This window comes from Pseudomonas mendocina (genome assembly GCF_003008615.1).
Taxonomy (GTDB): Bacteria; Pseudomonadota; Gammaproteobacteria; order Pseudomonadales; family Pseudomonadaceae; genus Aquipseudomonas; species Aquipseudomonas mendocina_C.
The window spans coordinates 5,435,162-5,490,324 of sequence record NZ_CP027657.1 but is presented as its reverse complement, the minus strand read 5'-3'; the positions used below and the strand labels follow the sequence as shown (position 1 = coordinate 5,490,324).

The window sequence follows — 55,163 nt, the reverse complement described above, 5'->3', positions numbered from 1 at the left end:
CCGGCCAGTTGGCAGGACTACTTCTTCGAAGACGCCGCCATCGGTCAGGGAAGCTGATAACCCATGAATGCCCCTCTGCAAGGCCACACGGCCAGCACGCCAACCGCAGGCGCCTTCGACACTCTGTTGCAGGTGGAGAAGGTCAGCCTCGAATATCGCACCCCGCAGCGCGTAGTACGCGCCACCCACGAAGTCAGTTTCGAGGTGGATCGCGCCGATCGTTTCGTGCTGCTCGGCCCCTCCGGCTGCGGTAAGTCCACCTTGCTCAAGGCGGTGGCCGGTTTCATCGAACCGGTCGCCGGCAATATCCGCCTCGATGGCGCCGAGGTGCGCGAACCGGGCCCGGATCGCATCGTGGTGTTCCAGGAGTTCGACCAGTTGCCGCCGTGGAAGACGGTGAAGCAGAACGTCATGTTCCCGCTGCTGGCTTCACGAACCCTGGGCCGTAAGGAAGCCGAAGAGCGCGCCCTGCATTACCTGGAGAAGGTTGGCCTGGCCGCTTTCGCCGATGCCTACCCGCACACCCTGTCCGGCGGCATGAAGGCCCGTGTGGCGATTGCCCGTGCGCTGGCCATGCAGCCGAAGATCCTGTTGATGGACGAACCCTTCGCTGCTCTGGACGCACTGACCCGCCGCAAGATGCAGGAAGAGCTGCTGGAGCTGTGGGAGGAGGTGCGTTTCACCCTGCTGTTCGTCACCCACTCCATCGAGGAAGCGCTGATCGTCGGCAACCGCATCCTGCTGCTGTCGCCGCACCCAGGTCGTGTCCGTGCGGAGATCAACAGCCACCAGTTCGACCTGCACAGCCTCGGTGGCGTGGCTTTCCAGCAGACCGCGCAGCGTATCCACCGCTTGTTGTTCGACGAGGACGGCGAGGGCGGCAAGGCCGCCGAGCTGGGCTTCCAAGACATCCGTATCGCCTACTGAGGAGAGTGATCCCATGAGTCTTTCCCCCGCACGGCGTGAGGAATACGAAATTACCCTGCAGCCGCTGCCTGATCTCAAGGTCGAGCGTGAGCTGCCCCTGGTGCAGCGCCTGTGGCAGCAGGGCTGGCTGCGCAAGTCGCTGATCCTGGTTGTCCTGGCGCTGATCTGGGAGGCGGCTGCCCGCTACCAGGCCAACGACCTGCTGCTACCCAGCTTCCTGCAGACGGCCAAGGCCTTCGTCGAGGGCATCGGCACCGGTGAGCTGCTGGAGAAGGTGGCGATCTCGCTGTCGGTACTGATCAAGGGCTACCTGATCGGCATCGTTCTGGCCTTTCTGCTCACCAGCCTGGCGGTCTCGACCCAGCTCGGCCGTGACCTGCTGTCGACGCTGACCTCGATGTTCAATCCGCTGCCGGCCATCGCCCTGTTGCCCCTGTCGCTGCTGTGGTTCGGCCTGGGCGAGAACAGCTTGATCTTCGTGCTGGTGCATTCGGTGCTCTGGGCGCTGGCCCTGAATACCTATGCGGGATTTCTTGGTGTTTCCGAGACCCAGCGCATGGCCGGGCGCAACTACGGCCTCAAGGGGCTGCGCTTCGTGTTGTTCATCCTGATTCCGGCGGCGCTGCCGTCGATCCTTTCCGGGCTGAAGATCGGCTGGGCTTTCGCCTGGCGCACGTTGATCGCCGCCGAGCTGGTGTTCGGTGCGTCCAGCGGCAAGGGCGGCCTGGGCTGGTACATCTTCCAGAACCGCAACGAGCTTTACACCGACAAGGTCTTCGCCGGGTTGGTGGCAGTGATCCTGATCGGCCTGTTGGTGGAGAACCTGATCTTCGCCAGCATCGAACGCGTGACCGTCAAGCGCTGGGGGATGCAGCGCTGAAAGCGATTTATCACTCCGTAGGGTGGGCTTTAGCCCACCAATTGGACGCACCGTTGGTGGGCTGAAGCCCACCCTACAAGCCTGAAGCGGATCGCCGTCCGGCCCACCCTACATGCTGTTTTCACAACACAATTGAACTCACATAACGAGAACTACACGATGACCAATACCTTCAAATTCGGCCGACTGGCCGCCGCGCTGGGCTTGCTCGGTGCCCTGACAACTCCGCTGGCCGCTCAGGCCGAAGGCCAGATCAGCATCGCTCAGCAGTTCGGTATCGGCTATCTGGTGCTGCACGTGGTCAAGGATCAGCAACTGATCGAGAAACACGCCAAGGCTCAGGGGCTGGACAAGATCGAAGTCGAATGGCGCACCATCTCCGGCGCCACGGCGATGAACGAGGCGCTCTTGGCCGGTGCCATCGACGTGGTCTCGGCCGGTGTGCCGCCGATGCTCACCGTGTGGGATCGCACCCATGGCCGGCAGAACGTCAAGGCCGTGGCCGCGCTGGGCTCGCTGCCCAACTACCTGCTGAGCAATCGCGAGGAGGTAAAGACCCTGGATGACCTCGGCGAGAAGGATCGCATCGCGGTGCCGGCTGCCGGCGTCGGCTTCCAGTCGCGCACCCTGCAGATCGAGACCGCCAAGCTGTACGGCAACGCCGACTTCCAGCGTTTCGACAAGATCTCCGTCAGCCTGCCACACCCGGATGCCACCGCGGCGCTGATCAAGGGCGGCTCGGAAATCACCGCGCATTTCTCCAGCCCGCCGTTCCAGTATCAGGCGCTGGAGAACCCCAAGGTGCACAAGCTGATCAGCAGCTACGACATCCTCGGCGGCCAGGCCACGTTCAACGTGCTCTACGCCACCGAGAAATTCCACGACGAGAACCCCAAGACCTACAAGGCGTTCTACGACGCGCTGGTGGAAGCCGAGCAGATCATCAAGGCTGACAAGGCCGCGGCTGCCGAAATCTACATCCGCGTGGAGAACTCCAAGCTGCCGCTGGACTTCGTGAAAAAGATCATCGAAGACCCGGAGAACGACTTCACCGTATCGCCGCAGCGCACCTTCATCTATGCCGAGAAGCTGCATGAGTTGGGTGTACTGAAGAACAAGGCCGCGTCCTGGAAGGATTATTTCTTCGAGGAAGCCCACACCAATCCGGGTAGTTGATCGAAGCCGCACGCTGCGGCAGTTGACTACAGCGTGCGGTCGAGCAGGAACTTGCTGAGGAACTGCCGCGTGCGCTCATGCTGGGGCGCGGTGAACAGGGTCTTGGCCGGGCCCTGTTCGACGATGCGTCCCTGGTCGATGAAGATCGCCCGATCCGCTACATCGCGGGCGAAAGCCATTTCATGGGTAACGATGACCATGGTGCGCTTTTCTTCGGCGAGATCGCGGATGGTGGTCAGCACTTCGCCTACCAGCTCCGGGTCGAGTGCCGAGGTGGGTTCGTCGAAGAGGATCACCTGCGGGCGCATGGCCAGGGCGCGGGCGATGGCCACGCGTTGCTGCTGACCGCCGGACAGGCGCTTGGGGTAGGCGTCTTCCTTGCCGCTCAAACCCACCTTGGCGAGCAGGGCATAGGCGTGGGCCAGTGCCTGTTCGCGCGGCTCCTTCTTCACCTGTATCGGGCCTTCGATGACGTTTTCCAGCGCGGTGCGGTGCGGGAACAGGTTGAAGTTCTGAAACACGAAGCCGGCGTGCTGGCGCAGCTGGCGAATCAGTTTCTGCTGACTCTTCAGCGGCCGGTCGGCGTCGATATGGATATCGCCAATGGTGATCTGGCCGCCGCTGGGCTGCTCCAGCAGGTTGAGGCAGCGCAGCAGGGTGGTCTTGCCCGAGCCGCTGGGGCCAATGATGGCGACCACTTCCCCGGCGGCGACGTCCAGGTCGATACCCTTGAGCACTTCGTTGCTGCCGAAGGCTTTTCGCAGATTGCGCACGGAAATCATCAGTTGTCCTGCTCGTGCCGGTTGACCCTGGCTTCCAGGCGCGCCTGGAAGTGCGCGAGGATGCTGGCCAGCGCCCAGTAGATCAGCGCGGCCGCCAGGTACATGGTGAAAATCTCGAAGGTGCGCGCGGTGATCAACTGCGCCTGACGGAACAGTTCCGGCACCTGAATGGTGGCGGCCAGGGCAGTGTCCTTGACCAGCGAAATGAAGCTGTTGCCCAGTGGCGGCAGGGCGGTGCGTGCGGCCTGCGGGAGAATGGCCCGGTACAGCGTCTGCGTCTTGCTCATGCCGATGCTGGCGGCGGCTTCCCACTGGCCACGGTCGATGGAGGCAATGGCGGCGCGGAGAATCTCGGAGGTATAGGCGGCCATGTTCAGCGAGAAACCGATCAGCGCGGCCGGCAGCGGATCGAGCTGGATGCCCAGTTGCGGCAGGCCGTAGTAGATCAGAAACAGCTGCACCAGCAGTGGCGTGCCGCGAAAGAAGGACACGTACAGGCGGGTGAGCCAGCGCAGCGGCGCCGGCCCGTACAGACGGCCAACTGCCAGGCCGAAGCCCAGCAGCAGGCCGAAGAACATGCCGCCCAGGCTGAGTACGACGGTGTAGTAGGCGCCTTTGAGGAGAAAAGGCGCAGACTCCAGAGCCAACTGCAGGGCGGACTCGATCATCGGGTGACGTCAGCCTTGAACCATTTCTCGGAAAGTTGCTTGAGGGTGCCGTCGGCACTCAGTTTGGCCAGCGCCTGGTCGATGGCGGCGAGCAGTTCAGGGTTGCCCTTGCGCAGGGCGATTCCGGCCTCCTGGCGGGAGAAAGCGTCGCCGGCCACGGCCAGGCGACCACCGGTTTTCTCGACCATCTCGAACGCCGCCAGGCGATCCACCAGGATCACGTCGATACGACCGACGTTGAGATCCTGGAACTTGGTCGGATCGTCGTCGTAGGTGCGGATGTCGGCTTTCGGCACGTTGTCCTTGAGCCACTGTTCGTAGTTGGTGCCGAGGCCCACGCCGACTTTCTTGCCGGCCAGATCCTGCGCGCTCTTGATGCTGTCGCCGTCAGCCTTGCGGGTCAGCGCCTGGATGCCGGAGATGGTGTAGGGCGTGGAGAAGTCGTATTTCTTCTTGCGCTCGTCGGAGATGGTTACCTGATTGATCACCACATCCAGACGCTTGGATTCCAGCGCGGCGAGGATGCCGTCCCACTTGGTCGGCTGGAACTCGGCCTTGACCCCCAGCTCCTTGGCCAGCGCTTCGGCCAGTTCGACTTCGAAGCCGGTCAGCTTGCCGTTCTCATCCTGATAGTTGAAGGGCGGGTAGGTGCCTTCGAGGCCGACCTTGATGGTGCCACGGGCCTTGATGTCATCGAGCAGGTCAGCGGCAAAGCTCGGTGCGCTGAAGCTGGCGCCCAGCATGAGGGCCAGGCTACCGAAGAGAAAATGACGACGCAGATTGGAGAATTTCATGGTGACCTCATGCAAGTGGGAAGGTGGCGCCACTCTAGGTGGAAATTCTTATGCCTCTAAATAATTAAAAAATTATTCAAATATTCACTTTTGTTTGTAGGCGAAGAGTGCCGGCGAGCCGCCCGTGTGCAGGAACAGCAGCGGCCCATTGCCAGAAAAGGCACCTCGCTTGAGCCCATCTAGCAAGCCAGCGAAGGCTTTGGCAGTGTAGACCGGGTCGAGCAGGATCGCTTCCAGGCTCGCCAGCAGGCGGATTGCGTCCAGGCCGGCGGCGTTGGCCTCGCCGTAACGTGGTGCGAAATAGGTGTCCCATAGTTCTGGTCGCGTTCCGGGCGGCACGTCTACGCCAAGCAGCTCGGCCGTGCGCTGTAGCAGGCTTTCCACCTTGGGGCGCTGCGCGGCTTCGCTGCGCGAAACGGTCACGCCGATCACACGGGTGCCGGGGTGCACTGTTCCCAGCGCCAACGCCAGGCCTGCGTGGGTGCCGGCGCTGCCGGAGGCCAGCACCACGGCGGCGAAGTCCTGGCCGCTGGCGCTGATCTGTTCGGCCAGCTCCAGCCCGCCGCGCACGTAGCCGAGCGCGCCGAGTGCATTGGAACCGCCAATCGGCACCAGGTAGGGACGTCGCCCGGCAGCGCTGAGGCGTTGGCAGGCGTCCTCCAGCAGCTGGTCGGCGTTGTCCAGGCTGGCGACGTTTTCCACCTCGGCACCGAACAGGTCGAGCAACAGGCGATTGCCGTTGCTCAGATAGTCGTCGCTGCGGCTATCGATGGGGTTCTCCAGCAGGGCCAGGCAGCCCAGCCCGAGTTGCGCGGCAACCGCTGCGGTCTGCCGCACGTGGTTGGACTGGATGGCGCCAGCAGTGACCAGCACGTCGGCGCCCTTGGCCTGCGCATCGGCGGCAAGGTACTCCAGCTTGCGCGCCTTGTTACCGCCGAGTGCCAGGGGAGTGAGGTCATCGCGCTTTATCCAGATATCCCGCCCCAGATGCAGGGACAGGCGTGGCAGGCGTTGCAGGGCGGTTGCTTGGGGAACCAGTGGCAGGCGGGGGAAGCGGGCGAGGGCGACGGTGAGCATGGGAGCCTCCTGGGAGCGAAGGCTATTGACTCTAGGTGGGAGAAGGCTGAGCTCACAAGCGCAAGCGGAAGATTATTTTGGGTATAAGAAAATAATTAATAATTATTTTATGGAATAAAAAATTATTCGTACTGTCGCGCTCAGCCCGCCACATCCGTCGGGCATCTGCCAAAACGCGCCGGACTGTCGATCCAGCCGGTGCCACAGACCGAGAACAAGGACACCATGAAGAAGACCCTGCTGTTGAGCGCCCTGGCCGCTGCCCTGACTGCCTCCCTGGCCCACGCTGGCGAAAAGCTGAGCGTTGCCGTCACGCCGGTGCCGCATGCCGAAATCCTCGAATTGATCAAGCCCGAGTTGGCCAAGCAAGGCGTGGATCTGGATATCAAGGTCTTCACCGACTACGTTCAACCCAACCTGCAGGTGAGCCAGAAGAATCTGGACGCCAACTACTTCCAGACCAAGCCGTACCTGGACACCTTCAATGCACAGCGTGGCACCGAACTGGTGATCGTGCAGGGCGTGCACGTCGAACCCTTCGGCGCCTATTCGACCAAGTACAAGTCGCTCGACGAACTGCCGGACGGCGCCACCATCGCCATTCCCAACGAAGTCAGCACCAGCGGCCGTGCGCTGCTCCTGCTGCAGAAGGCCGGCCTGCTGACCCTCAAGGATCCCAACAGCGCCCAGGCATTGCCGCGCGACATCGCCGATAACCCACGCAACTTCAAGTTCCGTGAGCTGGAAGCGGCTACCGTGCCACGCGTGCTCAATCAGGTCGACCTGGCGCTGATCAACACCAACTACGCCTTGGAAGCCAAGCTCAATCCCAAGCGCGATGCGTTGCTGATCGAAGGCAGCGACTCGCCTTACGTCAACTACCTGGTGGCCCGCCCGGACAACAAGGACAGCGAGGCGATCAAGAAACTCTCTGCTGCGCTGACCAGTCCGGAGGTGAAGGCCTTCATCGAGAAACGTTACGAAGGTGCGGTGTTGCCGGCTTTCTAACCCGATACATCCGGCTGATGCCAATCACTACGTAGGGTGCGCCGTGCGCACCGAGAGGCCACCGTCACAGGTGCGCCCGGCAGGTGATCCTGCAACCCCCTACAGAGTGGCTGATCGGTATTGACCATTCGGTAGCTCTTTCTGTGTCGCAGCTGCCCACCGTAGATCACGGTAGTAAACCTGTACCAACGGGTTTGCGTTTACGCCGAGCCGGCTTAGCCGACTCGGCGTTCTTTTTTTGCGCGCCTGGATCTGGGCGCTGCCGGGCAATTCACCGTGCCCATGGCTCACAGACTGAAGTAATTGCTACAGGCACCGCGGATATTGTCGTGGTAGTCGAAGCGCTGGACGATCTTGTTCTGATCGATGTCCATCATCACCGAGCAACTGTAATGACGCGTGCGCGTTGAATATTCGTTGTAGCGGTACCAGCCGCCCGGCCCTGGCGCGATGTAACTGGACGAAAGCTCTTCCCAGCTGCGATTCCAATTGTCGAACCATAGATACTGCTGGCGACCGTCGCCGAGATCCTTGATCACGTGTGGTTCACCATACTGGGCGATGGCCTCGGAGGCAGGCTTGCCGGGCCAGGAGTTCTTCGCCATCAGCCCGGGGATATTGGGAATGGCCCGCTCCATGGGACTGCCGACACAACCGGCCAGCATCAGGCTGGCGAGTATCGGCAGAGCGTAAAGCGTCTTGATCGACATGGAACCTCCTTGTGCGCGATTGCGGCGTGAGTGAAGCCTCCGACGCTAGCGCAGCCGATCAGCCGGCAGAACCCTGGCGAAGAAGGCGAGCGCCAATAATGGGACGAATTTATCGTTGTGCGGCCATGGCCCGACAAACAGCAGCTTGCTGTGGTGGAGGTTGTAGGAGTGGCTTCAGCCACGAAAAAGCTCGCGGCTGAAGCCGCTCCCACGGAGATGGGTAGGGTGCGCTGTGCGCACCGCATGGATCGCCGATTGTGGTGGAGGTTGTAGGAGTGGTTTCAGCCACGAAAAGGCTCGCGGCTGAAGCCGCTCCCACGGAGATGGGTAGGGTGCGCTGTGCGCACCGCATGGATCGCCGATTGTGGTGGAGGTTGTAGGAGTGGCTTCAGCCACGAAAAAGCTCGCGGCTGAAGCCGCTCCTACGGTGACGGGTAGGGTGCGCCGTGCGCACCGCGTGGATCGCCGATTGTGGTGGAGGTTGTAGGAGTGGCTTCAGCCACGAAAAGACTCGCGGCTGAAGCCGCTCCTACATAGAGCACCAGGGTGTGCAGGAATGCGCGGCCGAACCGCCGCGCCCCTTTCTCAGATCACACGGAAATGATGGGTACCGTCGCGACCAAGCTGTTCGACCAGGCCGAACTCCCAGTCCAGATAACCCTGCATGGCTTCGCGCGGGTTGTCGGTGCCCTCGTAGGGGCGGCGGTAGCGGTCGCTGCGTGGTACGGCCAGGTGCTGATCACCGGCTTCCACCGGCAGGCCGGCAGCGACCCAGGCGGCGGTGCCGCCTTCAAGCAACGTCACCGGTTTGCCGGTCAGCTCTTCCAGCTCGCTGACCACGAAACGCGCCAGCAGGCTGCTGCCGCAGGTCAGCACGTAGCGTTCGGCCAGCGGCAGTTTCTCCAGAGCTTGCGGCAGTTGCGAGCGCAGTGCCCACCAGGCGCCGGGGATATGCCGCGCGACATGGTTGGCGCTGGCGGTGAAATCGAGCACCAGGGTATTGCCTTCGGCCTGCCAGGCGGCCAGCGTCGGTGCATCGATGGCGGCGGGTTGGGGCAGGGCCGGCAGCGGTGGCTGCCAGGCACCGCGCGCAGTGAAGTCGCTGTCCTGCAGACCATCGAGCACGTGCACGTCCCAGCCCATCTGCGCCAGCCAGGAGGCGCTCATGTTGGCGCGCACACCGTCGCTATCGGCCAGTACCACGCGGGCACCGCGTACGCTGGCGAAGTGGTCGGTCTCCTGCACCAGTTGCCCGCCCGGCGTGGAGCGGGCGCCCGGCAGATGGCCTGCTTCGTATTCTTCCGGGGTACGCACGTCGAACAGGTAGGTGGTGCGGCCGGCTTCGTCTTGCCAGCGCGCCAGATCCTCCAGGTTGGCGCGACCTACGCCAGCCTTGTCGGCCACGGCACGTGCAGCCTGTGCGGCCTGCTCGTGATTGGTCGCGCTGACCTCGCCAAAGCGGCGGGCCTGGCCGTGTTCCAGTTGTTGGCCGGCCAGTGTCCAGCCGATGGTGCCGTTGCGTAGCGCCGACACCGGGTTGGGAATGCCGGCATTCACCAGCGATTGGGTGCCGATGATGCTGCGGGTACGCCCGGCGCAGTTGACCACGATGCGGGTGGCCGGGTTCGGCGCCAGTTCGCGGGCGCGCAGCACCAGTTCGGCGCCCGGCACGCTGATGCCGGTAGGAATACTCATGGTCTGGTATTCGTCGAAGCGGCGCGCGTCGAGCACCACCACGTCGGCCTTGGCGTCGAGCAGGGCTTTCACTTCCTCGGCGGCCAGCGATGGCGTATGACGCACGCTCTCCACCAGTTCACCGAAGGCCTTGCTCGGCACGTTGACGTCGCGGAACAGTTCGCCACCCGCCGCGCGCCAGCCGGCCAGGCCGCCTTCGAGCAGCGCCACGTCGCTGTAGCCGAGGGCGAGCAGGCGCTTGCCGGCTTCCTGCGCCAGACCTTCGCCATCGTCATAAACGGTCACGGCGGTGTCGCGACGCGGGATGCGGGCGTAGACCTCCAGCTCCAGTTTGGACAGCGGAATGTTGGCGGCGAACAGCGGGTGCTCTTCGGCGAAAGGCGCTTCTTCACGCACATCGATCAGGGCCACTTCCTGCTTGTCGAGCAGGGCCTGGCGGATGGTATGGAAGGAGCGGGTAGCAATCTGGCTCATGCGGGGTTCTCTTTGGACAGATCCCAGAGGTTGGGAAGAAGGCTGTTGGAATAGCCGGAAATGAAGGTTTTCTCGCTGCCGTCCTGTAGGTAGACGGCACGCTTCACGGCGCCGATGTTGGCGCCGTAGACGTGGATGCTGATCGAGGTGCGGTCGCTGAAGGCGTTGCTGACCTGGTGGATGTCGCCGATACGCGGTGATACCGCCTCGACCTGCCCTGGCTCCAGGCGCACCGTTTCACCCTCGGCGCGCAGGCCGCTGGCATCGATGGCAAAGCCTTGCGACAGCTCGGCACCGCGCAACATGCCGATCAGGCCCCAGACCCGGTGGTCGTGTACCGGCGTTTGTTGGCCTGGCCCCCAGACGAAGCTGACGATGGAAAAGCGCTGGCGCGAATCGGCGTGCAGCAGGTACTGCTGGTAGCGTTGCGGGTCTGGCTGGGCGAATGCTGCGGGCAGCCAGTCGTCGTGGCTGACCAGTTGGCGGAGCAGGTCAGCGCCGCGTTCGAGGATGATGGCTTCGTTGGCGGTCTCGTCAAGCAACGTGGCCAGCTCATCGATGAAGGTGCGCAGGCGATGCAGGTTGGTTTGGTTACTCATGGTGGTATCCCGGTAGCGACGGCGCTAAGGTAACAAGCTCGCTATAATCATAAAAATTCAATTTATTCATAAGCTAATATGCGAATTAAGAATGAAGATAGATGACATCGACGCCTTCGTCGCGGTGATCCGCCTGCAGTCGCTGAATCAGGCGGCCGAATCGCTGCAGCTCACCCAGTCGGCCATCACCCGGCGCCTGCAGAATTTCGAGGAAGCGCTGGGTGTGGAATTGCTCGATCGCAATACCAAGCCGCTCAAGCCGACGCCCATCGGTTTGCGGGTGTACGAACAGTGCCGCTCGGTGCAGCGCGAGATCGATGCCCTGCGCGATCTGGTGGCCAGCGATGCGATGCCATCGGGCTCGTTGCGCCTCGGTGTGCCACAGACGGTGGGCGATACGCTGCTGCTGGAAGCGCTGCAGCGCCTGCAGGGCGCCTATCCGGATCTGCAGGTGCAGGTGTCCAATGGCTGGGGCGGCGGGCTGCTCAAGCGCCTGGAGAACGGTGAGCTGGATGCGGTGGCAGCATTGTTCCCGGCGGGCAAGGTATTCCCCGAAGGTTTGGTGGGGCAGTCGCTGGCACGTATGAACCTAGTGGTGGTGGCGCCCAAGGGCTTTGCCAGCAAACGCAGTTGCCGCCTGGCCGAGTGCCAGGCACGGGGCTGGGTGCTCAATCCGGATGGTTGCGGTTTCCGTGCCGGTCTGCAGCGGGCTCTGGCGGAGCAGGGGCTGAATTTGGCGGTGAACCTGGAAATCTTCGGCACCGATCTGCAACTGGGCCTGGTGGCCAATGGCATGGGCCTAGGCCTGGTACCGGCGCCGCTGCTGGAGGGCAGTCGCCATCGCGAGCGCCTGGAAGTGCTCAACGTCAGCGACTTCAAACCGGTGATCGACCTGTGGCTGGTGCGTGCTGCCTTCGTCGGCAACCTGCAGGGCGCCGTCGACCTGTTCGGTGAAGTGATCGCCGAGCGGCTGGGGGAAAGCGGCAGAGCAGCGTGATCTTGTAGGGTGCGCCGCGCGCACCGGCACCTGGACAGGAGAGAGTGCTGTCAGGTTTGGGTGAGTTATCTGGGCGAATGCCTTGGTGCGCACGGTGCACCCTACGGGCTGTGCGCCGGCGTTCTTCGCCTATGTACAGGCCCGGTGTTGCGGCATGCCCCAGCGGGAGGCCGTAGCCCGGATGAAATCCGGGGATTGCCGCCACGGGGCTCCCGGATTGCATCCGGGCTACGGCTGTACGCGGCCTACGCAACACCTGCTTGATCAATATGCGTAACGCGCAAAATGAAAAATCATTAAGTGCGCAATTTGCATATTACGTTATGACTAAAATGAATTTCCCTCCTGCGAAACTTGTCGATAGCTTATAAGCATCCGTTAGGCAATAACGTCTGCTTATAAGCAAAAAGCGTTCTTGTGCTGGCGATTGGCATAACCACACAGGAGCGCGACATGAGCGTGGAAATCATCGGCATGATCACCGCCACCCCCAGTGCCGAGGTGGATCAGCCGTTGGGCGAGGCGGTGGATGCGGACTTCGTGCGCCGCTTCGCCCAGGCTCACGAGCAGGCCGGTTTCGACCGCGCACTGGTCGGCTATTTCTCCAATGGTGCCGAAGGTGCGGTGGTCAGCTCGTTCATCGCCGCCGCCACCGAGCGCCTTGGCATTCTGCTGGCCTACCGTCCGGGCGTGATCGCGCCGCCGCTGGCCGCTCGCCAGTTGGCGACACTGGATCAGTTCAGCAATGGGCGCCTGGCGCTCAACGTCATCAGTGGCGGCAGCGATGCCGACCAGCAGCGCGATGGCGACTGGCTCGACCACGACCAGCGCTACGCCCGCACCGATGAGTACCTGAATGCCCTCAAGGCGATCTGGACGGCCAATGCGCCGGTCGATCACGAAGGTACCTACTACCGCTTCAAGGGCGCGCTGCCGAACGTGCGCACCCAGCAGAAGCCGCATATCCCGATCTACTTCAGCGGCTCCTCGCCAGCGGCCATCGAGGTTGCCGCACGCCATGCCGACACTTACATGCTGTGGGGCGAACCGGTCGCCGATTTCGCCGAGCACGTGCAGCGCGTACGTGCCGCTGCCCAGGCGCAGGGCCGCAGCCCGCGGGTATCGGTGTCGTTCCGGCCGATCGTGGCGGACACCGAGGAGGCAGCCTGGAAACGCGCCGCGGAGATCCTCGAACGCATCCGCGACAACCGCACACGCCTTGGCCTGCCGATCAATGACCACGCACCGAGCAATGCCGGTTCGCAACGCCTGCTGGCCGCTGCTCAACGCGGCGAAGTGCTGGACGAGCGCCTGTGGACGGGCGTCGCCCGGCTGACCGGTGCGCAGTGGAACTCGACTGCCCTGGTCGGCACGCCCGAGCAGGTGGCGCAGTCCCTCGGCCGCTACTGGCAGCACGGCGCCTCTACCTTCCTGATTCGCGGCTTCGACCCCCTGGACGACGCCGAACGCTATGGCCGGGGTTTGATCCCGGCAATCCGTGAACAAATCGCCACCCTGCAACAGCGCCGGGCCGGCTGACTTTTGGAGACTGCCTCATGAACTTGACTCGACTTTTCCGCCGTAGCCTCGCGGCCCTCGCCATCGCTGCACCGCTGGTCCATGCGGCCGACCCGACGGTGCTGCGCATCGGTGATCAGAACTACTACAACGTGCGCGCTTCGGTGGAGGCCTCCGGCGTACTCGAAGGTGCGCCGTACACCGTTGACTGGAAGCACTTCCAGTCGGCTGCGCCGGTGGCCGAAGCGCTGGAGGCCGGTGCGGTCGACCTGGGCTTTCTCGGCGACTCGGGCTTCATCTTCCTCGCCGCCAAGGGCGCGCCGGTCAAGCTGATCGGCGTGTCGCGGCAGAACCCGGACACCATCGCGCTGCTGGTGCCCAAGGACTCCACCGCCAAGTCCATCGCAGACCTCAAGGGCAAGAAGGTCGCCTACTGGCCCGGCGCCTGGAGCCAGCAACTGACCCTGCGTGCGCTGGAAAAGGCCGGCCTGCCGCATGATTACGTCGAGTTCGTCAAACTGATGCCTATCGACGCCGCCGCCGCTTTCCCGCGTGGCAGCATCGACGCCTTCCCGGTGTGGGAACCCTATATCTCCCAGCAGACCCTGTTCTCCGGCGCCAAGCCGCTGCTCACCGCCCGCGACCTGATGCCCGGCCTGTCGAGCATTGCTGCCAATGCCGACTCCATCGAGCCCAAGCGCGCCGCCATCGCCGACTTCCTCGGTCGCTTGCAGAAAGCCCGCGCCTGGGTCGAAGCGAACAAGGAAACCTATGCCGACCTGTGGGCGAAGAAGGCCAACCTCGACCAGTCCGTATCACGCAACTGGATCGGCCACGCCAACATGACCGTCGGCCCGGTGGATGAGGGCGCTGCCCGCGACTATCAGGAAACTGCCGACTTCCTCGTGGAAACCGGCGCGCTGGCCAAGAAGCTCGACACCAGCAGCATCGTCGACACCTCGTTCAGCAAGTCCTTCGAGTAAGGGCAGGGAGCCTCAAATGAGCATTCAATTCATCGGCATGATCGGCCATCGGCTGTCTTCGGAAGTCATCGCTCCGCAAGGCCCGGTATTCGACAAGAACTTCATCGTGCGCAGCGCCCAGGCCCACGAGGAAGCCGGCTTCGACCGTCTTCTGGTCGGGCACTGGTCGGATCAGCCGGATGGCTTCCTGGTCACCGCGTTGGCCGGGCTGTCCACCTCGCGCATCAATTTCCTGCTGGCGCATCGTCCCGGCTTCGTTGCGCCGACTCTGGCCGCGCGCAAGCTGGCCAGCCTCGACCACCTGCTCGACGGCCGCCTGGCTCTGCACGTGATCAGTGGCGGCAGTGACACCGAGCAGCGCAAGGACGGTGACTGGCTCGACCATGACCAGCGCTATTCGCGCACCGATGAATTCTTGCGAGTGATCAAGCAGGTGTGGAACAGCGCCGAGCCGTTCGACCACGAGGGCGAGCACTACCGTGCGGAAAAGGCCTTCTCCGCGATCAAGCCGCAGCAGTCGAAGCTGCCGATCTATTTCGGTGGATCGTCGCCAGCTGCGGTGAAGGTTGCCGGCGAGCATGCCGATGTCTATGCACTGTGGGGTGAGTCGCTGGAGCAGACCCGCGAGACCATCGAGAAGGTGCGCGCCGAGGCTGCTCGTCATGGCCGCGAGGTGAAGTTCAGCGTGTCGTTCCGGCCCATCGTCGCGGCGACCGAAGAGGCCGCCTGGGCCAAGGCCGACGACATCCTGCAACGCGCCCGCGAGCGTCTGGAGCGTTCCGGCGCGGTGCTGCCGAACAAGCCCGAGAGCGTTGGTGCCCAGCGCCTGCGTGAAACCGTGGCCAAGGGCGACCGTGTGGACAAGCGCCTGTGGACCGGCATCGCCAAGGTGGTCGGTGGCGCGCACAACTCCACGGCGCTGGTCGGCACGCCGGAGCAGGTGGCCGACGCCTTCCTCGATTACTACGACCTGGGCATCACCACCTTCCTGATTCGTGGCTTCGATCCGGTAGAGGATGCCATCGAATACGGCCGCGAACTGCTGCCGCTGACCCGCGCCAAGGTGGCTGAGCGGCAGAAACAGGCGGCCGTGGCATGAGCCTGCACCACCTGGCCGAGCATTCACGCCAACCGTTGCTCGACGATGTTTTTCTGCAGCGCTTGAGTCGCGAAATGGGCGAGGGGGCCGAACAGCTCGACCGCGACAGCGCCTTCCCCCATGGCAATCTGGCGCGGCTGCGTCAGTACGGACTGCTCGGCCTGGCCTGCGACGTGCGTGCCGGTGGCGGCGGGGCCGATCTGGCGCAACTGCGCCGGGTGGTCGGCGCCGTGGCCAAGGGCGAGCCATCCACCGCGCTGGTGCTGTGCATGCAGTACCTGTATCACCGGCGTCTGGCGGACAACCCCAACTGGCACGAGGCGCTCAAGCGCCGGGTGATTCGCGAGGCGGTGGAAGAGGGCGCGCTGATCAACAGCCTGCGTGTCGAGCCCGAGCTGGGTTCACCGGCCCGTGGCGGCCTGCCGCAAACGGTGGCCAGGCGCCAGGCCGATGGCTGGATTCTCGATGGCCACAAGCTCTACACCACCGGCATCCCTGGCCTGACCTGGCTGGCGGTGTGGGCACGTAGCGACAATCCGGTGCCGTTGATCGGCACCTGGCTGGTGCACCGCGATACCCCCGGTATCCGCATCGTCGAGAGTTGGGATCACCTGGGCATGCGCGCCACCGGCAGCCACGAGGTGATCTTCGAGGGCGTGCGCCTGCCGCTGGAACATGCGGTGGACGTCTACCCGGCCGACCAGCCGCCTGCGCTCAACGCCCCGGCCCTGGCCGATTTCAATCGCGGCATGGCCACCTTGCTCGGCGCCATCTACGACGGCGCTGCCCGCGCCGCACGGGACTGGCTGCTGCAGTGGCTGGCCGAACGTACACCGGCCAGCCTCGGTGCGCCGCTGTCGAGCTTGCCGCGGGTGCAGGAAGTGGTGGGGCAGATCGAAGGGCTGCTGCTGGCCAACCGGCTGCAACTGGACGCCCTCAGCAACCAGCCGCTGACCAGCCAGGAGGCGGGGCTGATCAAGGTGGCAGTGACCGAGAACGCGGTGGCCGTGGTGGAGAAGGCGCTGGAGCTGACCGGTAACCACGGTCTGTCGCTGCATCATCCGCTGCAGCGGCATTACCGCAACGTGTTGTGCGGTCGCGTGCATACGCCGCAGCGTGACAGTGCCCTGGTGCTGGCGGGCAAGACGGCTTTTGGATTGGTGAAGGGCTGAGCTTTTCAGGCTCCCGTGGGAGGCGCTTCAGCGGCGAGATTTCCTGTCGCGGCTAAAGCCCCTCCCACAGGGCTACGGGCGCGGCGACAAGCGAGTGTTCAAGCGTAGGCTGCGCTGTGCGCACCGATGGTGGCTACGGGGCGAGTTTTACCCTCTCCCCCAGCCCCTCTCCCGCAAGCGGGAGAGGGGAGCCAACCGCGAAGCTCAGAGGTAATCCTGGGATGTTTCGCCAGGGGTTCCCGGATTTCATCCGGGCTACGGGCGCCAAGAGTTAACTGCCCAGCGCAACAAACTTTCTCTGCGACCGTATCAACGGAGCGGGTTTCACGAATGTGACAACCGGCTCCGGATAGGGGCCTCGGAGACGCCGATGTCATCCGCTACAACCTCTACGGTCGCACGTACCGGCCTGCAAATCCGCAACCCGCGCGATGCCATCGCCGGCGCGCTGTTCATCGCTTTCGGCATGGGTGGCGGGGCGATTGCCCTGAGCTATCCGCTGGGCAACGCCATGCGCATGGGCGCGGGCTATTTCCCTTTGCTGGTCTGCGTCGCCCTGACACTGCTCGGCGCCGTGATCGTGTTGCGCAGCCTGTCCTGGCGCCTGGTCGAGCGTGATGCGCTGGAATCGCTGTTCGTGCTGCGCCCGGCGTTGTTCATCGCCGCCGGTGTGCTGGCCTTCGCCTTTTTGGTGCCGGTGCTGGGCTTGCTGCTGGCGACCCTGGCGATGACCCTGCTCAGCGGCTACGCGAGGCCGCAGGTGCGCCTCGGCGAGCAGGTTGCGCTGGGCCTGGCGCTCGCCGGTTTCGGCGGGTTGGTATTCGCCTGGGGCCTGGGTTTGCAATTGCCCGTGCTGCCAGTCTGAGGAGGGCTCGATGGATCTCTTGGCCAACCTCGCCATCGGCATCGACGCCGCGCTGACCTGGCAGAACCTGCTGTACTGCCTGATCGGCGTCACCCTCGGCACCCTGGTCGGCGTGCTGCCGGGCCTGGGGCCGGTGGCGACCATCGCCATGCTGCTGCCGATCACCTACGGGCTGCCGCCAGCAGCGGCGTTGATCATGCTCGCGGGCATCTACTACGGCGCCCAGTACGGTGGTTCGACCACGGCGATCCTGGTCAACCTGCCTGGCGAATCGTCATCGGTGGTCACCTGCCTGGATGGCCACGCCATGGCACGTCAGGGCAGGGCGGGCGCAGCGCTGGGGATTGCCGCCATCGGCTCCTTCGTCGCCGGCAGCCTGGCCATCCTGCTGGTGGCGGCGGCGTCTGCGCCACTGTCGGCATTCGCCCTGCGTTTCGGCCCGGCGGAATATTTCTCGCTGATGCTGCTCGGCCTGGTGGCTGCGGTGGTGCTGGCCCAGGGCGATTTGATCAAGGCGCTGGCCATGACCCTGCTCGGTCTATTGCTCGGGTTGGTCGGCGTGGATGTGAACTCCGGCGCGGAGCGCTTCACCTTCGGCCTGCCGCAACTGGCTGACGGTATCGACTTCGTGGTCATCTCCATGGGCATCTTCGGCATCGGCGAGATCATCGCCAACCTGGAGCGCGACGAATCGCGCACGCCGCTGCTCAAACGCATCGGTCGTGTCCTGCCCAACCGCGACGACTACCGCCGCGCCTGGAAACCAGTACTGCGTGGCGCCGGCCTCGGCTCGGTACTCGGCATCCTGCCCGGCGGCGGGGCGATGCTCAGCGCGTTCGCCTCCTACATGGTGGAAAAGCGCCTGGCCAAGGAGCCCGAGCGTTTCGGCAAGGGCGCCATCGAGGGCGTCGCCGGCCCCGAGTCGGCCAACAACGCCGGCGCGCAAACCTCGTTCATTCCGCTGCTGGTCATGGGCCTGCCGTCCAACGCAGTGATGGCGCTGATGGTCGGCGCCATGATGATCCACGGCATCGTGCCCGGCCCGCAGGTGATCACCGAGCGCCCCGAGTTGTTCTGGGGGCTGATCGTCAGCATGTGGGTGGGCAACCTGATGTTGCTGGTGCTCAACCTGCCGCTGGTGGGCATCTGGGTGAAGCTGCTGTCGGTGCCATACCGCCTGCTGTATCCGGCGATCCTGCTGTTCTGCTGCATCGGCGTGTACAGCGTCAACAACAGCCTGTTCGACGTGCTGCTCACCGTGGCCTTCGGCTTGCTCGGTTACCTGCTGATCAAGCTGCGCTGCGAGCCGGCGCCGTTGCTGCTGGGTTTCATTCTCGGGCCGATGATGGAGGAGAACCTGCGCCGCGCCATGCTGCTCTCGCGTGGCGACCCCAGCGTGTTCTTCACTCGTCCGCTGAGCCTGACCCTGCTGCTGCTCGCTGTCGGGCTGATCCTGATCATGTGCCTGCCGCGACTGCGGGCTACGCGCCAGGTGGCCTTCAGCGAAGAAAACTGAGCGATTTCTTTCATCCCCGGACATACGTGCAACACGGCGCCGCCAACGGTTCTGCTCACGGCAGTCAGGGTTTTACCGGGCCATGTCCCCGTTGCTTGTCGCCTGCCCTGTGGGAGCGGACTTGTCCGCGAATTTCGCGGCTGAAGCCGCTCCCACAGAGGCACGTCAGCAAACCGGACATAGCCGTTCTCTGCCCTCGTGAACCACTAAGGAAACCAACAAGATGTCTGCAAAACCCTTTATCAAGCGCCTGCTGGCGCTGGCCACGCTGTCCGCATCCCTGGCCGTCAGTGCCGCCGACTGGCCCAGCCAGGCCGTGAAGATCGTCGTGCCGTACCCGCCGGGTGGTGCCGCCGATACCGTGGCGCGCATCTACGCCGACGCGCTCACCCAGTCGCTGGGCCAGACCGTGCTGGTGGACAACAAACCCGGCGCCGGCACGGCCATCGCCGCCGAGTTCGTCGCTGCCAGCAAGCCCGATGGCTATACCCTGTCGCTGGTGCCCACCGGCCAGTTGACCGTGCTGCCGCATATCGTCGACAACCTCAAGTTCGACCCGCAGACCGCCTTCGCCCCGGTGTCCTTGCTGGCCTATACCGGCCTGGTGGTCGCCGCCAATGACAAGGTGCCGGCACAGACCCTGCCGGAGCTGGTCGCCCTGGCCAAGCGCAAACCGGGCGAGCTGTCCTACTCCTCCAGTGGCAGCGGCACCATCGTTCACCTGGCCGGCGAATACCTGCGCCTGACCACCGGCACCGACCTGCTGCACGTGCCGTTCAAGGGCAGTGCGCCGGCAGTGAGCGCGGTGCTCGGCGGCAACGTCGACCTGGCGGTGGACACCCTGACCATCCTCGCGCCGCAGATCCAGGCCGGCAAACTCAAGGGCCTGGCCATCGCCTCGCGCGAACGCTCGCCGCTGTTGCCTGAAGTGCCGACCGTCGCCGAACTGGGTTACCCCGGTTTCGAAGTCACTTCCTGGTTCGGTCTCAGCGCGCCAGCCGCCACCCCGGCGGCAGTGATCGAACGGCTCAATGACGAAATCGCCAAGGCCGCTGCTTCGCCGGCCGTGCAGGAGAAACTGGCCACCCAGGGCCTGACTGCCTGGCCGTCGACCCCGCAGGTCTTCGCCGAGCAGATCGCCAGCGACTCGGCCAAGTACGCCGAGGTGGTCAAGCAATCCCACATCACCTTCGACTGAGCGCAAGGAGCTGCCCATGTCCCGATTCACGTTGCGTAAACTCGGTGCCGGCCTGCTGCTCGCTGGCCTGGCCCTGTCGCCGGTGCTGGCCCAGGCCGAAGCCGCCTGGCCGAGCAAGCCGCTGACCCTGATCATTCCGTTCCCGCCCGGTGGCGGTGCCGACACCATCGGTCGCTACTATGCCGACCAGCTGTCCAGTGCCCTCGGCCAGCCGGTGGTGGTGGACAACAAGCCGGGCGCCGGTACCGCCATCGCCGCAGAAGCCGCGGCCAAGGCCAAGTCGGATGGCTACACCCTGTCGCTGGCCACCGCCGGGCAGTTGACCATCCTGCCGAACCTGGCCGACAACCTGCGCTTCGACCCGGAGACCTCCTTCGCCCCGGTCTCGGTGGTGGCGTCGATTCCCAACGTCATCGCCGTCAACGGCAATCTGGACGTGACCGACCTGCAAGGACTGATCGCCGCAGCCAAGGCCAAGCCGGGGGCGATCAGCTATTCCTCCTGCGGCAACGGCACGCTGTGCCACCTGTCCGGTGAGCTGTTCAAGAGCCTGGCCGGTATCGACCTGCTGCACGTGCCCTACAAGGGCAGCGCGCCAGCCGTGACCGCCTTGCTGGGTGGTGAAGTGGATGTGGCGGTAGACACTTTGACCATCCTCGCGCCGCAGATCCAGGCGGGCAAAGTTCGTGGCCTGGCCCTGACCAGCGTGCAACGCTCGCCGCTGCTGCCGGATGTTCCGACCGCCGCCGAGGCCGGTCTGCCAGGTCTGGAAACCTCCGGCTGGTTCGGCATCGTCCTGCCGGCCAAGACGCCGCCGGCCATCGTCGAGCGCCTGAACCAGGAGATCGGCACGATCGCCAAATCCGAGCAGACCGCCGAGCGCTTCGGCCAGAACGGCATCACCGTGGAGTACACCACTCCCGAGGAGTTCGCCCGCATCATCCGTGAAGACCGGGTGCGCTGGGGCAAGGTGGCCAAGGAGTCGGGTGCGCAGATCGAGTGAAAAGGTAAATAGCCAAGGTAGCCGCAGCACAAAAGAAACCCGCCCGGTAAACACCGCGCGGGTTTCTTTTCGTCTAGCCCGATTCACCTCTATCTGCCGAGCCCCGCCAGCCCCTTGTGGAAGCGGACTTATCCGAGAGCGCTCCAAATCCGGCAAGCAAAACCAGCTACTCCCAATCCAGCCCCCGACTGATACCCGGCAATCTCTTCCAGACGATCCCAAAAGAGAAGGGCAGTCATCACCGCTCCACATCCCCCTCCATTACTTCCTCTGTTATCCGTAAATAGGATCTGCAGTATTAAATTACCCTGCCGATACACTAGAAGCGCCGAAGGGATCCAGGTTACGGGCGCTTCCATCAATTGTTCTGGCTAGGCTGATATTACTGTCCTTCCCACTTACGCGAATCCCATGACCACCACCGTTATTCTCGGCATGCTCTGCGTGCACCTTCTGTGTTTCTGCGTGATGTTCCTGCTGATCAGTACCCGGCTGAACGGCAAGAAAATGGGTATGGAAGTCTTCGCGCTGGGCAATCTGCTGCTCGGCCTTGCCTATATCCTGCAACTGCTTGACGGCCCGCCGGACTGGGGTTTCCTGAGCGTCGTCAACCATACGCTGACCCTTTGCGCCCCAGTAGCCTACGTGCTGGGTGCCATGCGCTTCTTCGAGCGCCCCACTCTGGTGCTGCGCCCTCTGCTGGTTCTGGCCATCGGCTATTCGCTGTTGCAGGTGCTGGTGCAGTCGGTGCTCGGCGATGCGGCCCGCCATGCCATGCTGGCGGGTACCTGCACGCTGCTGTTTCTGGCCATGACCGTGGTAGCGCTGCATGGCAGCCGCAGCTATGCCAGGGACCTGAGCGTGGAAATGATGGTGTTCGCCGTGTTGATCGCTGGCATCTGCCTACTCAACGCCGTGAAATTCGCCCTGATCCTTGATGACGGCCTGGCTGCCATCGACATGAGCAGCAGCTTCCAGAAGATCTTCTACATCTACATGTCCTTCCTGGCAACCGTGCTGCCGCCTTGCGCGGTATGGCTGGTATTGCGCCGCCTGACCGATGAACTGCGCACCCTGGCCGCACATGACCCGCTGACCCGCCTGCTGAATCGGCGCGGGTTGATGGATGCCCTGGAGGCGCATTTCCGCTCCCGCACGGCCGGGCCGGCCTACCTGCTGATCGTGGATATCGACCACTTCAAGCGCATCAACGACACCCATGGTCACAACGTCGGCGACCTCGTCCTGACGCGTGTTGCCGACGTCCTCAAGGCCACCGCCCGCCAGGGCGATCTGATCTGCCGGCTGGGCGGTGAGGAATTCGTGGTCATCGCCCTGGATACGGACAGGGCCGGCGTGCTGCAGCTGGCGGAGCGTACGCGGGCGGCGATCGAACACAGCGAAGTGTCCGGTATTGGCGTGAAGCAACCGATTCGCTGCACGGCGACCATTGGCGTTTCGGATGAGTTCACCAGCGCGCAGACGTTCGATGAGTGTCTGCAGCAGGCGGATGCCGCCTTGTACCGGGGGAAGACGGCGGGGCGCAATCGGGTTGAGTGGGCTTGCGTGCAGGGTTAGCAGATTGTCTGCAGCATGCGGTGATTGCTTTGAGTTCAACTCGAAAACAACACGCCAGGAAATAAACCCTCGTGCGGTGCCACCTGTCGTTCGATCATCGTCGAAACCCGCTCGGCGCAAGCTGGGCGAGCTTTTCTTCGTCTGGGCAATCAGTCCTGAGTGAACCTGAAACGAGCCCCGTAAGCATTGCCTGGCAGATGATCGGCTCTGTCAGCGCGCAGCCGTGAGCGTAAGGTGCCGCTTTGCGCTGCGGTTCGGTAGAGCCCACGTTTCTGCAACTCGGGCACCACCAGTTCGGCGAAGTCGGTCAGTGTACCGGGGCTGATCAGCGGGTTGAGCATGTAGCCGGTGGTGCCGGAAATCCGCGCGTGTTCCTCGATCTTCTCGGCGACCTGGGCCGGCGTGCCGACCAGAATCAGGTCGGTGCCGCGGGTGACCCTGGCGAAGCGCTGACGCACATCGCCAGCGGTCAGCGGCTTGCCGCTGCCATCGGGGCGCATGACGTAGGAGGTCATGCCTTCGGTATGGGTGGTCAGCGGTTCGTTGTCGGCGTAGCGGTCTATGTCGATGCCGGTGTCGCCGGCATAGCTGACCAGTTGCGCCTGCAGGTGATAGTTGTTCTGCAACTGATCGTACTTGCGCTGCGCCTCGATGGCGGTGGGCGCGGTGACGATCCGCAACACCGTGAGCGATTTCACGTCATCGGCGGCGCGGCCGTTGGCCACGGCCTGGCGGGCGATATCATCGAGTCCGGCGCGGATCTCCAGCGGGTCGGACTTGGCGGTGAAAATCAGCTCGGCATGCTTGGCGGCGAACTGCCGGCCCCGACCCGACCAGCCTGCCTGGATCAGCAGCGGGCTGCGTTGTGGCGAGGGTGCCGTCAGGTGCGGCCCGGCCACTCGGTAGTGGGTGCCTTCGTGGTTGAACGGGCGAACCCGCTCGCCACGGGCGTAAAGCTGTCTTGCCTTGTCAGCCACCACGGCATCATCTGCCCAGCTCCCTTCCCAGAGCTTGTAGACCACGTCCATGAACTCTTCGGCGCGCTCATACCGATCATCGTGGCGGATCATCCGATCCAGCCCGAAGTTGCGCGCGGCACTGGTCAGGTAGGAGGTGACGATGTTCCAGCCGACACGTCCGCCGGTCAGGTGATCCAGCGTGCTGAAGCGCCGTGCGTGGCTGAACGGGTGTTCGTAGGTGGTGCTGACCGTCGCGCCGAAGGCGAGGTGTTCGGTCAGTGCGGCCAATGCCGGTATGTGCAGCAGCGGGTCATTGGCCGGCGCCTCCACGGCCCATTTCAAGGCAGCGTCGTGGTTACCGCCATGAACATCGTAGAAGCCCAGCACATCGGCGAAGAAGAACAGGTCGAGGTTGGCCTGTTCGGCAATGCGTGCCTGGTTCGACCAGAATCTCAGGGTGTTGATGCCCAGGCGTTCGTCGGCCGGATGCGTCCACAGGCTGGGCGCGCCGCCACAGCCGACGCTGGCTTGTTCGTAGAGGCCAAAGAGCAGGGGGGTTGGATCGGACATGAACATTCTCTAGTAATGAATTGAGGGGACTGGTCAGCAACGTCGTGCTGTCGGCTCCGGAGGTCGCAGCTGGTCTGGCGCTCCGGGTAGGGTGCGCTGTGCGCACCGGAAATACCGCGGTGCTGGCCTGGTGCGCATGGCGCACCCTAGGTAAAGCCTCCGTTATCCTGCGCGGCACCTGGGTACTAGCGCCGCTCCTGGAAGCCCTTGCCGTAGTGCCGCTCCAGCCGTGCCTGGATCAGCTCCAAACCAATCGACAGCAGCCAGTAGATAACGGCGGCAGTGGTCAGCAGCTCGATGTAGCGGTACGAGGAACGCCCATAGGACTGGGCCAGGAACATGATTTCCCATACCCCCATCACCGATACCAGCGAGGAGTCCTTGAGCATGGAGATGAACTGGTTGGTGGTGGGCGGCAGGATGGTGCGCATGGCCTGGGGCAGAACGATGCGCCAGAAGATCACGCTGCGCCGCATGCCCAGTGCCAACGCCGCCTCGCGCTGGCCGCGGGCGACACCGAGGATGCCCGCGCGGAAGATCTCGCTCAGGTAAGCGCCATAGTTCAGCGACAGGGCCAGGATGCCTGCCGTGATCGCTCCGGGCACCAGGCCTATTTGCGGTAGCCCCAGGTAGATCAGCAGGATCTGGATCAGCAGCGGTGTGCCGCGGAAGAACGAGGCATAGAAGGTCGCGATACCGAAGGCCACCGCGCTGGAGGACAGGCGTGCCAGCGCGGCGAGAAAGCCCAGCAGTACCGATACGACGATCGAGCAGACGCTGAGAAACAGGGTCAATGCGGCGCCCTGGAGGAAACCGTTGGGGCCCAGGTTGATGCCCACCAGGTTTGGCCACTTGTCGACGATCACCGAGAACTTCAGGTCGAAGGTCAGGAAGAACGCGACGCACAGGGCCAGCAACACGGCCCAGGTCAGGTACAGGCGTACGCGAAAACCGAAGAAACGTGGCAGAGCGGACAGGATGCCCGCCGCGAGGCGCGGCGGGCGGGGTGGTTGAGGGAAGGCGGTCATTGGCTGATATCGGCGCCGATCCATTTCTGCGAGATCTTCGCCAGGGTGCCGTCCTGCTTGAGTGCTGCGAATATCTCGACCAACCTGGCGTCCCATTCCGGGTCTCCTTTCTCGGTGGCCACGGCATTGGGTTCGCCATACAGCACCTCGCCGGTCACCTTGAAGCGGGGATCGGCAGCGATGCGCTCCTTGGCCGTCACCAGGTTGGTGACCATGGCGTCCAGGCGCACGCCAGCGCCGAGGGCGAGATCCTGGAAGGCAACGGTCTCGTTGTCGTAGGGCGCGATCTGCACCTGCTCGAAGGGGTAGTCGATCTTCTGGTCTTCGGCTCCTTCGATCAGCAGATCCTTGCGCAGGTAGCTCTCGTAGGTGGATGCCGTGATCACGCCCACTTTCTTGCCGTTCAGATCCTTGCCGCTGTGGATGCGCTCATCCTTGGCGTTGACCACGATGACAGCGGGCGAGGCATAGTAGTTGAGCGGAAAGTTGAAGACCTCGGCGCGCGCCTGGCTTGGCGTCATGGAGCAGATGCACACGTCATAGCGACCACCCCAGCGACCGGCAGCGATCACGTCCCAGGATGGCGTTTCCAGACGCAGCTTAACGCCCAGGCGCTCGGCTACGGCCTTGGCGATGTCCACATCGAAACCATCGAGCTGGTTCTGCTCGTTGAGAAAGGAGAAGGGCGGATAGTTTTCCATCAGTACGCCCACCACTTCGCCGCGCTGCTGCACGCGGTCGAGAACAGGGCCGGCGAGGGCGTTGGAGCAGGTGGTGATCAAGGCAATGCCCAGAGCGAGCAGACTACGTTTTTTCATTGCATCTCCGATGCGTATTGTGAGCTGGGTAAGAAATCAGGTGCGGTGGTTTAGGTGCTTGGCTAGGCGGTCGCCGCTGAACTGGATCAGGCTGACCAGCACCACTAGGGCGACGATCACGGTGAGCATCACCTGGCTGTCGAAGCGCTGGTAACCGTAGCGGTAGGCCAGGTCGCCGAGGCCACCTGCGCCGATGGCGCCGGCCATGGCCGAGGAATTGATCATGGTCACCAGGGTGATGGTGAAACCGCCGACGATGCCCGGCAGGGCCTCGGGCAGCAGCACGTGCCAGACGATGTGCCAGCGGCGGCAGCCCATGGCCTGGGCGGCTTCGATCAGACCGTGGTCGACCTCGCGCAGGCTGACTTCGGCGATGCGCGCGAAGAACGGCGTGGCGGCGATGGTCAGCGGCACCACCGCCGCCCAGACACCGTAGGTGGTGCCGACGATCAGGCGGGTGAAGGGAATCAGCGCCACCATCAGGATCAGAAAAGGGATCGAGCGGAACAGGTTGACGATGGCGCCGAGCACCTGGTTCAGCCGAGGCGCCTCGAAGATGCCACCCTTGCTGCTGGTGACCAGAAACACCGCCAGCGGGATGCCGGCCAGCAGTGCCAATAACGATGACACGCCGACCATCAGCAGGGTGTCGAGCAAACCTTGCCAGAGGCGATCAAGCAGCAGCGACATAACCCAGTACCTCCAGGTGATTGGCCAGTGGCCGTGCGTTGTCGAGCAGGGTGGGGTGAGCGAACGGCGATTGGCCGACGGCGAGAATCAGGTGGCCTACCGCATGGCCCTGGATCTGCTCGAGGCTGGCGTCGAGCAGTTTCACCCGGCCGCCGAGTGCCGCGCCGATGGCTGGCAGGTCAGGTTCCAGGCCGCTACCGGTGAAGTGCAGGCGCAGTATCAGCTCGTCGTCAGCGCGTTCATGCTCGCTGCGCAGGCGCTCTTGCAGGCGTGCCGGCAGGGCATGCTGCAACGGTGCGAGCAGGGTGCGCGTCACTTCGTGGCGGGGGGCGCCGAAGACGCGCCACACCGGCCCTTGCTCGACCACTTCGCCTTGTTCCAGCACCACCACGCGGTCGCAGATTTCGCGGATTACCGTCATTTCGTGGGTGATCAGCACCACGGTCAGGTTCAGGCGCTGGTTGATCTCACGCAGCAGGCCGAGGATCGATTGGGTGGTTTCCGGGTCGAGCGCGCTGGTGGCTTCGTCACAGAGCAATATCTGCGGGTCATGTACCAGGGCGCGGGCGATCCCCACGCGTTGTTTCTGCCCGCCGGAAAGCTGCGCCGGATAGGCCGCGTGCTTGTCCTGCAGGCCGACCAGTTCGAGCAGTTCGCGCACCTTGCGCTGGCGTGATTCGCGCGGCACACCGGCGACCTTCAGTGGCAGCTCGACGTTCTGCCACACGGTCTTGGCCGACATCAGGTTGAAGTGCTGGAAGATCATGCCGATGCGCCGACGCAGGGCGACCAGCTGATCTTCGTCATACAGCGCGATGTCGATGCCGTCGATCAGCACGCGGCCGCTGCTGGGCTGCTCCAGGCGGTTGATGGTGCGCAGCAGCGAGGACTTGCCCGCGCCGCTGCGCCCGATGATGCCGAACACTTCGCCGCGGGTGATCGCGAGGTCGATATCACGCAGCGCCTGCACCAGGCCACTGGCACCGTCGTAGGCCTTGCCCAGGTTGTCGAAGCGCAGGTGCGTGTCGACGGCCTGGCTGGCCTGTGCGGCCTGCTGCAGATGTGGGTCGAAGCCGCTCATGTCAGCTTTCCCAGCCTGGCTGGTAGAGCTTGCCGTGGGCCTTGTCCAGAGCGGCGCGCACGGCCGGCGAGTGCTGGTAGATGTCGATGAACTTGAGCAGGCGGGCGTCCTTGGCCTTGGCCGGCTGGGCGACGAACTGGATGATGTACTCGGGGTTGTCCAGGCCGTCGAACAGCAACGCCGACTCCGGGTCATGAGTGCCGGCCAGGCGAATGTAGTGCGGGTAGCCCTGGGCCACGTCCACTTCATCCAGGGCACGCACCAGTTGCACGGCTTCCAGCTCGATGATGCGGATGTTCTTCGGGTTGGCGGTGATGTCGTCCAGGGTGGCCTTGTAGCCGACGTCCGGCTTGAGCTCGATCAGCCCGGCCTTGCGCAGCAGTTGCAGGCCACGCCCGCCATTGATCGGGTCGTTGGCGATGGCCACCTTGGCGCCGTCCGGCAGGGTGGAGAAGTCCTTGTGCTTCTTCGAGTACAGGCCGACGTTGTTGAGCACGCCGCGCGCCACTGGCACCAGGTCGTAGCCACCTTCGGACTTGGCGTTTTCCAGGAAGGGAATGTGCTGGAAGTAGTTCACGTCGATGTCGCCATTGGCCAGGCTGACGTTGGGTGCGATCCAGTCGGTGAACTCGATCAGTTCGACTTCCAGGCCTTGCTTCTTCGCCTCGGCCACGGCCACTTCCAGCGGCGGCGCGAACGCGGCGGTGGTGCCGAGTTTCAGGGGCGGCTCGGCCTGGGCCAGGGTGCTGGCGGCGAGCAGGGTGCCGAGGGTCAGGGTTTTCAGGGTCTTGAGCATGATGGCGTCCTTGTAGGGGTTCAGAGCAGGCTCAGCGCGTTGCTGCTGAGGCCTCGCAGTTCGTGGGTGATGCTGTGCTGGTGCTCCAGGCGGGCGGGGTCGCGCCAGGCGGCACCGGGGTGATCGGATGGCAGGCGCGGGCCCTGGCCGAACAGCTTGTGGCGCAGGGCGCCGTCTGCGTAGGCGGTCTTGTAGCGGCCACGGCGTTGCAGCTCGGGAATCACCAGGTCGATGAAGTCGGCGTAACTTTCCGGGGTGACGATGCGGGTCAGGTTGAAGCCGTCCAGACCGGTGGCGTCGATCCAGGCGATCAGTTGTTCGGCCACTTGCTCCGGCGAGCCGACCACTAGCGGATAGCGGCCGCCGAGGGCGTGCTGCTCGAGCAGGCGGCGTTTGGTCCAGCCACTGAAGGTCTTGACCACCGACTCGATGGCGTTGGTCTTGCGCGGCTGGATTGGCTCATCCAGGTCGAAGGCGGCCAGATCGATGCCGGTGGAACTGGAAAAATGCGCGATGCCGGCTTCCGGGCTGGCGTAGCGCAGGTACTCGGCGTGCTTGTCGCGCGCTTCGGCTTCGGTCGGCGCGACGATCACGGCGATACCCATGAACACCTTGATGCCCTCGGCTGCGCGACCCGCCGCCACGGCGCTGGCGCGCACCTTGTCGACCTGGGCGCGTACTGCTGCATGGTCGTTGCCGCCGATGAACACGCACTCGGCATGCTCTCCGGCGAAGCGCAGGCCGCGTGGCGACGAGCCGGCCTGGAACAGCAGCGGCGTGCGCTGCGGCGATGGCTGGCTGAGGTGATAACCCTCGACCTGATAGAACTCGCCCTGGTGGCGCACCTTGTGCACCTTGCCGGGTTGCGCGTAGAGGCGTCGCTCGCGGTCGGCCAGCACGGCATCGTCCTGCCAACTGCCTTCGAGCAGCTTGTAGAGCACTTCCAGGTACTCGTCGGCCTGATCGTAGCGACGGTCGTGCTCGACCTGCTGTGGCTGGCCCATGGCCTTGGCTGCGCTGTCCAGATAACCGGTGACGATGTTCCAGCCGATGCGCCCTTGAGTGAGATGGTCGAGGGTCGATAGGCGTCGGGCGAAGGTGTAGGGCGCCTCGTAGCTGAGGTTGGCGGTCACGCCGAACCCCAGGTGTCGAGTCACGCCGGCCATGGCCGAGACCAGCAGCAGCGGGTCGTTGACCGGTAGTTGGATGGCCTCCTGCAGCGGCAGGTCGATGTTGTTCTGATAAACGTCGTAAACGCCGAGGATATCGGCGATGAACAGGCCGTCGAACAGTCCGCGTTCGAGCAACTGGGCCAGTTCCGTCCAGTAGCTCAACTGGTTGAAGTCCGTCGAGCGGTCGCGCGGGTGCGTCCACAGCCCGTGATGGATGTGCCCGATGCAGTTCATGTTGAAGGCGTTGAGGAGGATTTCCCGAGCCATCAGATGGTCCCCCGGCGCGGCGGCAGGCGCTCGTTGAGCACGTAGTCGCCGATGGCGTGGTACTTCCAGCGCACCGGGTCGTGCAGGGTGTGGGTGCGCGCGTTGCGCCAGTGGCGGTCGAGGCCGAACTCGGCCAGGGTGGCGCGGCTGCCGGACAGCTCCAGCAGCTTGCTGGCAATCAGCAGCGAGACTTCGGTGCTGATGGCGCGCGCTTCGGCCACGGCGATCGAGGCCGCGGCGACGCTGTGTTCATCTGGCGCAATCTGGGCGCGGTCGACGAATTCGCCAGCGCGCTCCAGCAGCGCTTCGCTGGCGTGCAGGCGAATCACCAGGCGACCGATTTCCTGCTGGGTCAGTGGATCGTCGCTGGCCTTGTCGATGCCGGCGTCGATCCAGGGGCGTGACTTGTGCCGGATGAACTGCAGCAGGTCTTCGTAGGCGGCGCGGGCGATGCCCGTGTCGATGGCCGCATGCAGCAACTGGGCGAACGGGCCGACGGTGGTCGGACGGTCGAAGGCGCTCTGAAACGGCACCACGTCGTCGGCGGCCACCGGCACGTTGTCGAGCAGCACCGAGCCACTGCCGGTGGTGCGCTGGCCGAAGCCGCTCCAGTCATCGATCACCTGCAGGCCGGCCGCCTGACGCGGGATGAAGGCCAGTTGGCCGCGGCCCTCATCGTCCACCGCGAGGGTGGGAATACGCTGCGCATAGAGCGCGCCGGTGGCGTAGAACTTGCGTCCGTTGACGCGATAGTGCTCGCCATCGCGGCTCAGCCGCGTGTTGCGATCCAGCGCCGTCTTGGTGCCGAGTTCGGCCAGGGCATTGCCGTAGCGTCGCCCGGCCAGCACTTCGCCGTAGAGGCGGCGTTGCTGGGCTTCGCTGCCGTTGATGCGCAGCACTTCCAGGGCATAGAAGTGGTTTTGCGGAATCTGCCCGAGCGAGGCATCGGCCTGGGCAATACGGGCGATGACCTTGGCCAGGGTGACACTGGAGACACCCGCGCCGCCAAAGGCCTTGGGTACGCTGATGGCCCACAGGCCGGAGTGGCTGAACAGTTCCAGCTCGCTGTGTGGCAGGCGCCGTTCGCGGTCGCGTTCGGCGCTGCCGGGGCTCAGTACCTGGGCCAGGGCTTCGGCCACGCCGAGGGCTTCGGCGTCGCTGCGAATCAGCGCCACCGTGTTGGTCAGAGGTGCGTTCATGGCTCAGATCCAGGAATGGCGGGCAGGGTGACGTTGGTTCAGGTGCCACGCGCCGACGGCGTGGTACTTCCAGCGCACCGGGTCGTGCAGGGTGTGGGTGCGCGCGTTGCGCCAGTGACGGTCGAGACCGAACTCGGCCAGGGTGGCGCGGCTGCCGGCCAGTTCCAGCAGCTTCTCGCTGGCAGTCAGCGAGATCTCGGTGGTGAGCGCCTTGGCTTCGGCCACCGCGATGGAGGCACGGGCGGCGGCGTCGGCATCGATGGGGGCGGCGGCGACTTCGTCGAGCACGCGCCCGGCCTTGTGCAGCAGCGCTTCGGCGGCGTGCAGTTCGACCTGCAGGCGGCCAACATCGGCGATCACGTAGGGGTCGTCACCGGCACGCTCGACCTTGGCATCGAGCCACGGCCGTGCCTTGTCGCGGACGAAGGCGACGGCATCACGCAGGGCGCCATCGGCGATGCCGAGGTCGATCGCGGCCTGGATCAGTTGCGAGAAGGCGCCCTGGATGCTCGGTTTGTCGGCCAGCGGCCAGAGTGGAATCAGGTTGTTCTCGTCGACCTCCACCTCGTTGAGCAGCACGGTGCCGCTGGCGGTGGTGCGCTGACCGAAGCCGGACCAGTCGTTGACGACACGCAGCCCCGGGCGCCCGCGCTGGATGAAGGCCAGCCACGGCCGGCCCTGTTCATCCAGCGCCTTGCTGGCGATCCAGTGGGCGAAGAGGGCGCCGGTGGAGTAGAACTTCTCGCCGCTGAACAGCCAGCGACCGTCGCGTTTCACCAGTCGCGCCTGGATGTCCAGGGTGTGCTTGCTGCCCCGTTCGGGGCCGCCGTTGCCGATGCGCGCGCCTGCCAGCACGCTGGCGAACAGGCGCTGTTGTTGCTCGGGGCTGGCGCCGGCCTGCAACAGGCCGAGGAGGCCGAACTGGTTCTGCGGAATCTGCCCCAGGGCCGGGTCGACCGCGGAGATGATGCGAAATACCTCGGCGATGGTCACGTAGGATAGCTGCGGGCCACCGAAGGCGCGCGGCACGGCGATACTGCCAAGGCCGCTGGCGGTGAACCGTTCCACCAGCTCCCAGGGCAGGCGGCGTTCGCGGTCGCGCAGGATGACTTCTGTCTGCGCCGCTTCTGCCAGGGCATGTGCGGCCTGCAGGGCTTCGGCGTCAGTGCTGAGAACGGCGGCGGGGTGTAGCGCTGGGGCGACGTCCTGGTCGCTGTCCTCAAGGGTAATCGGACTGGTCATGCAAACCTCATCTTGTGGATGTGCCGCAACGGCACCGGGATGAGGGCGCAACGGAGCGGTGGAAATATCGAGGCTCCGGTGGTCCGGTCTTTATACCCTATGGGATTTAAAGAATTGAGTTAAATACGATTTTTGAATATCGATGTGCCGGGAAGTTGGGTGGCAAATGGCCGCTGGCAGGAGGGCTGCGTGCCGCTTGGCGAGCAGTGCTGTTGCGCACACGCTGCTGGCAGCGTCCGCTGCGCTCAGCCTGCGATCTCACCATTGCGAATGGCAGTGCGGATGGCCTGCGCTGTCGTCGTCACGCCAAGGCGACGGCGCGCCGAGCGCAGATGGTTTTCCACGGTGCGCTCCGACAGGCCGAGGGTCGTCGCGATATCCGCCTGACGCCGGCCAGCAGCTGTCCAGGCCAGCACTTCGCGCTCTCGCGGCGTGAGCTTGCCGAGGCTGTCGTCCATGGGCGCTTCGAGCAGCCTGCGAGCGCAGAAGAACGCCGCGCTGGCGAGCAAACCGAGCCCCATGCGTACCCGTGGCGAACTATCAACCTGCATGCCGCCGAGACTCATGGCGCCTTCCAGCCCCCGTGGACCGAACACCGGAACCTGCAAACCCTGGACGCCGACACCTCTGGGCGTGCGAACCACGCGGTAGCGTTCGCCGTCCTGCTCCTGCACCTTGATCCAGAAGAAGGCATCGCGCGCATCGAGCAGGTGGCGCGTGACCGGGCAGCGCCGCATGTAGATTTCGGCATCGACGGCTTGCCCGTCACCGAACCAGTTGCCTTCCACCCAATGAATGCGCTCGATGATTTCTTCGCTCGCCGCCGAGGCGGAAAACAGCACGAAGCGATCATAGCCATGGGGGTTGGCGAAACCGCGCACGGCCGCTTTGATCGCTTCCAGGCTTTGCGCCGCCTCGATGTCGAGCACGGCGCGCATGGCTGCCTCGGCTGGCGAGTCCTTCATTTCGCCGCGACCGCTTGCAGCAGTGCTGCCGCAGCCAGCTTGCCCAGGTTGTTGCCGGCCAGCGGGCTGTCGCCGGTCAGCAGTTTGCGATCCTGGTGCGTCGCACCGGAGATGTCCTGGTTGACGATCTCTACGCCCAGTGCCTGCAGGCGTTCGCCGAACTTCCAGGTCAGGTGGCCCGGCATGTAGCCGATGTCGGGCGTCTTGGCGTCGAGGGCATCAGGAAATGCGCAGATGCGGTAGCCGTTGAAGGGGTAGTTACCTGCCGACTCACCCACGCCGGCCGCCAGAAGTGCCGCTGGGCCGTGGCACAGGGAAATGATGAATTTGTCGTTGGCGACCGCCCACTGCAGCACTTCTTTCACCTCCGTGCTTTCGGGCAGCCCGATCAGGGCACCGTGACCGCCGGGGATGAATACGCCGATGTAGTCGGAGTCCTCGCCCAGTGCTTTTGCTATGACGTCGGCCAGCTTGAGTGGGCGTTTGAAGCGGTCGCGGTATTTGCCATACAGGCCCTGTACCTCGCTGTCTTCGGATGGCATGGCCCAGAATTCGAATTTCACCGGGTTGCCGGAGAGGGTGGCGACATCGAAGGTGAAACCGGCCTTGTCGAGGTGATACATGGGCAGCAGGGTTTCCACCGGGTGGTTGCCAGTGGAGAACATCGTGCCGTTGTCGGTCAGCAAATAACGCTCGTCGGCGCCGATCAGCAGGATCTTCCAGCGTCCGCCCTGGTACGGGCTGGGATAGTCGGCGCCGCTGAGATCGGATTTCGCCGAGGTGAACTGGCTGAGCGAGTAGGGCGACGGGAAGAAGGCGTTGTCTTCTGCCGGATCGGGAGTGGGGCGCTTGTCGTCGGTCTGCGAGATGGTCATGGGGTTCTCCTTCGAATCAGACGTTTGGTGACGTCCAGGCTAGTAGTGCGGCCTGTGTCCAGCAATGAGGGATTTCCCTCAAGGCTATCGACCGTTCCCCCCAGCAGTGCCAGCGATCAGATCGAGCGCTGATTGACCCGAGCTGAAAGTTGCTCCGCGCTTTCCTTGCGCTCGGAGTAGCGATCCACGAGCATGTCCTGGTGTCCACGCAGCAGGACGGTGAATTTCAACAGTTCTTCCATGACGTCGACCAGCCGGTCGTAGTAAGGCGAAGGTTTCATGCGGCCGGCCTCGTCGAACTCCATGAAGGCCTTGGGCACCGAGGACTGGTTGGGTATGGTGAACATGCGCATCCAGCGACCGAGCACGCGCAGCTGGTTGACCACGTTGAACGACTGCGAGCCACCGCATACCTGCATCACTGCCAGCGTCTTGCCCTGAGTGGGACGCACCGCACCAAGTGCCAGCGGGATCCAGTCGATTTGCGCCTTGAACACCGCCGACATGGCGCCGTGGCGTTCCGGCGAGCACCAGACCTGGCCTTCCGACCACTGCACCAGCTCACGCAGTTCCTGCACCTTGGGATGCTCTACGGGGGCGTCGTCCGGCAATGGCAGGCCCGATGGATCGAAGATGCGTGTCTGCGCACCGAAGTGTTCGAGCAGGCGCGCCGCTTCTTCGACCAGCAGGCGGCTGAACGAGCGTTCGCGGGTCGACCCGTGGAGCAGCAGGATGCGCGGCGCGTCACCACCGGGCACCAGCGCAGCTGGGCTGGCGTCGAACAGGGACAGATCGAGGTTGGGGAGCGTGTCGGTCATGGTGTTTCCTGCTTTCAGAGTGTGCCGATGCGGTCGAGCTCGCGCTGCAGCGTGTCGCGGTCGAGGGTGGCGAAGGGCAGGGCGAGGAAGGCCCGGCAACGTCGCTCGATCTGTGCCAGCGTGTCGTGGAAGGCGGCGTCCACGGCGGCTTCGTCTCCGGCCGCTTCGGAAGGATCCAGCAGGCCCCAGTGGGCCTTCAGGGCCGGCCCGAAGTACACCGGGCAAGTTTCGCCCGCAGCCTTGTCGCACACGGTGATGACGATGTCCGGCGGGTTGTCGGCGAAGGCGTCGTTGCCCTTGCTGCTCAGACCATCGGTGGCGATGCCGGCCTGTTCCAGTGTGCTCAGGCTGCGTGGCAGTACCTGGCCCTTGGGAAAGCTGCCGGCGCTGATCGCCTCGAAGCCTGCTGGCGCCAAGTGGTTGAACAGGGCTTCGGAAAGAATGCTACGGCAACTGTTGGCCGTGCACATGAACAAAACTCGCATGGGGGCTCCTGCCGCTCGCTGGCGGGGGTCAGAGGCTCAGGCGCAAGGCCAGGGCCGAGAGGGTGATGAGGAGAACCGGTGCGGTCAGCACAATGCCGACCCGGAAGTAGTAGCCCCAGGTGATGCGCATGCCCTTGCGGGCCAGCACGTGCAGCCAGAGCAGGGTGGCCAGGCTGCCGATGGGGGTGATCTTCGGGCCGAGGTCGCAGCCGATGACATTGGCGTAGATCATCGCTTCGCGGATCACACCCTCGGCACCGCTGGCCTGGATCGATAGTGCTCCGATCAGCACGCTGGGCATGTTGTTCATCACCGAGGAGAGCAGGGCCGAGAGCAGGCCGGTGCCGAGGGCCGCCGTCCACAAGCCCTGCTGCGCAAGGCCGTCGAGCACCTGCGTGAGCAGGTCGGTCAGACCGGCATTCTTCAGGCCGTAGACCACCAGGTACATACCGAGGGAGAACACCACCACCTGCCATGGCGCTTCACGCAGCACCCGCCGGGTGGCGATGCGCTGGCCACGGGCGGCGACGACGAACAGCAGCAGCGCGCAGACGGCGGCCACCGCACTGACGGGAATGCCGAGCGGCTCCAGGGCGAAAAGCCCGAGTAGCAGGCCGAGCAGTGTCCACCCACCCACCACGAACGTGGCACGGTCGCGGATGGCCGAGGCCGGTTCCGGCAACGCGTCGAGGGCGTATTGCGCCGGCAGGTCGCGGCGGAAGAACAGGAACAGCACGAGCAGCGTCGCGGCGACGCTGGCCAGGTTCACCGGCACCATCACCGCAGCATATTCGGCGAAACCGAGACCGAAATAGTCGGCCGAGACGATGTTGACCAGGTTGGATACCACCAATGGCAGGCTGGCAGTGTCGGCGATGAAGCCGGCAGCCATGACGAAAGCCAGGGTGGTGGCCGCCGAGAAGCGCAAGCGAACCAGCATGGCCATGACGATGGGCGTGAGGATCAGCGCCGCACCATCGTTGGCGAACAGTGCGGAGACGGCGGCGCCGAGCAGCACGCAGAAGCAGAACAACCGATGGCCACTGCCGTTGGCCCAGCGCGCCACGTGCAGGGCGGCCCATTCGAAGAAACCAGCCTCGTCCAGCAGCAGGCTGATGATGATGACGGCGATGAAGGTAGCGGTAGCGTTCCAGACGATGCTCCATACCAGCGGGATGTCGTGCAGCGACACTGCGCCGACGGCCAGGGCGATCAGCGCGCCGATGCTGGCGCTCCAGCCAACACCGAGCCCCCTGGGTTGCCAGATGACCAGCACGAGGGTGAACACGAACACGGCAGCGGCAATCAGCATTGGAGAGGTTACTCGGTAGGGTCAGCAGCAGGACTGGGTGCGAACGGGGCGGCCATCCATGTGTTGCAGGCGGGAGGCGTTGCTGGCGAGCCACTCCGTGTTGGCCGTGAGCGTCACCTGGAGCAGCTCGGCTACCCAGGCGGGCAACTGCGGGTTCAGGCGGTAATACACCCATTGGCCCTGGCGGCGGTCGAGCAGCAGGCCGCTGCTGCGCAGCTGGGCGAGGTGACGGCTGATCTTCGGCTGGCTGTCGTCAAGGGCGCACATCAGCTCGCACACGCAGAGTTCGCCGAACTGGGCGATGAGCAGGGTGGCGCGGGCACGGGTTTCGTCGGCCAGGCTCTTGAACACATCGGTCGGAGTGATCATGGGCGTGAAGTCATATATGTGGGATTTCGAATATATGGAAATCCATATGTTCATGGCAAGGCAAAACCGCTGTGCACCTCGGGCTTGGCATGCGCAGGTGGCATGACGAATAATTCTCGGCCCACCGTATCCCGCCAGCAGAGACCGCCATGAGCGCCACGCTACCGCCCCTCGTCCTGTCCATTCAGTCGCATGTCGCCTGGGGCCATGTCGGCAATGCCGCGGCGGTTTTCCCGTTGCAACGGCTGGGCTTCGAGGTGTTGCCGATTCACACCGTGCAGTTCTCCAACCACACCGGCTACGGGCAATTTCGTGGCCAGGTGTTCGGCGCCGAGCATGTGCGCGAAGTGCTGCTGGGGCTGCGTGAGCGTGGTGTGCTGCCACGCCTTTCCGCGGTGCTTTCCGGTTACCTCGGCGACGCCGACACGGGGCGAGTGATTCTCGAGGCGGTGGGCGAGATTCGTCAGCACAACCCGGCGCTGCGTTACCTCTGCGATCCGGTGATGGGCGACGTGGGGCGCGGCGTGTTCGTCAATCCGGCGATTCCCGATTTCCTGCGCGATCAGGCAATTCCTTTCGCCAATATCATCACGCCCAACCAGTTCGAGTTCGAACTGCTCACAGGCTCGAAGCCAGCCAATCTGCAGGAGGCGGTGAAGGTCGCCCGGCAGTTGCGTGGTCGCGGCCCGGAGGTGGTGATCGTCACCAGTCTGGCGACGCCGGATATCCCTGAAAGCGAGCTGGGTACGTTGGCGGTGAATGGCGAGGGTGCCTGGTTGGTGACCACGCCGCGTCTGGCTCTGCATCCGTTGCCCAACGGCATGGGCGATGTGTTCTCGGCGACCCTGCTCGGTCGCCTGCTGGCTGGGCAGGCACTGCCGCAGGCGCTGGAGCTGGCCACGGCAACGCTCTACGCGCTGGTCGAGCAGACCGCAGACGGCGCGCGTGACCTGCCGTTGGTGACTGCGCAGGAGCAGATCGTCGCGCCGGGTAAGCGCTTCGTGGCGAAAGCATTGGCCTGAACCGGCGTTCATCGGAATCAGGGTGATTTCAAGGTGATATCACTCTATTCTGCTCCACATTCGGTCGCTCCTTGCTCTCGTGACCGTTTCTACGGATGGATTTTGACCTTTATCCCAGCAGGCCATCCTCACCGTAGACCGTCTTCATGTCGTTTCATCGACTCTTTGCCTGGTTCGTGGCCACCGCGCTGTGCGTCACTGCCAATCTGTCGTTTGCCGAACAGATCAGCGGGCAGCTGCAGATCAGCCTGACCATTCTCAAGCGTTGCGAGATTGCTGCTCGAAGCGATGCGGCTGGCGTGTACCTGTCCGCGCATGACTGTGAGCACGCGGCCTATCGTCTGCAGGATCCGAACGGACGCACCTTGCCATTGGCGCCGAATGCAGAGGCGACATCGTTGACGGTGCAGTCCGTCGATGATGCCGGCTCGACGCTGGTGATCTACTGGTAAGGCCTCAGTAACTGATGATCAGCAGCACATTGTCGGTGTAGACGCCGACCGGTGCGTTGCTCTGCGTGGGATCGAGGATCGCCTGGTAGGTGAAGCTCTGCGAGTTGCCCGTGCCGCTGGCCGTCAGCGGCGAGGCGGCGTTCCAGATCAGGCTGCTGGAGCTGTAGTAGAGGTTGTAGCGGATGAACTGGCCGGCACCATTGTTCAGTCGCCGCCAGGGCGCCTGATAGTTTTGCCCATTGTCGAAGCTCAGCGTGTAGCCCTCGGTATTGGTGCAGGTGACGGCGAAGGTGCGCTGCTGCGCGCTGAACTGGCTGATCAGGGCGTTGGCGCCGAAGTCGACGTTGGGCAGCGTGTCGATGCGGCAGGCCTTGCTGACTACCAGAGTGATGGTCACGGTGGCGAGCGAACCGGTGCCCCAGTTGGTCGGGGCGCCACAGATCACCACACAGTTCTGCGTCAGCCCCGGGCTGCGATCCCAGGCACAGACGTTGAGTGCGCCGACGGTGCAGATCGCCCAATCCCAGCGCAAGGTGACGGTGGCGGTGTAGGTGCCGGCCGGTACATTGGGCCCAGGGTTGGTGCGGAAGAACAGGCCAATGGCGGTGGAGCTGCCACCCAGGGCCAGCAGATTGATCGCGCTCAGTTGTTGCGGCTGGCCACTCACCAGTGCCTGGCTGTAACCGGAGTCCTGGTAGACCTGAAAGGGAATCTGATTGCCCTGGCCGTCTTGCAGGGCCAGGCTTCCGGTGTTCTGCAGCGTCACCCTGACGTATGCACCGGCCAGTACCTGAAGCACTCCGGGGCAGGACAGGCCAGAGCCGGCGCCGGCTTGCTGGGGGACGGTGCGCAGGGTCAGGGAGTTGGCGTTGCCCAGATTGACCACGCCTCCCGTATAGGTGTTGCACGCGTAGGCCGGCACACTGGCCAACGCAGCACCGAGCAGCAGGGTGAGGATCAGCCCGCGAGTCATGGCGAGGCGTCCTGTTTCAGGCAGGTCAGGGGGCCGACCACGGCCATTTCCACGGCGCTCTCATCCAGCATGAAGCGACTGCTGCACTGGCTGCCCTCGGGCAGGAACGCCTGCAACTGGTTGTCCTGAGCCAGTCCTTCGAGATACAGCTGGCCATCCCAGCCGATGTAGGTGCGTTGACCGCTGGGGCGATGCAGAACCTGGGTGCCGCGTGGCAGCGGCTGTCCCTGGTCGTCGACCAACTGGATGCTGGCGGACAGACTCATGGTCATGGGGAAGGCGAGCAGTGCGCCGCTGCCCTGATGCACGGCGATGCGCTTCTGGGTTTCGGACAATTGCAGGTTGCTCGGCAGATCCAGCAGGTCGACTTCGTACTGGCCCGGGTAGTAGGACGGCACCCAGGGCACCAGCAGGTAACCCGCTGAATCGGTGCGGCCGAGCAGTTGGTGTTCGTAGCGCACGGGCACGTCGGCATAGCCTTCGGTACTGACCAGCACGAACGCGTCGTCGATCCGGTTGCTGGCGAACATCTGGCCTTGCATGGCCACCAGCGAGCCGCTGACACCGCCCCATTGCGTGGTGATACCGTCGTTTTCGTAAACGCCTGCCTGCACTTGGGCATGCTGGGTGCGCCAGGTCAGGTCGGCCTGACGGTATTCGCTGTCGCCGCTGGCATAGCCGAGGTTCCAACCCAGGCCACCATCGCTGGGTGGGTTGCGGCTGAAGTTGGCGCGCACCCGTTGATTGCCGTTGCTGTCGCGCTCCACGCCCGTGGCCAGCGTGGAGTACAGGTCGAAGGGAATGACCAACTGAGCCTGAATGGCGTGCGAGCCGTCGTCCAGTTGGCGGTTCAAGGATACGAAGAAGCTGCTGTTGCCCCATAGGCTGCGAGACCAGGAGAGGTTGAGCAGACGGGTTCGGCTGCCGTTGTGTTCTTCATTGGCGAAGTAGCCGATACCGAAGGAGCCAAATCTCTCGGGGCTGAAGCTGAAAGTCAGTTGATCCTGGGTCTTGCTCAGCGGGCCGCCGGCCAAATCGCTGTCCAGGGCGTGTGCGACGCTGAGGTCGGCATAGTCCGAAGTGCGCTGGATACGTTGCGCAGTGATGCCGAAGCGCCGCGCGTAGTAGCTGTAACCAAGGCTGTATTGCTGGCCGTTACCGATACCGCTGCTCTGGCTGACCGAGCCGGTCAGCGTACCCATGAGGCCGAGTCCGACGGTGGCGCCAACGCCAGCCTGCCTGAGACCTGCACCGGCTTCGGCATGGCTTTCCAGGGTGAGGCTGTCGGTCAGGCCGTAGCGTAGGCTGCCGCTGCCCACCAGGCGACCATAGGAAAAATCGTCCACGCCATAGTTACGGCGCAACTTGCCGGCCGACAGGGAAAAGTCCGAAAGGCCCTGACGCAGGAGAGTGTCGGTCACGTAGAACGGCACCGTGGTGGACACCTGGCGCCCCAGCACGTCGGTGGTCACCAGCGTCGCTGTGCCGGCGCCGCTGATGTAAGGCACGGTGTTGAGGGTGAAGGGGCCGGGGCGCAGATCCTGCTGGCCGATGCGGGCATTGTCGATGAACAGATCCACGGTGCTGGGCACGGCGGCATCGCCATCGAAACGCGGCAGGGGGTAGGTGATCAGATCCGGACGCAGCGAGAAATCGCGCGAAATCTGCACCCCGCCCACGCGCACCGCGCTGTTCCAGGTCAGCGCGCCGGTGATCAGGTCGCCGCCGCTGAGGCTGAGCATGCGTTGCTGGTCGTTGAAGCGCCAGGTGGTGTCGTAACGGGTGTAGCCATCGCGATAGCCCGGCCCGGAGAAGCTGTAGCGATGGACGCCGGTGTTGGAAATCATGCCGAAACCGTCGAACACCCGCTGTTCCAGCCAGGTATTGGCGTAATGGCCGGCGTTCTCGGTGTGGTTGTAGTAGAGGTCATAGTTGAACAGGGCGCCGAGTGCGCTCTGCGCTTCCATCGCCTCGCTCAGGCCGCTGGGGCCGAAGCGCTGATGCGGCAACCATTCGCTGGGCAGGGTGAGCAGCAGGCGCTGGCTGTCTTGCTGATACTCGCTGCGCAGGGCATCGATCTTATCCAGTGCGACCCAGGGCGTTGTCTCCGAGGGCAAGCGTACACCCGCAGCGAGCAAATCGTCGCGTTGGGCGAACAGCCTGCCCTGATGCTCTCTCACTTCCACCACCTTGCCGCTGGGCAGTTCATTGACGATCAACTCCAGGTAAAGCAACTGGGCCTCGGCGAACTGCTGTGCATCATCGCCATGGGCTGAGCGGCCTGACAGCAGCGCGGCCAGGAACAGCAACGCCAGCGACCTACTCAGAGGCCAGCGTCTGCGTTTGTCGGCTTTCGTTGATGCGCGCCTGCACCCGGCCGCTGCGCACGCCTGCTGGCAATGGCCAGCGCATCTGCGCGCCAGGCAGCACATACCCGAGAAGCCCTTCGGCCAGTGGCTGCTTGCCGCTGTCGCGCAAGAGATCGACCTGGGACAACCGGGCCGGAGCGGGGCCGAGGTTGCGCAGGTTGAGGAAGATGCCATCGCTGCCTTCGACGACGCGGTAGCGTAGATCGGGAGCCAGTGGCTGGCCCTGGCCTGGCGCTTCTCGCGCGCCGTCATCCAGATAGGCCCCAGGCCCGACCACGAACAAGGGTACCGAGTAGCGCATCTGGAACTGCACGCCCACTTGTGATGGGCGCGGTTGCGGCGGCAGTACCTCGTCGACCAGTACACGGTAGGTGCGCAGTGTGCCGGCGCTCGGCGGCTCTAGATTGACCAGCCTGACCAGTTGCCGCTTGCCCGGCTGCAGCGTTGCCATCGGCGGGCTGCCCACCACTTGCTTCTGCGGCGTCAGGCGATCTTCGAAGCCCTCCTGTTCCCAGGCCAGCACGCGAACCTGCAAATCCACCGGCTCCTGCCCACGGTTTTCCAGCCACAGCGCGGCGGACTTCTGTCGATCCGCTTCGATCAGCGGGTTGATCGGCCAGATCAGGATGGAGCTGGCGGCTTGCGTGGCCAGGCTGGCCAACGATGCGGCCAGGCTCAGGCAGCAGGCGAAGAGGGTGTGTGTCCTCATGGCTCAATAACTCACGGTCACGGTGATGGTGTCGGTGTAGATGCCGGCTGACGGCAGCGGGCTGACACTGAACAGGCGGGCATAGACCGTGTAGGTCTGCGTGGCGCCGCCAACGGGAAAGTTGATGCTCATGCGCGTGCCACCGTTGCTGCCATCGCCCCAGACGATGTTGCGTGCAGCGTCCTGGTACAGCTGGTAGCGCAGGCGCTCCGCACCACGTGCGAGGTAGCGTCCGCCACCGACGCTGCTGGCATTGAGGCCGGCATTGAACGCAATCGTGACAGCGGTACCTGGGGAACATTGCAGCACGATGGAGCCATTGCCCGGTGTGCTGGCGGTGTCCAGGTTGCTTGGCAGGGTGCTGATCTGGCCGAACGAAATGCTGCCGAACGAGGTGGCGTCGCTGCCACCGGCGCCGAGCAAACACCCCGGCACGATTTCCGCGCGTACCTGGAAGCTCTGGCTGACGATCAGGTCGTTGATGCCCGTGTCGCCCTGAGCAGGCAAGGTGTGCATGGCCAGGACGCTCAGGCAGAACAGGCTGGAAACCCCGAGTGACTGGCTCCGGCACGGCATCACCAACTCACCGTGACGGTCAGCGTGTCGCTGTAGCTACCGGGCGGTGGTGCGCTCTGCGCCGGCACACGGGCATAGATCGGTAGCCACTGATCCTGGCCATTGCCGACGGCGCTGACCCCCGTGCTGTTGTCCCAGACGGTGACGTAGTCTGCGCCAGTGTAGAGGTTGTAGGTGAGCACGGCCGAGCTGGGGCCGACCATCTGCCGAGTGTTGGTGGTTCCGCTGTAGCCAGCATTGATCAGCACGCGGTAGGGGATGCTCTGCTGGCAATTGACGCGTAGGGCGCCTGCTCCCGGCTGGCCGACGCGGGTGAGCAGGTTGTCGAGCCTGAGGTGGGTGCCGAAATCCAGCGTACCGAAGCTGATACCCGAGCCACTGCTGCTACCTGCCTGGCAGGCCGGCAACACCTCGACGTTCAGGCCGATGGTGGCGGTCTTGTCGACCGCCGGCAGAGCTGCCGGAGTCAGCAGGAGTAGAAGGGCGATCAGGCGCGGCATGACGATTCTTCCCTGGCGAGTTCGAGACCCTCTTGGTGATGCGAGTGGTGATTACCAGGCGATGGTGACCTGTACGGTATCCGTGTAGGTGCCTGGGCTGGGGGTGGTTTGTGCCGGGACTCGGCCGTAGACGATCACTTCTTCGCTGTTGCCCGTGCCGGTACCCGAGAGCACCGTGCCTGTGGCTCCGCCATCGCCCCACGCCAGGGTTCGGCCGCTGTTCTGATACAGGTTGTAAGCGACGTAGGCGCCTGAGTTGATCATGCGTCGTTGACCGCCCGTGGCGTTCTGCCCGGCGTTGAGCGCGATGCTGTAGGCCGTGCCGAGGCTGCATTGCAAGCCGAATGAACTGCCGCCGGCACTGCCGAAGGAGCGTCCGTCGATCAGGTTGGCGAGGTCGTTGTAGTTGCCGAAGGACAGTGAACCGAAGGTGTTGCTGCTAGCGCCTGCGGTGCCGTTGGTCACGGTACAGCCGGTGCCGATGGTGATCTGGACGTTCAGTTGACCCTGCAACTGGCCTGCTGAGAAAGCCGGTGTGGCAGCGAGAGAAAAAGCCAGAACAGCGGTTCTCATGACGGACTTCATAGGTCGAGTCCCTTCGAATTGGAGTTGCTTGGACGATAGTCCAGCCCATTCTTCTGCTCAAAAAACGTGCAGCCGATGCCCAGGAAGTCGAGATTTCATCCTGACAATTTAAGTGTCTGATTGATCAGAAAAAAACTGGCTATGTAAGAAATGACTGAAAACTATATGAGGTCATTTCTTACAGTCTTTTCAGACAATCTCTTTTCCTTACGGAAGGCGCTGCGGAGTTTTGCGGCTCGCTCACAGCTGGATGACACCGGCAACACTGGTGTGCCACTCACGCATCACCACGGTCTTGCCGGCGGCAGAGAGCTGGCGGATCAGCAGGTCGAGGACTTCGATGATGCGAGTCTGGGCATATTGATGGGAAAGGGGCGGCGGAGAGGGTTGGAACGCAGCAGAATCGCCAGTGTCCTTTCTTCCCGGAGGGGCGAGGGGACTTATCGCGTTCCACCGCTTCTTGTGTGAACAGCATTGTGGCTGCTGAGGACTGGCAGTCGCTGATCCGCGAGCAACCTTTTCTCCGCTATAGCCGTTCTTCCTTCTGCGACTGCAGGTGGAGCGCTTTCTGCGCGATCACGCGCCGGTGCTGCAGGAGTGGATCGATGTCGACGGTATCCGGGCAATGCTGACGATGGTCGAGGGCGGCCTGACCTGCCAGCATTTTCATTTTTTCTTTGAAACTCCTAGCGGCTTTGCCTGCTTTTTTCGTGCCTGCGCCTGTTGCAGACTAGCGTCCATTTTCGCGTTATCCATTGATCAGGAGAGTGTCCATGAGCCCCGTTTCCTTCGCGCGTCAGCGTTACACCACCAAGGCTTACGATGCGAGCCGCCAGGTGGATCAGGCGATCATCGACGAGTTGCTGGAGTTGCTGCGCCTGTCGCCGTCTTCGGTCAATTCGCAGCCGTGGCACTTCGTCGTGGCGAGCACCGCCGAGGGCAAGGCACGTCTGGCCAAGGGTGCGCAGGGCGGTTTCGCCTACAACCAGCCGAAGATTCTCAACGCCTCGCATGTGATCCTGATCTGCGCCCGCCGCGACCTCGATGAGGCCTATCTGGCCGATGTGCTGCAACAGGAAGCCGACGATGGCCGCTTCCGCGATGACGCGGCGCGCAGCACCCAGCACAACACCCGCAGCAGCTACGTCGAATTGCACCGTGGCCTGGGCGATATCCCGCACTGGGCGGAGAAACAGGCCTATCTGGCGCTGGGGACCTTGCTCCTGGGCGCTGCGGCCAAAGGCGTGGACGCCACTCCGATGGAAGGCATCGACCGTGCGGCGCTGGATGAGGAGCTGGGTCTGGCTGCTCAGGGGCTGAGCAGCATGGTCGCAGTGGCGCTGGGCTATCACAGCGACAGCGATTTCAATGCCACGCTGCCGAAGTCGCGTCTGCCAGCCGAGCGCGTCTTCACTCACCTCTAGAACCTGTTCACAATCTAGCGAGCTAGAGCGATACAACACCGATGGCGGCCCCGCAAAAACAAGCGAGGAACGGTTGGAGTCGCATCCGACTTTACGAGTGGTAAATGAGCATTCCGAGCTTGTTTTTAACGCAGTAGCGCTGACGCGCAGCAGATCGTGAACAGGTTCTAAGCCTTTCGGTCGCGCCCCTCGTTTGCAGGGGCGCGACCGCTGCTTATTCCGGCAGCTTGGCGATCACCTTGATCTCGAAGTCGAAGCCGGACAGCCAGGTCACGCCGACCGCGGTCACGTTCGGATAGGGCGCCTCACCCCAATAGTCGGCCACCACCTCCCAGATGGTTTCGAACTGCGCGTGCGGGTCGACCATGAACACAGTGGTATCGACCACGTCATCGAAGCTGCAGCCCGCCGCCGCGAGGATTGCATTGAGGTTGGCGAAGGCCAGGCGTACCTGCTCCTTCAGATCGGGTTCGGGCGAGCCGTCCTTGCGGCTGCCAACCTGGCCGGATACGAACAGAAAACCGTTGGCGCGAACCGCAGGCGAGTAGCGGTGAAGCTCGTACAGGTCATGGCGGTCGGCCGGGAAAACCACATCACGTTTGTTGCTCATGGTTGACTCCATCGGGGGCCACAGCGGCCCGTTGTGAACGATGAAGCCACTTTAGAAACACCATCGGGCTGGATAAACGCGCAACTCTGGTCATGACTGTTTGTAGAATCCAAACAATCAACAGCCGAGAGAGACGTGTGATGGATCGTTTCGATGCGATGCAGGCCTTCGCCCGTGTGGTGGAAACTGGCAGTTTCACCAAGGCGGCTGCCACCCTGCACATGAGCAAGACCAGCGTGACCCAGCTCGTCCAACAACTGGAGGCGCGGCTGCGGGTGCGCCTGCTCAACCGCACCACGCGCAAGGTCAACGTCACCGCCGATGGTGCGGCCTACTACGAACGTGTGGTGCGCCTGCTGGCCGATGTCGACGACGCCGAAACCAGCCTTTCCAGTGCTTCCATGGCGCCGCGCGGGCGCTTGCGGGTGGACGTGCCCAGTCCCTTCGCACGCATGCTGCTGATCCCGGCGTTGCCGGCGTTCTACGTGCGCTATCCGGAGATCCAGCTGACCCTGGGCGTGAGCGACCGCATCGTCGACATCATCGGCGAGAATGTCGACTGCGTGGTGCGCGGCGGTGAGATCACCGATCAGTCGCTGATCGCGCGGCATGTCGGCGATCTACAACTCGGTATCTACGCCACGCCGGGCTACCTGCAACGTGCTGGCACGCCGATGCACCCACGTGAACTGGAGGACGTTGGCCATCACACCGTGGGTTTTCTCTGGTCACGCACCGGCAAGGCCTTGCCCTATGCGATGCGTCGTGGCGACGAACGCATCGAGGCCCATGGCCGCCCGCGGCTGATCGTCGATGATGGCAACGCCTACCTGGCCGCCGGCCTTGCGGGGCTCGGCATGCTCTGGTTGCCGCACTACATGGCCAAGCCGTATCTGGTAAGCGGCGAACTGGTACACCTGTTCGAGGACTGGCAGATGACGCCGATGCCGATGTACCTGGCGTTCCCGCCGAACCGGCACGTCAGCGCCAAACTGCGGGTATTCATCGACTGGGTAGTAGAACTGATGGCCGAGCATGCGCCGGTGCTGGGGCGGGATGCCGGCCCGCTCACGCCGGTTGGCTGATCAAGGCTGATCTGGCGTGTTCGCCTGTGCATCCTGCTGCAGCTTCAGCCACAGGCTCGGCCAATCGCGCGCCCAGCAGCAGGCGTGGTCATGTTCGGGCAGCAGGTAGACGCGCGAGGGTGTGCCGGGCGGGGAAGCATCATTGAAGGCGCTGGCCAGGGCGGCGGGCACGATGCGGTCGCGACCGCCGGCCAGGTGCTGCTGACGTGTGCCGGCCAAAGCCAGCCGCTGGTCTGCGGGACTGAGCGAGCGTTTCAGCGGTTGCAGGCGGTGATGCGTCGTCCAGGCCTGTGGATCGAGATTCCCCGCCACGGTGACGACACGCGCCACATCATCACGTCGCGCCGCCAGTAGCAGTGCAAGGGCGCCACCGCCTGAGTAACCCACTAGGATCAGTTGCCGCGCACCGACGCGAGCCTTCAACTGGTCAACGGCTTGAGCGAGGCTGTCCACCACCTCTGGCGCGAAGCGCGCGTCCGTCCAATAGTCCCGAGAGCAGGCCGGCTGAGTCGCGATGAACTGGCAGGGCCGGGCAAGGTAGGCCACCGCACCACTCGGTTGGGCCAGCGCCAGTTGCAAGGCGACAGGCGTCAGGGGCGTGGGGTCGGTCGAGGGACGGGTCGAGGTTAGCCAGGCGAACCCGTCGCCTTCCAGATAGATCACGAGAGTGTCGTCAGCCGCCGCCTTTGGCAGGTAGGCGCGCAGTTGAAACGGCGCCGCTTCGAGGTTTTGCGCCGCCCAACCACGCTCCGCTGCCAGCTTGTCAGCGGTGTGCGCACGCTGTTCGGGCGTTGGCAACGTGGCGCAACCCACCACCAGGGTGAGCAGCGCCGCGCTAGCCAGGCGGACGAGACGCATCACAAGGTGCCGTTAGAACATCCAGCGCAGTTGCACCGATGCGGTCTGGCTGAGGAAGCCTTCGCGGTGCAGGGCGTCGTAACGTCCAGTGATCTCGGTGCCGTTGGCGGTGGTGTAGATCAGGCCGGCACCGGCACGCTGTGACCAGGCCGACTGATTACTACCCTCGGTGACGAAGGCAGCATCCGGAGCGCCGGCGTAGGCCGCGATGATCGAGGCGTCACGGTTGTAGAAGTCGTAGCCGGCGCCGAGGTTGGCGGTGGCGGTGAGCTGCTCGGTGAGGTCGTGGGTCAGCAGGCCATCCAGGCCGAGGACCAGTGCATCGGTACTGCGTGAATTCACCTGCAGGTTGAGACCGCCGGCACCTTTCTCACGATAGGACTCGTCTTCGACCCAGGTGTAGTCGAGGTGAAGCGACGGTTTGAAGGTGGTGCGCTCGCTCAACTGGAAGCGTCGATCCACGCCGATGCCGGCATGGGCGGTCTTGCTGTCGTAGCTGGACTCGGCGTTCAGACCGACGAGATCGATCTGGCGCTTGCCATCGCTGCGCATCTTGCCTGTATCGAGTTGGAACAGCAGATCGCTGCTGGCGTCCAGGGCATGACGGCCGTAGAAGACGAGCTGATAGGTGTCGATGTCCGCACTCTGTTTCGGCCCGGCTGAGTTGCTCGAGACGTCGGTCTTGGCATAGGCGAGCGCCAGGCCCAGATCGGTATCGGGCGACACGCTGGCATCGGCGCCGATCACGAAGCCATGGGTCTCGGCGCTGTAGCCGACCACCCCATTGCGGTTGTCCTGGCGCGAGCGGGTAGTGAACGGTTTCATCCACAGATGACGGTCACCCAGGAAAGCATCGCCCGATGACAGGCCGCGTGTTGCGTCGACACGCGACTGGATCACCGAGTTGACGCTGCCCAGGGTGTTGTTGGCAAGGTTGATCGAGTTGCCGGTCAGCAGTGGCAGGGTTTGCTGCACCTTGCTGGTGACCTCGCCGGCATCCTCGCTGGCGACGATTTCCTGCAGCGCCTGGTTGAGTTCGGCGGAGCCGGTGCCATTGGCCAGCAGGTCGTCCCACACGGCGGCGGCCCCCAATGCGCCGGGCGCTTGCGGTGAGACGGCGCCACTGATGGTGCTCATGCCGGTATCGCGTACCACCAGATCCATGCCGTTGGCACGGAACAGCGTGGAGAAGGCATAGCGCAGGGAGTTGTCGGTCACGCGCAGGCCGTTGTCGGTAATGCCGCCGGTAGCGGTGATGACATCGGTCAGGTCGCCGCCTGTGTAGCTGGACTTGACGTCGACCTTGAGGGTGCCGCCCAGGTTTGCCGTACCGCCGACCGCCAGGGTGCTGTAACTGGCTACGTTGGCCGCTGCGATGTTCAACGAACCGCTGGCGCTCTGGGTGAAGTTGCCGCCGACGCTGCTGCTCACCACCGATCCGCCTGTGGCGTAATTGCTCAGGCTGGCGCCCTGTTTCAACACCAGGTCGCCGCTGTTGAGGAAATTGGCCAGGTTGCCCAGTTGCAGGTTGCCGATGGCCAGCCCGCCGGCGCTGTTTTCGACATCCACGGCTACGCCGTAACCCACCAGGAACGCCGTACTGGCTGAGACGAGCGTGCCGCTGTTGACGACCTCGCCCGAACTGGCTGAGTTGACCTGGATACCGGTGCCGCTGGTGTTCAGCGTACCCGTGTTGGTGACACTGACCATTCCGTTGTTGGATTCGGCGAGCAAGCCGGTAAGGGCGTTGATCCGCCCGGCGTTGAGCATGCTGATCGTGCCCTGGGCGCTGGCGCCCGCCATCCCAGCGTCCCACGCGGCGTTGATGACGCCGCTGGCGGTGTTGGTGGTGGTCACGTTGCCGATGCCATCGCTATAGGCACTGATGCCGTGAAAATCCGGGCTGACCTGGCTGAGGTTGAGGTTGCGGTTGGCGGTGATGCTGCCGCTGTTGGTGACCGTCACGTTGCCGTCGGTACCGGCAGCCACAACCGCATCGTAATGGTCGGCGACCACGGTGCCGCTGTTGCTGATCTGTGCGCCGCCATTGGAAGACCAGGCGATCAGCCCCTGGCGAGTGGTCGAACGGACGCTGCCACGGTTATCGATCACCGCTGTGCCGTTATAGTCGATCGCGCGTGCGCCGGCCTGATAAGCATGAACCGAGCCCAGGTTGGTGATGCTGACGCTGACCGGCGTCAGGCTGGCCGAGCCACCGTCGGCGTACAGGCCACGCCCGCCGGCTACGGTTACGCTGCCACGGTTGGTCAGCGAGACGGCGCCATTGTTGGAGGTGGCGGTGATGCCGTCGGAACTGGCGCCGAAGCTCGATATGCTGGCGGCGCTGTCCACCACGATGGTGTTGCTGGTGCTCGTGTCGTTGCTTTCCGAGCGTAGCCAGACCGCGCCGAACGGGCCTGCGGAGGTGATGCTAACCCCCGAGCCGATCTGCAGATTGGCATCCCAGCCGGGCTGACTGGAATACATGTACACCGCCGGATAATCACTGCGGTTCAGCACCGTGGTGCCGTCGATGGTCAGGTTCTGGGTGAACGGGCCACTGTCGTAGGGCGAACTCAACACAGCGACCGAATTTGCCGTGGTATCCGTCACGGTGAGCGACGAAGTACCCGTGCCCCCCACCATCTGGATGTCGGTGGTGCTGCATTGCGTCGTAGTGACATTGCCCGACGTGCTGCAGTTGGTTGCCGCCATTGCTGCGCCGGTGCTCAACAGGAGCGATGCCTGGGCGATCTGCAGGGAAAGACGACGGAGCGGAAAGTGGCGACGGCTAGGGTGCTGCATGATGCCTTCCATGTGATGTTGTTATGGACTGGAGTCAAAACGCCAGCAGATAGTGAAGAAGGCGACGCCTTTTGTCATCACCGTCCGCTCCAGCCTGGCCGTTGGCTTGCATCGCCGTGCCGAACTTGCACTCTACCGTTACGGAGTCTCTTGCAGCTGACTGGCCCATTTGTCGGCGAAACGATAGAGCGGCAGGAAGGTTTCCGCCAACTCGGTTCCCAGGGGGGTGAGCGCATATCCCTTGTCGCCTGACTCGATGAGGCCTGCGGCGCGCAGCTCGTTGATCCGGCTCTGCAGCACGGTCGGTGAGATATCGCCCGATGCGCTGCGCAACGCCCTGGAGTTGAGTGCGCCGTCACGCAGTTCCCAGAGGATGCGTAACGCCCACTTCTGTCCGAGCAGATCCAGCAGCGCCATGATCGGGCGGCGGCCGTTGAGAATCGATGAAGTCATGCTGCGTTCATCACTCCTGTTTATCGGTCTTGTTTGCTACTTAATCAGTAGCAATACTTTTGCTACATATTCGATAGCGGAGAATACAGCATGAGCCGAATCGCAGCACTGCACCCACCCTACGCCGAGGACATTCAGGCGTCTTTCGACCGGATCATGGGCCCAGGCGTGCCGCCTCTGGGGTTGTTCACCACCTTGGCGAGCAGCAAGCGGGCCTGGAGCAAGTTCACCGCTGGCGCTCTGCTCGATGGCAAGCTGCTGACGCTACGCCAGCGTGAACTGGTGATCGACCGATGCTGCGCGTTGACCGGCTGCGAGTACGAATGGGGCGTGCATGTGACGACTTTCGCCCAAGCGGCTGGCCTGAGCCGGGAGGAGGTGAGCGCCACGTTGGACAGGCCGCTGCGTGAGCATCTCTGGGCGCCCGAGGAGGCCGCGCTGCTGGCGAGCATCGATGCGCTGCATGAGCGCGCGACGCTGAGCGATGAAGAGTTCGCGCGAGTTCGCACGTATTTCGATGATGAGCAGATTCTGGAGATTCTGATGTTGGCAGGCTTCTACCGGACGGTTGCCTATCTCGCCAACGGGCTCGATCTACCCCTGGAGCGGAGCGCGGCGACATTCAGTGAATATCGCCGCATGGCTCAGGCCTGACGCTTGCCCCAGTTGAGCACGGCCAGCGTCAGCAGGCCGCCGACGATGCCCCAGAACGCCGAGCCGACGCCGAGCAGGGTCATGCCCGAGGCGGTGACCAGGAAGGTCACCAGCGCTGCCTCGCGCTCGTTCGGCTCGCTCATGGCCTGGGTCAGGCCGCCGATGATCGAGGCGAACAGCGCCAACGCCGCGATGGACAGGATCAAGGCGGCCGGCAGGGCGGCGAACAGCGCAGCCAGGGTAGCGCCGAAGATGCCGGCGATGCCGTAGAAGATCCCGCACCAGACCGCTGCGGTGTAGCGCTTGCGCGGGTCTTCGTGGGCTTCCGGGCTGGCGCAGATGGCGGCGCTGATGGCGGCCATGTGGATGCCGTGGCTGCCGAAGGGCGCCATCAGGATCGAGATCAAACCGGTGCTGGCGATCAGTGGCGAGGCCGGTACGTCGTAGCCATTGGCACGCAGCACCGCGATGCCCGGCAGGTTCTGCGAGGCCATGGCGACGATGAACAGCGGGATACCGATGCTGATGGCGGATGACAGCGAGAAGCTTGGCGTCGTCCACTCCGGCGTGGCCAGTTCGAGGCTGAAACCGGTGAAATCCAGCAGGCCCAGAATGCCTGCCGTCAGGCTGCCGGCGATCAGTGCGGCAAGCACCGAGTAGCGCGGCCACAGGCGTTTGCCGACCAGATAGGCGAGCAGCATGGCCAGCACCAGCCAGGGCTGCTGCTCAGCGGCGTTGCAGATTTCCAGGCCGATCTTGAACAGCACGCCGGCCAGCAGGGCGGCGGCGAGAGACGCCGGGATACGGCGCATCAGGCGGTCGAAGGTGCCGGTCAGGCCGATCAGCAGGATCAGCGCGGACGCCAGGATGTAAGCGCCGATGGCTTCGCCATAGGACACCTCGGGCAGGCTGGTGATCAGCAGCGCTGCACCCGGAGTCGACCAGGCGATCATCACCGGCGCCCGGTAACGCAGCGACAGCGCGATGCTGCCAATTGCCATACCGATCGACAGTGCCCAGATCCACGAGGAGATCTGCCCGCTGCTCAGCCCGGCCGCCTGACCAGCCTGGAACATCAGCACCAGCGAGCTGGTGTAGCCGGTGAGCATGGCGATGAAGCCAGCCACCACGGAGGAGGTGGAGCTGTCGGCCAGTGGGCGCAGGCGGGGTGAGGTTGCGTCTTGCATCAGAACAGTCCCGTGTCGACGAGGATGGGGTAGAGCGAAGCGACCAAGAGTAACGCCATACCGATGTTGAAGGCGCGCAGCGCACGCGGGTTGTTCAACCAGTTGCGCAGCAGGCTGCCAGCCACCGTCCATAGCCCAACGCTGGGGCAGTTGACCAGGGCGAACAGCGCGGCGATCAGCAGCACATTGGTGAAGAAACCCTCATGCGGGGTATAGGTGGTGATGGCGCCGATGGCCATGATCCAGGCCTTCGGGTTGACCCACTGGAACGCCGCAGCCTGGAGGAAAGTGAAGGGTTTGGCTGCCGCAGTGCCACTGCTCTCCGGTGCGCCGGACTGAGCGATCTTCCATGCCAGGTAAAGCAGATAAGCGGCACCGGCATAGCGCAACACGCTGTGCAGCAGCGGCACCTGCTCGAACAACTGGCCCAGGCCGAGGCCGACGGCGGCGACCAGCAGCATGAAGCCCAGGCTGATGCCGAGCATGTGTGGCAGGCTGCGACGCACGCCGAAGTTCACCCCGGAGGCCAGCAACATCATGTTGTTCGGCCCGGGTGTGATCGAGGTGACGAAGGCGAAGGCCACGAAGGCGAGCAGCAGGTCAGCGGTCATTTGCGAGACTCCATCGAGAGCGCATCAGACTATTGCGCCGCCCGTGCGCCGTCGCGGTACAGCCAACAGCGTGATGAGCCGTACAGTCTGGCCAAGGTGCGCTCAGCTGGTTAGCCTCAGCTTTTTTCTCGCAAGGACATGCCCATGCAACCGGACAATCCCTACAGCGCACCGCAGGTCGAGTTGCTCGAGCAACGCCCCGAACCTTCGCTGCCGGGCTGGAGTGTCCGGCAGTTACAGGTGCTCGGTTGGCTGGCGCTGGTATCGGTGCTGGCCAATGCGCTGGTGGTCGGGTTGGTGCTGGCCAGCAGCCTGCTGGAGACGACCGAGGCGCAGGTGCTGGTGCTCTACACCGAGTGGCTGAGCCTGGTGCTGGTACTGCTCGGTTGTTACCTGATGCTGCGCTTCAAGGCTTTCGCCGAGGCGCGTTTCGGCGCACGACGCCTGCAGGTGCCGATATGGTCGCTGGTGGTGGTGACGCTGGCGCTGGAGGTGGCCGATCTGCTGTTCGGCCAGGGCCTGTTCACCGGCCTCGACTGGCAGACCATCGGCTATGTGGGGCTGCTCTGCACGATGGGGGCGTGTACCTCCTGGCTGGGACTGCGCCTGTTGAAGATCGAGTATCCCTATCCGGCGCTGAAGGTCATGGCCTGGCTGGATATCGTCGGCGGCTTGATGCTGGCCAGCGTCCTGCTCATGTTGCTGGCCATCGTACCCTTGCTCGGTGCCGGCGTGACGCTGATGCTGGTGTTCTTCAAGGGCGCTGGCGAGTTACGCGAACCCGCCGCTTAGCCGGCGCGTTCGTTTGCTTCAGGGTTGCGCCTTGTGCGGCGCAGCAGCGGCCAGACGCCGAGCAGCGCCGGAATGCCCAGGCCGAGCCAGGACAGTGAATCCCACCAACCATCGCCGAGCAAGGCGGCGAACA

The 55,163-nt window shown here is 64.1% G+C and carries 57 protein-coding genes (2 of these 57 running past the window's edge); 21 read left to right on the top strand and 36 right to left on the bottom strand.

The annotated features are described in order from the left end of the window. The 4 genes from C7A17_RS25490 to C7A17_RS25475 form a co-directional block, all read left to right on the top strand. Positions 1-57, top strand: partial view of an ABC transporter substrate-binding protein gene (locus tag C7A17_RS25490; RefSeq protein ID WP_106742102.1) — the end only. It extends 987 nt beyond the left edge of the window; only the last 57 of its 1,044 coding nucleotides appear in the window; its start codon lies off the left edge, out of view; the stop codon is at positions 55-57. Positions 58-63: 6 nt separating this feature from the next. Then, complete coding sequence (locus tag C7A17_RS25485) at positions 64-927, top strand: ABC transporter ATP-binding protein (protein WP_106742100.1); 864 nt, start codon at positions 64-66, stop codon at positions 925-927. A 13-nt stretch (positions 928-940) separates the two neighbouring features. Further along, positions 941-1,807: an ABC transporter permease gene (locus C7A17_RS25480; RefSeq protein WP_106742098.1), complete on the top strand. Its 867-nt coding sequence runs from the start codon at positions 941-943 to the stop codon at positions 1,805-1,807. A gap of 159 nt (positions 1,808-1,966) precedes the next feature. Next, positions 1,967-2,983, top strand: a complete 1,017-nt coding sequence (locus C7A17_RS25475) for an ABC transporter substrate-binding protein (protein ID WP_106742095.1) — start codon at positions 1,967-1,969, stop codon at positions 2,981-2,983. Positions 2,984-3,009: 26 nt separating this feature from the next. Here C7A17_RS25475 and tcyN read toward each other — a convergent pair whose 3' ends face one another. From tcyN to C7A17_RS25455, 4 genes are all read right to left on the bottom strand, one after another. Next, positions 3,010-3,765, bottom strand: coding sequence for an L-cystine ABC transporter ATP-binding protein TcyN (gene tcyN, locus C7A17_RS25470; RefSeq protein WP_106742092.1), 756 nt, complete (start codon positions 3,763-3,765; stop codon positions 3,010-3,012). Beyond that, positions 3,765-4,433 (bottom strand): cystine ABC transporter permease, encoded by a 669-nt coding sequence (tcyL, locus tag C7A17_RS25465; protein WP_106742089.1) that lies wholly within the window; start codon positions 4,431-4,433, stop codon positions 3,765-3,767. The genes tcyN and tcyL overlap by 1 nt, the downstream gene beginning before the upstream one ends. Beyond that, a complete protein-coding gene (gene tcyJ, locus C7A17_RS25460; protein WP_106742086.1) occupies positions 4,430-5,227 on the bottom strand; it encodes a cystine ABC transporter substrate-binding protein in 798 nt (265 codons plus the stop codon). The genes tcyL and tcyJ overlap by 4 nt, the downstream gene beginning before the upstream one ends. A gap of 84 nt (positions 5,228-5,311) precedes the next feature. After that, positions 5,312-6,304 (bottom strand): D-cysteine desulfhydrase, encoded by a 993-nt coding sequence (locus C7A17_RS25455; protein ID WP_106742084.1) that lies wholly within the window; start codon positions 6,302-6,304, stop codon positions 5,312-5,314. 225 nt (positions 6,305-6,529) lie between these two features. Here C7A17_RS25455 and C7A17_RS25450 point away from each other — a divergent pair, with 225 nt between their 5' ends. After that, a complete protein-coding gene (locus C7A17_RS25450) occupies positions 6,530-7,312 on the top strand; it encodes a MetQ/NlpA family ABC transporter substrate-binding protein (protein WP_106743183.1) in 783 nt (260 codons plus the stop codon). Between the two features lie 287 nt (positions 7,313-7,599). On the opposite strand, the gene C7A17_RS25445 is transcribed toward C7A17_RS25450, so the two are convergent. The 3 genes from C7A17_RS25445 to C7A17_RS25435 all read right to left on the bottom strand — a co-directional run bounded on the left by C7A17_RS25445 (position 7,600) and on the right by C7A17_RS25435 (position 10,790). After that, positions 7,600-8,022: a hypothetical protein gene (locus C7A17_RS25445; protein ID WP_106742081.1), complete on the bottom strand. Its 423-nt coding sequence runs from the start codon at positions 8,020-8,022 to the stop codon at positions 7,600-7,602. 585 nt (positions 8,023-8,607) lie between these two features. Next, complete coding sequence (locus C7A17_RS25440; protein WP_106742079.1) at positions 8,608-10,191, bottom strand: rhodanese-related sulfurtransferase; 1,584 nt, start codon at positions 10,189-10,191, stop codon at positions 8,608-8,610. Further along, the gene (locus C7A17_RS25435) at positions 10,188-10,790 is read right to left on the bottom strand and encodes a cysteine dioxygenase family protein (protein ID WP_106742076.1); all 603 of its coding nucleotides are present in this window, start codon (positions 10,788-10,790) and stop codon (positions 10,188-10,190) included. Before C7A17_RS25435 ends, C7A17_RS25440 begins: the two co-directional genes overlap by 4 nt. Positions 10,791-10,881: 91 nt before the next feature. Between C7A17_RS25435 and C7A17_RS25430 the strand changes: the two genes are divergently transcribed. From C7A17_RS25430 to C7A17_RS25385, 10 genes are all read left to right on the top strand, one after another. Continuing rightward, positions 10,882-11,787 (top strand): LysR family transcriptional regulator, encoded by a 906-nt coding sequence (locus C7A17_RS25430; RefSeq protein WP_106742073.1) that lies wholly within the window; start codon positions 10,882-10,884, stop codon positions 11,785-11,787. A 474-nt stretch (positions 11,788-12,261) separates the two neighbouring features. Then, entirely contained in the window at positions 12,262-13,326 is a 1,065-nt protein-coding gene (locus tag C7A17_RS25425) for an LLM class flavin-dependent oxidoreductase (RefSeq protein ID WP_106743181.1), read from the top strand. A 17-nt stretch (positions 13,327-13,343) separates the two neighbouring features. Next, the gene (locus tag C7A17_RS25420; protein WP_106742071.1) at positions 13,344-14,288 is read left to right on the top strand and encodes an ABC transporter substrate-binding protein; all 945 of its coding nucleotides are present in this window, start codon (positions 13,344-13,346) and stop codon (positions 14,286-14,288) included. A 16-nt stretch (positions 14,289-14,304) separates the two neighbouring features. Beyond that, positions 14,305-15,387, top strand: a complete 1,083-nt coding sequence (locus C7A17_RS25415; protein WP_106742069.1) for an LLM class flavin-dependent oxidoreductase — start codon at positions 14,305-14,307, stop codon at positions 15,385-15,387. Continuing rightward, on the top strand, positions 15,384-16,559 hold the full coding sequence (locus tag C7A17_RS25410) for an acyl-CoA dehydrogenase family protein (protein WP_106742066.1): 1,176 nt from the start codon (positions 15,384-15,386) through the stop codon (positions 16,557-16,559). The genes C7A17_RS25415 and C7A17_RS25410 overlap by 4 nt, the downstream gene beginning before the upstream one ends. Before the next feature lie 370 nt (positions 16,560-16,929). Beyond that, positions 16,930-17,424 (top strand): tripartite tricarboxylate transporter TctB family protein, encoded by a 495-nt coding sequence (locus tag C7A17_RS25405; RefSeq protein WP_106742064.1) that lies wholly within the window; start codon positions 16,930-16,932, stop codon positions 17,422-17,424. A 10-nt stretch (positions 17,425-17,434) separates the two neighbouring features. Next, positions 17,435-18,940, top strand: coding sequence for a tripartite tricarboxylate transporter permease (locus C7A17_RS25400; protein WP_106742061.1), 1,506 nt, complete (start codon positions 17,435-17,437; stop codon positions 18,938-18,940). A 223-nt stretch (positions 18,941-19,163) separates the two neighbouring features. Further along, a complete protein-coding gene (locus C7A17_RS25395) occupies positions 19,164-20,138 on the top strand; it encodes a Bug family tripartite tricarboxylate transporter substrate binding protein (protein ID WP_106742058.1) in 975 nt (324 codons plus the stop codon). A gap of 16 nt (positions 20,139-20,154) precedes the next feature. Beyond that, on the top strand, positions 20,155-21,141 hold the full coding sequence (locus C7A17_RS25390; RefSeq protein WP_106742056.1) for a Bug family tripartite tricarboxylate transporter substrate binding protein: 987 nt from the start codon (positions 20,155-20,157) through the stop codon (positions 21,139-21,141). A 411-nt stretch (positions 21,142-21,552) separates the two neighbouring features. Then, positions 21,553-22,719 carry a GGDEF domain-containing protein gene (locus C7A17_RS25385; protein WP_106742053.1) on the top strand — a complete coding sequence of 389 codons (1,167 nt, stop codon included), beginning with the start codon at positions 21,553-21,555 and terminating at the stop codon, positions 22,717-22,719. A gap of 149 nt (positions 22,720-22,868) precedes the next feature. Here C7A17_RS25385 and C7A17_RS25380 read toward each other — a convergent pair whose 3' ends face one another. From C7A17_RS25380 to C7A17_RS25310, 15 genes are all read right to left on the bottom strand, one after another. Then, entirely contained in the window at positions 22,869-24,248 is a 1,380-nt protein-coding gene (locus C7A17_RS25380) for an LLM class flavin-dependent oxidoreductase (protein WP_106742051.1), read from the bottom strand. Positions 24,249-24,433: 185 nt separating this feature from the next. Then, positions 24,434-25,276, bottom strand: coding sequence for an amino acid ABC transporter permease (locus C7A17_RS25375; protein ID WP_106742048.1), 843 nt, complete (start codon positions 25,274-25,276; stop codon positions 24,434-24,436). Then, positions 25,273-26,094, bottom strand: coding sequence for a transporter substrate-binding domain-containing protein (locus tag C7A17_RS25370; RefSeq protein ID WP_106742046.1), 822 nt, complete (start codon positions 26,092-26,094; stop codon positions 25,273-25,275). Before C7A17_RS25370 ends, C7A17_RS25375 begins: the two co-directional genes overlap by 4 nt. Positions 26,095-26,130: 36 nt before the next feature. Next, positions 26,131-26,778, bottom strand: coding sequence for a methionine ABC transporter permease (locus tag C7A17_RS25365; RefSeq protein ID WP_106743178.1), 648 nt, complete (start codon positions 26,776-26,778; stop codon positions 26,131-26,133). Further along, on the bottom strand, positions 26,768-27,865 hold the full coding sequence (locus C7A17_RS25360) for a methionine ABC transporter ATP-binding protein (protein WP_106742043.1): 1,098 nt from the start codon (positions 27,863-27,865) through the stop codon (positions 26,768-26,770). Before C7A17_RS25360 ends, C7A17_RS25365 begins: the two co-directional genes overlap by 11 nt. Before the next feature lies 1 nt (position 27,866). After that, a complete protein-coding gene (locus C7A17_RS25355; RefSeq protein ID WP_106742041.1) occupies positions 27,867-28,661 on the bottom strand; it encodes a MetQ/NlpA family ABC transporter substrate-binding protein in 795 nt (264 codons plus the stop codon). 20 nt (positions 28,662-28,681) lie between these two features. After that, complete coding sequence (locus C7A17_RS25350; protein WP_106742039.1) at positions 28,682-30,100, bottom strand: LLM class flavin-dependent oxidoreductase; 1,419 nt, start codon at positions 30,098-30,100, stop codon at positions 28,682-28,684. Next, a complete protein-coding gene (locus C7A17_RS25345; protein ID WP_106742036.1) occupies positions 30,100-31,299 on the bottom strand; it encodes an SfnB family sulfur acquisition oxidoreductase in 1,200 nt (399 codons plus the stop codon). Before C7A17_RS25345 ends, C7A17_RS25350 begins: the two co-directional genes overlap by 1 nt. Positions 31,300-31,302: 3 nt before the next feature. After that, the gene (locus C7A17_RS25340) at positions 31,303-32,541 is read right to left on the bottom strand and encodes an SfnB family sulfur acquisition oxidoreductase (protein ID WP_106742033.1); all 1,239 of its coding nucleotides are present in this window, start codon (positions 32,539-32,541) and stop codon (positions 31,303-31,305) included. A gap of 245 nt (positions 32,542-32,786) precedes the next feature. After that, positions 32,787-33,506, bottom strand: a complete 720-nt coding sequence (locus tag C7A17_RS25335) for a PA1136 family autoinducer-binding transcriptional regulator (RefSeq protein WP_106742030.1) — start codon at positions 33,504-33,506, stop codon at positions 32,787-32,789. Next, entirely contained in the window at positions 33,503-34,381 is an 879-nt protein-coding gene (gene hchA / locus C7A17_RS25330) for a glyoxalase III HchA (protein WP_106742028.1), read from the bottom strand. Before hchA ends, C7A17_RS25335 begins: the two co-directional genes overlap by 4 nt. A gap of 116 nt (positions 34,382-34,497) precedes the next feature. After that, on the bottom strand, positions 34,498-35,199 hold the full coding sequence (gene arsH, locus C7A17_RS25325; RefSeq protein WP_106742025.1) for an arsenical resistance protein ArsH: 702 nt from the start codon (positions 35,197-35,199) through the stop codon (positions 34,498-34,500). Positions 35,200-35,213: 14 nt separating this feature from the next. Beyond that, entirely contained in the window at positions 35,214-35,684 is a 471-nt protein-coding gene (locus C7A17_RS25320) for an arsenate reductase ArsC (protein ID WP_106742022.1), read from the bottom strand. A gap of 28 nt (positions 35,685-35,712) precedes the next feature. Further along, entirely contained in the window at positions 35,713-36,996 is a 1,284-nt protein-coding gene (locus tag C7A17_RS25315; protein WP_106742019.1) for an arsenic transporter, read from the bottom strand. A gap of 21 nt (positions 36,997-37,017) precedes the next feature. After that, complete coding sequence (locus C7A17_RS25310) at positions 37,018-37,365, bottom strand: metalloregulator ArsR/SmtB family transcription factor (protein WP_106742016.1); 348 nt, start codon at positions 37,363-37,365, stop codon at positions 37,018-37,020. A gap of 149 nt (positions 37,366-37,514) precedes the next feature. Here C7A17_RS25310 and pdxY point away from each other — a divergent pair, with 149 nt between their 5' ends. After that, positions 37,515-38,387 carry a pyridoxal kinase PdxY gene (pdxY, locus tag C7A17_RS25305; RefSeq protein ID WP_106742014.1) on the top strand — a complete coding sequence of 291 codons (873 nt, stop codon included), beginning with the start codon at positions 37,515-37,517 and terminating at the stop codon, positions 38,385-38,387. Between the two features lie 146 nt (positions 38,388-38,533). Beyond that, positions 38,534-38,839 carry a hypothetical protein gene (locus tag C7A17_RS25300; RefSeq protein WP_106742012.1) on the top strand — a complete coding sequence of 102 codons (306 nt, stop codon included), beginning with the start codon at positions 38,534-38,536 and terminating at the stop codon, positions 38,837-38,839. 4 nt (positions 38,840-38,843) lie between these two features. Here C7A17_RS25300 and C7A17_RS25295 read toward each other — a convergent pair whose 3' ends face one another. From C7A17_RS25295 to C7A17_RS26860, 7 genes are all read right to left on the bottom strand, one after another. Next, positions 38,844-39,812 carry a Csu type fimbrial protein gene (locus C7A17_RS25295; protein ID WP_106742009.1) on the bottom strand — a complete coding sequence of 323 codons (969 nt, stop codon included), beginning with the start codon at positions 39,810-39,812 and terminating at the stop codon, positions 38,844-38,846. After that, on the bottom strand, positions 39,809-42,121 hold the full coding sequence (locus tag C7A17_RS25290; protein WP_234035857.1) for a fimbria/pilus outer membrane usher protein: 2,313 nt from the start codon (positions 42,119-42,121) through the stop codon (positions 39,809-39,811). Before C7A17_RS25290 ends, C7A17_RS25295 begins: the two co-directional genes overlap by 4 nt. 10 nt (positions 42,122-42,131) lie before the next feature. Continuing rightward, positions 42,132-42,890 (bottom strand): fimbrial biogenesis chaperone, encoded by a 759-nt coding sequence (locus C7A17_RS25285; RefSeq protein ID WP_106742007.1) that lies wholly within the window; start codon positions 42,888-42,890, stop codon positions 42,132-42,134. Between the two features lie 3 nt (positions 42,891-42,893). Next, positions 42,894-43,466: a Csu type fimbrial protein gene (locus tag C7A17_RS25280; protein WP_106742005.1), complete on the bottom strand. Its 573-nt coding sequence runs from the start codon at positions 43,464-43,466 to the stop codon at positions 42,894-42,896. Further along, positions 43,466-43,966, bottom strand: coding sequence for a Csu type fimbrial protein (locus C7A17_RS25275; RefSeq protein WP_106742003.1), 501 nt, complete (start codon positions 43,964-43,966; stop codon positions 43,466-43,468). Before C7A17_RS25275 ends, C7A17_RS25280 begins: the two co-directional genes overlap by 1 nt. A 51-nt stretch (positions 43,967-44,017) precedes the next feature. Beyond that, the gene (locus tag C7A17_RS25270; RefSeq protein WP_170965098.1) at positions 44,018-44,551 is read right to left on the bottom strand and encodes a Csu type fimbrial protein; all 534 of its coding nucleotides are present in this window, start codon (positions 44,549-44,551) and stop codon (positions 44,018-44,020) included. 526 nt (positions 44,552-45,077) lie between these two features. Then, complete coding sequence (locus C7A17_RS26860) at positions 45,078-45,221, bottom strand: hypothetical protein (protein ID WP_158704707.1); 144 nt, start codon at positions 45,219-45,221, stop codon at positions 45,078-45,080. 103 nt (positions 45,222-45,324) lie between these two features. Between C7A17_RS26860 and nfsB the strand changes: the two genes are divergently transcribed. Beyond that, the gene (gene nfsB / locus C7A17_RS25260) at positions 45,325-45,975 is read left to right on the top strand and encodes an oxygen-insensitive NAD(P)H nitroreductase (RefSeq protein ID WP_106741998.1); all 651 of its coding nucleotides are present in this window, start codon (positions 45,325-45,327) and stop codon (positions 45,973-45,975) included. 214 nt (positions 45,976-46,189) lie between these two features. On the opposite strand, the gene C7A17_RS25255 is transcribed toward nfsB, so the two are convergent. Continuing rightward, complete coding sequence (locus C7A17_RS25255) at positions 46,190-46,585, bottom strand: RidA family protein (protein ID WP_106741995.1); 396 nt, start codon at positions 46,583-46,585, stop codon at positions 46,190-46,192. Positions 46,586-46,725: 140 nt separating this feature from the next. On the opposite strand from C7A17_RS25255, the gene C7A17_RS25250 reads away from it, so the two are divergent. After that, positions 46,726-47,670 carry a LysR family transcriptional regulator gene (locus C7A17_RS25250; protein ID WP_106741993.1) on the top strand — a complete coding sequence of 315 codons (945 nt, stop codon included), beginning with the start codon at positions 46,726-46,728 and terminating at the stop codon, positions 47,668-47,670. Here the strand turns inward: C7A17_RS25250 and C7A17_RS25245 are convergent, their stop codons facing one another. The 3 genes from C7A17_RS25245 to C7A17_RS25235 form a co-directional block, all read right to left on the bottom strand. Then, entirely contained in the window at positions 47,671-48,528 is an 858-nt protein-coding gene (locus C7A17_RS25245; protein ID WP_106741990.1) for an alpha/beta fold hydrolase, read from the bottom strand. Positions 48,529-48,540: 12 nt separating this feature from the next. Further along, complete coding sequence (locus tag C7A17_RS25240; protein ID WP_106741988.1) at positions 48,541-51,333, bottom strand: autotransporter outer membrane beta-barrel domain-containing protein; 2,793 nt, start codon at positions 51,331-51,333, stop codon at positions 48,541-48,543. 138 nt (positions 51,334-51,471) lie between these two features. Continuing rightward, positions 51,472-51,786, bottom strand: a complete 315-nt coding sequence (locus C7A17_RS25235) for a winged helix-turn-helix transcriptional regulator (RefSeq protein WP_234035856.1) — start codon at positions 51,784-51,786, stop codon at positions 51,472-51,474. 90 nt (positions 51,787-51,876) lie between these two features. Here C7A17_RS25235 and C7A17_RS25230 point away from each other — a divergent pair, with 90 nt between their 5' ends. Further along, positions 51,877-52,440 (top strand): carboxymuconolactone decarboxylase family protein, encoded by a 564-nt coding sequence (locus C7A17_RS25230; RefSeq protein WP_106741985.1) that lies wholly within the window; start codon positions 51,877-51,879, stop codon positions 52,438-52,440. Here C7A17_RS25230 and C7A17_RS25225 read toward each other — a convergent pair. Then, positions 52,431-53,627, bottom strand: coding sequence for a benzoate/H(+) symporter BenE family transporter (locus C7A17_RS25225; RefSeq protein ID WP_106741983.1), 1,197 nt, complete (start codon positions 53,625-53,627; stop codon positions 52,431-52,433). The genes C7A17_RS25230 and C7A17_RS25225 overlap by 10 nt on opposite strands. Next, the gene (locus C7A17_RS25220; protein WP_106741981.1) at positions 53,627-54,238 is read right to left on the bottom strand and encodes a LysE family translocator; all 612 of its coding nucleotides are present in this window, start codon (positions 54,236-54,238) and stop codon (positions 53,627-53,629) included. Before C7A17_RS25220 ends, C7A17_RS25225 begins: the two co-directional genes overlap by 1 nt. 144 nt (positions 54,239-54,382) lie before the next feature. Between C7A17_RS25220 and C7A17_RS25215 the strand changes: the two genes are divergently transcribed. Further along, positions 54,383-55,030 (top strand): hypothetical protein, encoded by a 648-nt coding sequence (locus tag C7A17_RS25215; RefSeq protein ID WP_106741978.1) that lies wholly within the window; start codon positions 54,383-54,385, stop codon positions 55,028-55,030. On the opposite strand, the gene C7A17_RS25210 is transcribed toward C7A17_RS25215, so the two are convergent. Further along, positions 55,027-55,163, bottom strand: partial view of a hypothetical protein gene (locus C7A17_RS25210; protein ID WP_106741975.1) — the 3' portion only. The gene runs 64 nt beyond the window's last position; only the last 137 of its 201 coding nucleotides appear in the window; its start codon lies off the right edge, out of view; the stop codon is at positions 55,027-55,029. The genes C7A17_RS25215 and C7A17_RS25210 overlap by 4 nt on opposite strands.

Coding starts and splice junctions, on each gene's coding strand:
- tcyN (WP_106742092.1), bottom strand. CDS start 3,765: ATGATTTCCGTGCGCAATCTGCGAAAAGCCTTCGGCAGCAACGAAGTG.
- C7A17_RS25455 (WP_106742084.1), bottom strand. CDS start 6,304: ATGCTCACCGTCGCCCTCGCCCGCTTCCCCCGCCTGCCACTGGTTCCC.
- C7A17_RS25320 (WP_106742022.1), bottom strand. CDS start 35,684: ATGCGAGTTTTGTTCATGTGCACGGCCAACAGTTGCCGTAGCATTCTT.
- C7A17_RS25360 (WP_106742043.1), bottom strand. CDS start 27,865: ATGAGCGGCTTCGACCCACATCTGCAGCAGGCCGCACAGGCCAGCCAG.
- C7A17_RS25250 (WP_106741993.1), top strand. CDS start 46,726: ATGGATCGTTTCGATGCGATGCAGGCCTTCGCCCGTGTGGTGGAAACT.
- C7A17_RS25440 (WP_106742079.1), bottom strand. CDS start 10,191: ATGAGCCAGATTGCTACCCGCTCCTTCCATACCATCCGCCAGGCCCTG.
- C7A17_RS25410 (WP_106742066.1), top strand. CDS start 15,384: ATGAGCCTGCACCACCTGGCCGAGCATTCACGCCAACCGTTGCTCGAC.
- hchA (WP_106742028.1), bottom strand. CDS start 34,381: ATGACCATCTCGCAGACCGACGACAAGCGCCCCACTCCCGATCCGGCA.
- C7A17_RS25450 (WP_106743183.1), top strand. CDS start 6,530: ATGAAGAAGACCCTGCTGTTGAGCGCCCTGGCCGCTGCCCTGACTGCC.
- C7A17_RS25280 (WP_106742005.1), bottom strand. CDS start 43,466: ATGCCGTGCCGGAGCCAGTCACTCGGGGTTTCCAGCCTGTTCTGCCTG.
- C7A17_RS25430 (WP_106742073.1), top strand. CDS start 10,882: ATGAAGATAGATGACATCGACGCCTTCGTCGCGGTGATCCGCCTGCAG.
- C7A17_RS25400 (WP_106742061.1), top strand. CDS start 17,435: ATGGATCTCTTGGCCAACCTCGCCATCGGCATCGACGCCGCGCTGACC.
- C7A17_RS25395 (WP_106742058.1), top strand. CDS start 19,164: ATGTCTGCAAAACCCTTTATCAAGCGCCTGCTGGCGCTGGCCACGCTG.
- C7A17_RS25380 (WP_106742051.1), bottom strand. CDS start 24,248: ATGTCCGATCCAACCCCCCTGCTCTTTGGCCTCTACGAACAAGCCAGC.
- C7A17_RS25220 (WP_106741981.1), bottom strand. CDS start 54,238: ATGACCGCTGACCTGCTGCTCGCCTTCGTGGCCTTCGCCTTCGTCACC.
- arsH (WP_106742025.1), bottom strand. CDS start 35,199: ATGACCGACACGCTCCCCAACCTCGATCTGTCCCTGTTCGACGCCAGC.
- C7A17_RS25415 (WP_106742069.1), top strand. CDS start 14,305: ATGAGCATTCAATTCATCGGCATGATCGGCCATCGGCTGTCTTCGGAA.
- C7A17_RS25355 (WP_106742041.1), bottom strand. CDS start 28,661: ATGCTCAAGACCCTGAAAACCCTGACCCTCGGCACCCTGCTCGCCGCC.
- C7A17_RS25245 (WP_106741990.1), bottom strand. CDS start 48,528: ATGCGTCTCGTCCGCCTGGCTAGCGCGGCGCTGCTCACCCTGGTGGTG.
- C7A17_RS25375 (WP_106742048.1), bottom strand. CDS start 25,276: ATGACCGCCTTCCCTCAACCACCCCGCCCGCCGCGCCTCGCGGCGGGC.
- C7A17_RS25285 (WP_106742007.1), bottom strand. CDS start 42,890: ATGAGGACACACACCCTCTTCGCCTGCTGCCTGAGCCTGGCCGCATCG.
- C7A17_RS25295 (WP_106742009.1), bottom strand. CDS start 39,812: ATGACTCGCGGGCTGATCCTCACCCTGCTGCTCGGTGCTGCGTTGGCC.
- C7A17_RS25370 (WP_106742046.1), bottom strand. CDS start 26,094: ATGAAAAAACGTAGTCTGCTCGCTCTGGGCATTGCCTTGATCACCACC.
- pdxY (WP_106742014.1), top strand. CDS start 37,515: ATGAGCGCCACGCTACCGCCCCTCGTCCTGTCCATTCAGTCGCATGTC.
- C7A17_RS25230 (WP_106741985.1), top strand. CDS start 51,877: ATGAGCCGAATCGCAGCACTGCACCCACCCTACGCCGAGGACATTCAG.
- C7A17_RS25420 (WP_106742071.1), top strand. CDS start 13,344: ATGAACTTGACTCGACTTTTCCGCCGTAGCCTCGCGGCCCTCGCCATC.
- C7A17_RS25315 (WP_106742019.1), bottom strand. CDS start 36,996: ATGCTGATTGCCGCTGCCGTGTTCGTGTTCACCCTCGTGCTGGTCATC.
- C7A17_RS25445 (WP_106742081.1), bottom strand. CDS start 8,022: ATGTCGATCAAGACGCTTTACGCTCTGCCGATACTCGCCAGCCTGATG.
- C7A17_RS25240 (WP_106741988.1), bottom strand. CDS start 51,333: ATGCAGCACCCTAGCCGTCGCCACTTTCCGCTCCGTCGTCTTTCCCTG.
- C7A17_RS25475 (WP_106742095.1), top strand. CDS start 1,967: ATGACCAATACCTTCAAATTCGGCCGACTGGCCGCCGCGCTGGGCTTG.
- C7A17_RS25350 (WP_106742039.1), bottom strand. CDS start 30,100: ATGGCTCGGGAAATCCTCCTCAACGCCTTCAACATGAACTGCATCGGG.
- C7A17_RS25310 (WP_106742016.1), bottom strand. CDS start 37,365: ATGATCACTCCGACCGATGTGTTCAAGAGCCTGGCCGACGAAACCCGT.
- C7A17_RS25270 (WP_170965098.1), bottom strand. CDS start 44,551: ATGAAGTCCGTCATGAGAACCGCTGTTCTGGCTTTTTCTCTCGCTGCC.
- nfsB (WP_106741998.1), top strand. CDS start 45,325: ATGAGCCCCGTTTCCTTCGCGCGTCAGCGTTACACCACCAAGGCTTAC.
- C7A17_RS25480 (WP_106742098.1), top strand. CDS start 941: ATGAGTCTTTCCCCCGCACGGCGTGAGGAATACGAAATTACCCTGCAG.
- C7A17_RS25300 (WP_106742012.1), top strand. CDS start 38,534: ATGTCGTTTCATCGACTCTTTGCCTGGTTCGTGGCCACCGCGCTGTGC.
- tcyL (WP_106742089.1), bottom strand. CDS start 4,433: ATGATCGAGTCCGCCCTGCAGTTGGCTCTGGAGTCTGCGCCTTTTCTC.
- C7A17_RS25340 (WP_106742033.1), bottom strand. CDS start 32,541: ATGACCAGTCCGATTACCCTTGAGGACAGCGACCAGGACGTCGCCCCA.
- C7A17_RS25345 (WP_106742036.1), bottom strand. CDS start 31,299: ATGAACGCACCTCTGACCAACACGGTGGCGCTGATTCGCAGCGACGCC.
- C7A17_RS25485 (WP_106742100.1), top strand. CDS start 64: ATGAATGCCCCTCTGCAAGGCCACACGGCCAGCACGCCAACCGCAGGC.
- tcyJ (WP_106742086.1), bottom strand. CDS start 5,227: ATGAAATTCTCCAATCTGCGTCGTCATTTTCTCTTCGGTAGCCTGGCC.
- C7A17_RS25335 (WP_106742030.1), bottom strand. CDS start 33,506: ATGAAGGACTCGCCAGCCGAGGCAGCCATGCGCGCCGTGCTCGACATC.
- C7A17_RS25425 (WP_106743181.1), top strand. CDS start 12,262: ATGATCACCGCCACCCCCAGTGCCGAGGTGGATCAGCCGTTGGGCGAG.
- C7A17_RS25405 (WP_106742064.1), top strand. CDS start 16,930: ATGTCATCCGCTACAACCTCTACGGTCGCACGTACCGGCCTGCAAATC.
- C7A17_RS25385 (WP_106742053.1), top strand. CDS start 21,553: ATGACCACCACCGTTATTCTCGGCATGCTCTGCGTGCACCTTCTGTGT.
- C7A17_RS25225 (WP_106741983.1), bottom strand. CDS start 53,627: ATGCAAGACGCAACCTCACCCCGCCTGCGCCCACTGGCCGACAGCTCC.
- C7A17_RS25390 (WP_106742056.1), top strand. CDS start 20,155: ATGTCCCGATTCACGTTGCGTAAACTCGGTGCCGGCCTGCTGCTCGCT.
- C7A17_RS26860 (WP_158704707.1), bottom strand. CDS start 45,221: ATGAAAATGCTGGCAGGTCAGGCCGCCCTCGACCATCGTCAGCATTGC.
- C7A17_RS25255 (WP_106741995.1), bottom strand. CDS start 46,585: ATGAGCAACAAACGTGATGTGGTTTTCCCGGCCGACCGCCATGACCTG.
- C7A17_RS25435 (WP_106742076.1), bottom strand. CDS start 10,790: ATGAGTAACCAAACCAACCTGCATCGCCTGCGCACCTTCATCGATGAG.
- C7A17_RS25215 (WP_106741978.1), top strand. CDS start 54,383: ATGCAACCGGACAATCCCTACAGCGCACCGCAGGTCGAGTTGCTCGAG.
- C7A17_RS25275 (WP_106742003.1), bottom strand. CDS start 43,966: ATGCCGCGCCTGATCGCCCTTCTACTCCTGCTGACTCCGGCAGCTCTG.
- C7A17_RS25235 (WP_234035856.1), bottom strand. CDS start 51,786: ATGACTTCATCGATTCTCAACGGCCGCCGCCCGATCATGGCGCTGCTG.